The sequence below is a fragment of the Alphaproteobacteria bacterium genome (assembly GCA_019695395.1).
GTDB lineage: Bacteria > Pseudomonadota > Alphaproteobacteria > JAEUKQ01 > JAIBAD01 > JAIBAD01.
Map to the genome: position 1 here is coordinate 1 of JAIBAD010000010.1, position 46873 is coordinate 46873.

Below are 46873 nucleotides of genomic sequence, written 5' to 3' on the forward strand. Positions count from 1 at the left end.
CAGCTAATAAAATTGGTTATAGCGGTAATGGAGGTCCTTTTAGTTTAATGCAATTAAAGGTAATCCAAGAGGTGATTACTTTGGTTGTGTTTGTTTTGTTTTCTATGATATTTTTTAAAAGCTCTACATTAAATTGTATATGATGCCATTTTTATACACATTATTATCAATTTTTTAATTCAGAAAATAATGAAATTATTTTTTCTGAAGCTTTATCAATTTCTTCCAATGTTGTAAATTGACCAATACTTAACCTAAAAGATGCACGCGCTAATTGATTGGGGCAACCAATAGCTTTTAACACATGTGAAGGTTCAACATCCGCAGATGCGCAAGCAGATCCTGTTGAAAAAATTAATTCTTTAGATAGCTTTTCAAGAAATAAAGCCCCATTTCTATTTTTAATAGAAAAATTCAGATTTCCAGGAATTCTTTTTTGTAAAGATCCATTTAATTGAATATCAGAAATGTTATCCATTAGTTTTTTTAAAAGACGTTGTGTTAAATTATTAAGATGTAATTTATTAGCCTCTAATTCTGTTTTTGCTAAAAAGCATGCTTTCCCTAATCCTATACAAAGTGATGTTGCTAATGTACCTGAACGCATTCCCCTTTCTTGCCCACCACCATGAAATAATGGTTGAAGACGTATTCTGGGTTTACGCCTAACATACAAAGCACCGATACCTTTAGATGCATATATCTTGTGACCAGAAATACTTAAAAGATCAATATACATATCATTGACATCCATCGTCATTTTCCCCACAGCTTGAACAGCATCTGTATGAAATATAATCCCATGCTTTTGGCATAATTCCCCAATTTCTTTAATTGGTTGTATAGAGCCAATTTCATTATTAGCTGACATTATAGATACTAAACCTGTTTTTTCTGTTATTGAATTTGATAAAAGATTTAAGTCAAGCAACCCATCAGGTAAAACAGGTAAAATCGTTATATCAATTCCCGTACTTTTTAAAAAAGCAAAAGCTTCAAGAACACATTTATGTTCTGTTGCACAGGTAATAATATGGGTTTTATTCTTTCCACTAGATTTTAGAAAATTTACCGCTCCTACAATTGCTAAATTATTCGACTCTGTTGCTCCAGATGTAAAAATAATTTCCTTTGAATCAGCAGCAATTAAATTGGCAACCTGATTTCTTGCTTCTTCTATAGCATCAAAAGCTTTATTTTTAAAAAAATTATAAGACGCATGAGGATTGACATAATTTTCTGTAAACCACGGCAACATAACTTCTAAAACTCTCGGATCTACTGGCGTTGAGGCTTGATAATCAAAATACATAAAATGATCTAAAGACATAATTTACCAGTTTAAATTTATAATAAAAAATTATATTAAAAACGCTTTATAAGATTAGACCAAACAGAAATAAAATATTCAATATCTTTTTCTTGGCTATTCCAGCCCATACTTACCCGAATTGCCGAGTTTGCAAGGTTTTCTGGCACATTCATAGCATTCAATACATGCGATGTTTTTACTTTACCTGAGGAGCAAGCTGACCCGGCACTCACAGCAATACCTGCTAAATCTAAATGAATAATTTGCGTCATGCTTGAAATACCTGGTATTGAAAAACAGGATGTATTGGATAATCTTAAAGCTTGCCTACCATGAATCACAATTTTTGATGATAAATTATCAAGTTTTTTTTCAAATAAATTTCTTAAAATCTGTAGACGATTTTGGTCTTTTAAATTTTCTATCGAATCTAAAAGGGCAGCCTCTAACCCCGCAATAGCAACAAGATTTTCAGTTCCAGCTCGATATCCACTTTCCTGTCCTCCTCCAAGCATTAATGAATTTAAATGGAGATGGGGTGCCATAACCAAAACACCACTACCTTTTGGACCACCTACTTTATGTCCAGAAAAACTTAATAAATCAGCATTTAAATTTGTATAGTTTATATCTAAACGTCCAACAGCCTGGGTTATATCACAATGAACCAAAATACCATAATTATGTGCCAATTTTATAACATCTGGTACGGGTTGGATAACACCTGTTTCATTATTAGCCAACATTACCGAAACTAATGAACCAGCAGGAAGTGTTTTTATCTTCTGTTCAAAGAAATCTAAATCAATTTGACCAAAAATATTAACCGGTATTAAAAGAGCCTGCGGTACCGCCATACGCACAGAATCGTGTTCAATTGCTGAGATGAAATATCCTGAATATTTTTTTCCTAATAAAGCTAAATTATTTGCCTCTGTACCACTTGACGTGAAAATAATTTTACAAGCTTCTGCTCGTAAAATTTTTTTTATTGTGTCTCTTGATTTTTCAATTACTTTTCTAGCTTGACGACCTGGAGCATGGATTGAAGAAGGATTTCCAATTATATCCATAGCTTCACGCATAGCTTCAATTACCCTTGGTCGTAAAGGCGCCGTGGCATTATAATCAAAATATACATTTTCCATGGATTTATAATACATAAATTACTAATCTATAAAATTTAACATAAATATTAAACTTTAAATAGAATTATAAATTATTTCGCCCTATCTTTTTATTTGGTTTAATTGCTCTTTTAATAAAGCAATTTCTTCTGATAAATTTTCGATTAATTTAAGAGTAGGGTCTTGAATTTCATCTGAACAAATCCCATAAGCCATAAAATTATTTTTGGTATCCCCAACCTCAATATTTTTTGCGGGTATACCTGTAACAGTAACTTTTTCAGGAACATCATGCAATACGACAGCGTTTGCTCCTATTCTTGCATGCATACCCACATAAACGGGGCCTAAAATTTGTGCCCCAGCACCAATAATGACACCATCAGCAATAGTAGGATGTCGTTTTTGCTGGATTTGGGATTTGCTATTAATTGCTGGAGCAATACCGCCTAAAGTTACACCGTGATAAAGGGTAACATCATCCCCTATTTGTGTTGTCTCACCAATCACTACACCCATACCATGATCAATAAATAATCTACGACCAATATAAGCAGCTGGGTGAATTTCTATGCCGGTAAACCAACGACCTAAATAAGAAATATAGCGGCCTAGTAAATGGAATTTTTTTAACCATAAAAAATGTGCCAAACGATAAAAAAGTATAACATGAAAGCCTGGGTATGTTAAAAAAACTTCCAAACGTGACCTTGCTGCAGGATCTCGACTAATCATAGCATCAATGTCTTCAATAAGAGATTTGAAAAATTCCATGAAATTTATATATGATTGGATATGACAATAAGATACTTTTACAAAAATTTATCCCAAATAACAAACTTTTTCTTTATTAAATTAAAAAATCATCATAAAAATAGTAGCTATCCATAGTTGTTTATGTTTATTATATCAAAATTCATTATCTCAATTTCTCTATCTTAATAGGGATAGTTTTTTGAAAAAAGAGGTCACTATAAAAAATGCCTGATGTTATTTTAACAGGCCCAGAAGGTCGTCTTGAAGGTCGTTACCACCCTAGCAAAGATTCTAATGCCCGCGTTGCTTTAATGTTGCATCCTCACCCACTTTATGGGGGTACTATGAATAATAAAATTGTCTACAGCCTTTATAAATCATTTGCTAAACAAGGTTTTAATGTATTGCGTTTTAATTTTCGTGGTGTTGGAAAATCTCAAGGTCGCTTTGATCGTGGTGAAGGTGAATTAAGCGATGCAGCTTCTGCTTTAGATTGGTTACAAACTACTCATCCTAATGCTTCTGGATTTTGGGTAGCTGGTTTTTCTTTTGGTGCGTGGATTGCTATGCAATTGATGATGCGAAGACCAGAAGTCAATGGATTTATTGCTGTTGCTCCACCTGCTAATATGTATGATTTCTCTTTTTTGGCTCCTTGTCCTGCATCTGGAATGATTATTCAAGGAGATGCAGATAAAGTTGTTCCTATCGAATATGTTAATAAATTAATAAAAAAATTATCTCAACAAAAAGGAATTACTATTGATTATAAAACTATTCCTGGTGCAGATCATTTTTTCAAAGATCACTTAAATGATTTAGGCGTTTTATTCGATAATTATTTAGCATCAGTTGAGCATACCAGACAAATACAGCAACCCAAAAAAAGACGTATGGTTGCAAAGTAATTTAGCTGTTTTTTTATAATGATTATCATAACTTTGAATTCATTCTATAGCCAAAATTAACAAGACTGATCCATTTTTCATAATTAAACTGTTGATCATTTTTATTAATAGAAATATAAGTTATTTAAGTTTATTCATAATTACAATTTATTAGAGCCTTAATTTTATGACTCTTTCTTCATCCGCTACATCACAAGAAAATTTTGACAGCATAATTCCAGCATCAAATTATGAATTAGCGAATGCTATCAGGATACTTGCAGCTGATGCTGTTGAAAAAGCACAAAGCGGTCATCCAGGTATGCCAATGGGTATAGCCGATGTTGCTACCGTGCTTTTTAGCAAATTTATAAAATTTTATCCATCAGATCCTTTATGGCCTAATCGTGATCGTTTTATTTTATCTGCAGGTCATGGTTCAATGCTTTTATATTCCCTTCTGTTCTTAACAGGTTATAAAGATATGACCTTAGAAGAGCTTAAAAAATTTAGACAATTGGGAAGCTTAACCCCAGGTCATCCTGAATATGGACATACCCCCGGGATAGAGACAACTACAGGACCTTTAGGGCAAGGTCTTGGTAATGCAGTAGGTATGGCAATTGCGGAACAATCTTTTGCAGCACAATTTGGTAATGATTTAGTAAATCATTTTACTTATGTTATTGTCGGCGATGGATGTTTAATGGAAGGTATAAGTCAAGAAGTTATATCTTTAGCAGGCCATTTAAAACTTAACAAATTGATTGTTTTATTTGATGATAATCATATTTCAATTGATGGACCAACCTCTCTTGCAACTTCTGAAAATCATATAAAAAGATTTGAAGCATGTGGTTGGGATACATGGCAAATTGACGGACATAACCATAATGCTATTGCTTCTGCTTTAGAACAAGCACAAAAAAGTCACAAACCATCCTTTATTGCATGTCGTACAATAATTGGGTATGGCGCACCTAATAAAGCAGGTACATCTGCAACCCATGGGGCACCCTTGGGTAAAGATGAAGTTGCAGGTGTACGTACATCTCTTCAATGGTCGCATGAACCTTTTATCATACCAGATCATATCTTAAAATCTTGGCGCAATATTGGAAATAAAAATAAAGCTGATTACGATATATGGCAAAAAACTTTTGACCAACATCCACAGAAGCAAGAATTTAAACGACGTTTATCTGGGCAATTGCCTCTTAAACTTAATACGACATTTGAAGAATTAAAAAAATACCATAGTGAAAACCCAAAAGCTATTGCGACCAGAGTATCGTCACAAAAGGTTTTAGAAACTATCCAACCTGTGATACCAGAACTTTTTGGTGGATCGGCTGATTTGACTGGGTCAAATAATACAAAAATAGATGCTATGTCTGTATTTTCTTCTACAAATTCTTCTGGTTCTTATATTTATTATGGGGTTAGAGAACATGGCATGGCTGCCATTATGAATGGGCTTGCCTTACATAAAAGTCATATCCCTTATGGGGGTAGTTTTCTTGTCTTTACAGATTATTGTCGTCCTTCTATTCGTCTAGCTGCTCTTATGCACTTGCGCGTTATTTATGTAATGACCCATGATTCAATTGGGCTTGGCGAAGATGGCCCCACCCACCAACCGATAGAGCATCTTGCCAGTTTACGTGCTATACCTAATTTGCTTGTTTTACGGCCTGCAGATACTGTTGAAACTATTGAATGTTGGGATATAGCTTTGCACAGTTATAATCAACCTTCTATTTTAGTTCTTTCACGACAATCTTTACCTTCATTACGACAAAAATATACAGATAAAAATTTATCGTCTCAAGGTGGATATATTATATCTGAGGCTATTGGTCCAAGAAAAACAAGTATTATTGCAACTGGATCAGAATTACATATTGCACTCGAAGCACAAAAAAAACTTCATGATCAAAATATTGGGACAGCTGTTATTTCACTACCTTGCTGGGAATTATTTAGTCAACAAGCTTTAGAATATCAGAAACATGTTTTAGGTCAGGATCAAAAAAATCATATTTGTATCGCTATTGAAGCTGCATCATCTTTTGGTTGGGAAAAATTTGTAAAAAACCATGACTATATTATTAGCATCGATAGATTTGGAGCGTCAGGACCAGCACCAGATTTATACCAATATTTTAATATTACGTCAGAAAAAATTGTAAACAAAATTACCAGTTTAATAAGCTAAACTAATATTTAAATGATTTCTTGAGGAGAGTAAAATGGCAGTTCGCGTGGCAATTAATGGATTTGGTCGAATTGGACGTTTAATTTTAAGATCTATTATAGAAAACAAACGTAAAGATATTGAAGTTATTGCCATTAACAATCTGGCTCCTGTTGAAACAAATGCCCATCTTTTTAAATATGACTCTGTTCATGGTACTTTTACAGGTAATGTTAAAACAAAAAGTAATGCCATAAATGTTGGCCATAATTGGATCACCGTAACAAGTGAGAAGGATCCTGAAAAATTACCTTGGGGTAAATTGGGAATCGATGTTGTTCTTGAATGTACAGGAATTTTTACAAATAGGGATAAAGCAAAAGTACATATTAAATCTGGTGCCAAAAAAGTTTTAATATCTGCACCGTCATCTGATGCTGATATTACTGTTGTTTATGGAATAAATCACCAAAAATTGAAAAAAAATCATGTTATAGTTTCTAATGCTTCTTGTACAACCAATTGTCTTGTTCCTGTTGCTTATGTACTTCATAAAAATTTTGGAATAAAGCATGGTTATATGACAACAATCCATAGTTATACGGGAGACCAACCCGTTTTAGATACCATGCATCGTGATCTTTATCGGGCACGTGCTGCTGCACTTTCGTCTATCCCTACCACTACAGGAGCTGCCAAGGCAGTTGGACTTGTTTTACCAGAACTGGCCGGAAAATTAGATGGTGCATCTATTCGTGTACCAACACCTAATGTTTCTTTAATTGATTTTAAATTTTCGTCTATGAAGAAAACATCAATTGACGCAATTAATAATTCTATTATTAAAGCTTCAAAAGACCAACTTAAAGGAATATTAGCTTTGAATGATTTACCTTTAGTATCAAGCGATTTTAATCACAATCCTGCAAGTTCTATATTTGATTTATCTCAAACCCAAGTTATAGATGGTTCTTTCGTCAGAATTTTATCATGGTATGACAATGAATGGGGATTTTCTAATAGAATGTGTGACACAGCAGTTGCTATGAACAAAGTAGGATAAATTGATCTCTGATTACCCAGCAATTATTATTCATAGTTTAAAAGATGCACAAAATGCTTTATCCATTGCACATGATTTAAAAATTAAAGTCAATATCTGGAGCGAAAAAGGAGCTGCAATTTATACAGGTGTAGGTTGGTTTTATGAAATTATTTCTTTATGTCAGCAACAATTTGCATCCACTTTAAATAAAGCTGTCCTAGATTGTGATGATAGGCAAGATATAGTTCAAATGGCTTTTCATTATGGTATCAATGATGCTTATTTTCATGGTAATGATATTATAATTAGAAAACTACAAAGCATTTGTTCATATTATAAAGCTACACTTCACCTAACCCGCCCTGACCATATTTTCAATATGCATCATCTTGATGAACCGGAAGAAAAATGTAAAATATGGTTATCTACTTATTCAATATACAATTCTAATTACAGTTATTCCTAATGAATAGAAAGAAAAATTATGCATATCACCCCTAAAGTTAGTAAAATTCTTTCCTGGTATGATAGTGACAATCCTGGCACTAAAACTAATCTTGCTAGAATATTAATGGAAGGTAAATTAGGTGGTAGTGGTCGATTAGTTATCTTGCCTGTTGACCAAGGGTTTGAACATGGACCTGCTCGTAGTTTTGCAATGAATCCTGATGCTTATGATCCTTGTTATCATTTTAATCTTGCCATTGAAGCTGGATTATCTGCATTTGCAGCACCTTTGGGTATGCTTGAAATGGGCTCTTCACGATATGCAGGGGCTATTCCTACTATTTTAAAATTAAATAGTTCAAATAGTTTATCTTCTGTCAAGGATCAAGCTATCACCTCTTCTATCCAAGATGCTTTAAGATTAGGTTGTGCAGCTGTTGGTTTCACCATATATCCTGGTTCAGAATATGCATTTGAAATGATGGAAGAAATTAGTGAACTCGCAGCTGAAGCTAAAAGTGTAGGTTTGGCAGTAGTTATCTGGTCTTATCCTAGGGGATCTGATCTATCAAAACCAGGAGAAACAGCTCTTGATGTATGTGCTTATGCTGCACATATGGCTGCCTTGTTAGGAGCACATATTATTAAAGTTAAATTACCTACAGATCATTTAGAACAAGTTGAAGCAAAGAAAATTTACGAACAGGAAAAAATTACAAGACAATCTTTAAGTGCAAGGGTAACCCATATCGTTCAGGCATGTTTTGCTGGTCAAAGGTTAGTGGTCTTTTCTGGTGGCGCTTCCAAAGATACGGATAGTTTATTAGAAGAAGCCAAAGCCATACATCAAGGAGGGGGGAATGGCTCTATTATAGGACGTAATAGTTTTCAGCGTAATAAAAAAGATGCTCTTCAATTATTAGATTCGATAATAAAAATATATCTTGGGTAATTACATTTTTTTACTTTATAACTTATAAAAATAATGTATTAGCTATTTAAATAGGAAATAAAATGAAAATTAACGGCAATTCTATTAGACCAGGCAATATTATTGAACATGAAGGTAAATTATGGCGTGCCATGCGTATTCAACATACACAACCAGGTAAAGGTGGTGCTTATCTTCAAGTTGAATTAAAAGATCTCCGTGATGGAACAAAACTAAATGAACGTTTTCGTTCTAGTGAAAGTGTTGAACGTGTACATTTAGATGAAAAACAATATCAATATCTTTTTTCAGAAGGAAATTTATATACTTTCATGGATGTTGAAACCTTTGAACAAATTTCTTTAGATGAAGATCTAATTGGGGAACCTTCCGTTTTTTTACAAGATGGAATGATTGTTTCCGTTATGAGTTATGAAGGAAGTCCCGTTAGTGTTTCATTGCCAGATACCGTAATTATGGAAATTGTCGAAGCAGATCCCGTCATAAAAGGTCAAACCGCCTCTTCATCTTATAAACCTGCAAAATTGGAAAATGGTGTACGTGTTATGGTTCCACCTCACGTTGGGAGTGGAATGAAAATTGTTATTAACACGGCTGATTCTAGCTATGTTGAACGTGCAAAGGAATAATAATCTTATATGTCTTTTGTAAACAGTTCTTTTTCAAAACAACCTTTGACCGTTTACTCTCCAATCATAAATGTTATTGTTAAAGCGGTCATGAAAGCATCCAAAGGATTAAAAAGAGATTTTGGTGAAATTGAAAAATTACAAGTTTCAAAGAAAGGATTAGCTGATTTTGTTTCTGTTGCAGATTTAAGAGCCGATAAAGTTTTGCGCGAGGAATTGAAAAAAATGCGTCCTACCTTTGGTTTTTTAACTGAAGAATTAGGAGAGGAAAAAGGTCAAGATCCTAATGCAAGATGGATTATTGATCCTTTAGACGGCACAACAAATTTTTTACATGGCCTTCCTCATTTTGCAATATCTGTTGCTCTTGAGCAAAATAAAGAAATTGTTGCCGCTGTAATATATGACCCCATAAAGGATGAACTATTTAGGGCTGAAAAAGGACAAGGTGCTTTTTTAAATGATAAACGATTACGTGTTTCATCACGTCGTAATCTTGATGAGTCTCTTTTTGCAACAGGCATTCCGTTTAAAGGACGCAATAATAATATAGACATTTTTCTTCAAGAAATTAAAAATATTATAGATGTTAGTGCAGGTATTAGAAGATTTGGTGCAGCCTCTCTGGATTTAGCTTATGTTGCAGCAGGAAAATTCGAAGGTTTTTGGGAGTCTAATTTATCAAGTTGGGATATGGCTGCTGGTATTTTAATGGTTAAAGAAGCAGGCGGACAGGTCAGCGATTTTGATGGAACTTCTCTTATGTTAGAAACAGGTAATATTATTGCGGCTAACCGCGAAATTTTTAGTCAAATGTTAAAATTAATTAATAAATCCAAAGTATCTTGATTTTTTTTTTAAAAAACCTATCTTAAATTAAGCTTATAATAAAGAATCACTTTATAATAGTAATATATCTTTGCATCTATTTATAGATTATAACGCTTTTAATAAATTAAATTTTAAACCAATAGTATTTAAGCTTACAAGGTTAATAATTGTATGAAAAACATAAAAAACATGCATAAAGATCCATTTTGCTTATGTTTTAGTTTTATTATTACATGTTTGCTATTCTCTTCCTCTCTTTTAGCACAACAATATGGTTATGCTGGATCACGAGTAAGTGTTGATTATGGCGTTTTGGATTCTTTGGGAACACAGCCAACTGTACCAAATGTTTTACATCAAGATTTAATTAGAACTCCTTATACATCTGCATACCGTAATTATAATTATAACACTGTTGCAATGGCTGCATCGAACCCTACATTAGCTTATAACGCAGCACCAATTAATACACCTATATCTGCTATTAATGGACAACGTTATATTCTTGTCCCAGTTGCACCGGATGGAAGTTTAATGCTTAATAATACAATTTCATCGCCTCCACCACCACAATATAGCTATGTTGCACCTCAAAATAACTATGCATCGCCACCTATTATATTAAAAAGACCACAAACTTCTAATTATTCAGCTCCCAAGAAAGTAACAAGACCTGCGATTGTTAGTGTACCACAAACAGCATCTAAACAAGAAATTCCAAATAAAATAGCGCGTGTTCCTGTTAATACCACAAAAATAGAAACACCTAGTACTACTATTACAAAAACAGAGCCAAGTAAACAAAATGCGGCTATTTCAACAACTTCAACAGTTGCAGCGCCATCCCAAATTCCTATTCAAACACCTATTACTAATTCTACCACTGTTGTGCCACCTATTGAAACTACATCAGCAAGTCAACCCCAATCTAATTCATTAGCAAAAGAACAATTAGCTTCTACCATACAGTATCCTTCAACCAATCAATCTTCTACAATTAGAGCAACGACATCAAAAAATGCAGATTATCAAACAACTAATTTAGATCTTGAACAGCCTAAAGAACCAGAAGCTATTTCTCCAACTAATCCAACTTCTCTCCAATCTGTTGCAAATATTACACGTCCTAAAACAGATGCACAACAACCTGCTGCAACAGAAGCCCCAGCTGAAGAAGTAAAAGTCATTTCTTCTTTAACAACAACTAAATCTGTTGAAGGACAATATAGCATCCCCTTTACAGAAGGAAGCAGCCAATTATCTGGAAATGGACCAATTGATCTTGATAAAACTATTGAAGAAATGAATAATAATCCTGAAATGCGTGTTCAACTTTTATCTTTTGCAAGTAGTAAGGGTGAAGATAATAATTCTAGCAAAGCTCGACGTCTTGCTTTACAAAGAGCTTTAGAAACAAGAAAATATATGAGCGAAAAAGGAATTATAGCATCACGTATTGAAGTTAGATCTTTGGGTGCAGCAGATGGGGATAAAACCGTTGATAAAGTTGAAGTCATTCCTTTAAAATCATAAAATCTTATTATTTATAAGGATTTTTAAAAAAGTGTCTTACCCAACACGTTATTTGATATGGATGATTTTATGCGTACTGTGTGGTATTTTGCTTTGTATAATTCTTTCTTCTCAACTTCAGCATATTTTCAAATATAACCCAGTATTAAATGGGTTTATCATAACTGTTTTTATTGCAGGTGTTTTTTATATATTTTACCAAGTAATTTCTTTAAAAAGAGACATTGCATGGGTTCTTGCATTTAAACGCGGCGACCATAATCTTTCTACTAGGTTGTCACCAAGTCTTTTGGCACCTTTAGCTGCAATGATTGGTGAAAAAAAAGGTCGCCTACAATTAACACCTATTGGATTAAGATCTCTTCTAGATGGAATTGCAAGCCGCCTTGAAGAATCTCATGATATTGGCCGATATTTAATATCTCTTATGGTTTTTTTAGGATTACTTGGAACATTTTGGGGGTTGCTTTCCACTATTGGCGCAGTTAGTGAAACTATAAATAATTTACAAATTGATGGCGATGATACTGCTACTATTTTTGCTCAGTTAAAAAATGGATTAGCAGCACCTTTGGGGGGGATGGGTACAGCTTTTAGTTCTTCTATGTTAGGCCTATCGGGTTCTCTTATATTAGGTTTTTTAGAATTGCAATCAAACCAAGCTCATAACCGTTTTATGCATGAGTTAGAAGAATGGTTTGCTAGCCAAACAGAATTACTGACAGTTGGACCAAAATTTCATATCCATGATCCCTCAACAATACCGGATGCATTTCCTTCAAATATTCCACAATTTACAGAAAATTACCTTCATACGATTCATAATCTGAAAGCACATGAAGATTTATTAACAAAATTATCTGAAGAGCAAATTATAATAAAAGAATCTTTGCAAAAATTACTTAATGAAACCCAAAAATCTTCTAAAGAAGCTAATTAAAATATTATAAATATCTATTTGTAATAAAATCATGGCCTTTAATCAACGAACAAAAAAGAAATCTTATTATGATCCTTGGCCTGGTTTCGTAGATGTACTTAGTACATTATTAATGGTTGTAATTTTTGTTCTTATGGTATTTGCTGTTGCCCAATTCACCCTTAATCAGCTTTTAAACGATAAAGATAAGACCATAAATACTCTCGGTAAAAAGCTTAGTGAATTAGAAAAAATTTTATCTATAGAACAAAAAACAAGTACAGATCTAAAAAAACAAATTCAAAATTTAACTTTACAACTTGATGATATAACCTCTAATAGAAACTTCTTAAACCAACAGTTAACAGAACTAAAGAACGAAAAAGAAAATTTATCATCCAAATTAATTTTAAGTAATAAAAATTTAGATGATTATCAAAATCAATTAAAATCTATTAATAAAGAATTTATTGATACCTTTAAAATTATTGATGTTAATCAATCCAAAATTGAAATGCTTGTTGGTGATATTGTTACCTTAAAATCTATGCGCGATGAATTAGCCAAAAATGTTTTGAATAATGAAAATAATTTGAACAATGATTCTTCATTACCTAATGAAGCAAGTATCCAATTTGCTATTCTTAACCAACAAATATTACTTCTTAGAAAACAATTGCAATTTATACAATCTGTTCTTGATACAACGGAACAAAAATTAAAAGACAAAGATCTAAAAATCGAAGATTTAGGTACCAAACTTAATATAGCCCTAGCAAATAAAATCAATGAATTAGCTCGCTATCGTTCTGATTTTTTTGGTAAATTACGCGATGTAATTGGAGAACGCATGGATATACATATTGTTGGTGACCGTTTTGTTTTTCAATCTGAAGTCTTATTCGAAAGTGGATCGGCTGATTTACAATCTGGTGGTCAAGAGCAACTTCAAAAATTAGCTAAAACTTTATTAAATATATCTCAATCTATACCTTCCGATATTGATTGGATATTAAGAGTAGACGGCCATACTGATAAAAGGCCTATTGAAACTGCTCAATTTCATTCAAATTGGGAATTATCTACAGCACGCGCTATTTCTGTTGTTCAATATCTTATCACCCAAGGTATTCCTGAAAATCGCTTGGCCGCCGCTGGGTTTGCAGAGTTTAGACCCTTGGAAAAAGGTGATGACGAAATTTCACTACAGCATAACAGACGCATCGAATTAAAATTAGATCAACGATAAGTTTATATATTTTTATAATTTTGATCAAATTGCAATGTTGCTAAACGATTATATAAAGAATTATTATCTAATAGATAATTATGTGTCCCTATCCCAACAATTTTTCCTTTATCCATAACAACAATACGATCTGCTTTCATAACGGTTGAAAGCCTATGGGCAATAATTAATGTGGTACGTCCAATCATCAATCTTTCTAAGGCCTGCTGAATTAAACTTTCATTTTCGGAATCAAGCGCACTTGTTGCTTCATCTAAAAGTAGAAGATTTGGCTGACGTAGCATAGCACGCGCAATAGCCAATCTTTGACGCTGTCCTCCTGAAAGTCTTATACCTCTTTCTCCCAAAGGTGTTAAAAATCTCTGGGGTAATTTTTCTATAAACTCTGTTACACAAGCTGCATCTGCTGCCTTTTTTATATCTTGTTCAGTAGCATTGGGGCACCCATAACGTATATTGTCTAAAGCACTAGAGGAGAAAATAACTGGATCTTGGGATACTAATCCTATTTGTGCTCTAAGATCAGAAAAAGTGAGATGACGTAAATCTATTCCATTAAAGGTAATTTCCCCTTGTTGAGGATCATAAAAACGCAGAGCAAGTTGAAATATTGTTGTTTTTCCTGCACCTGACGGCCCAACCAAAGCTATTTTTTCACCAGATTTTATGGAAAGATTATAATCTTTAATTACAAAATGGTTTAAATTACTTTGATAGGCAAACGATACATTATTAAATGCAAGTGATGCCTCTATTGGTTTTTGGATCATTAAAGGTGTATTTGATATAGGTAATTCTATCTTTAGATTAAGTAAATCTAAAATTCTTTCCATTGCACCCGCTGCTCTTTGCAAATCACCAAATACTTCACTTAATGCGCCTAATGCCCCTGCAACAATAACTGCATAAAAAACAAAAGCTGATAATTGACCAGCTGTAATTTTACCTGATATGACATCATGCCCACCTATCCAAAGAATAATACATATAGAAGAAAATGTTAAAATAATAACCATCGCTGTAAGCAAAGCTCGGTTATGAATTTTAATCTTTGCTGTCTCAAAAGTTTTTTTAAGAATATTTGAATAATTTTGTTGTTCAAATTTTTCATAAACAAATGCTTGAACAACCCGTATGGATGAAATTGTCTCATTCACAAAACCACTCATCTCTGCAAGGCAATCTTGATTTGCCTTAGAAAATTTTCTGACACGACGACCAAAAATTACAATAGGCACAATAACTAAAGGTACAATTAATAAAACTAAACTTGTTAATTTAAAACTTGTAAAGGCTAACATTGTTACCCCACCTATGAATAACAATACATTTCTTAATGCAATAGATATCGATGAACCAACTACAGTTTGCAATAAACTTGTATCTGTAACAATCGTCGATAAAATTTCTCCTGTCTTGTTTTTATCAAAAAAACTAATATCTAAATTTATGACATGGTTAAAAACTGATTGTCGAATATCACTGACTATTTTTTCGCCAATCCACGATACAAGATAAAAACGCGCAAAAGTCGTTATACCTAATAAAATAGAAATAAAAAGAAAAACCCAAACCGCTTGATTTAAAAAATCCTTATTTCCTGTTACAAATCCATGATCAATTAAAGTCTTAAGACCTTGACCAAAAGCAAGTACCGTTATAGCCGCAAGAATTAAAGCAATGTTTGCAGCAATAACTTGTTTCCAATAAGGTTTAAGAAAATGCCCTAAATAGCTTAATTGGGTAATTTTAAATGATTTTCTATTGTTTTCTCGAATATTCATAATGACTAGAAAGTTACATTTTTTATTAGCTTTATATAAGACAAAAAATCATTACGAATCAACAATGCTTTAATACTTGTCATAAAAAGAATTATTAGCTATAAAAGCTTGTATAGTATTGGAGTTATAAAAATGAAAAAAGATATTCACCCAGATTATCATGAAATCAATGTTTTGCTAACAGATGGAAGCAGCTTTAAAACACGTTCCACTTGGGGTAAAGCTGGTGATTCTTTAAGATTAGATGTAGACCCTAAATCCCACCCTGCTTGGACAGGCGTTCATAGACTTATTGATAGTGGTGGACAATTAGCAAAATTCAATAAAAGATTTCAAGGTTTAAATTCTAAAAAGAAATAAATTTTTCTTTTTAATACATAATATAAACGCTCATTGCCTCTTTTTTGCTTGATGGATTATTAGTGTTGAATAAAGCAGAACACTTGGCACAAGCGCAATTAGATGTTTATAATAATCGTAATCTTAAAGCATTTAACTTAACGTATTGTTTGTGGAAATTATGCCATTGATGAAGAAAAAGTTTCTAGGGTTGTTGATGGTGAAATTATTCATGCTGTAGCTATTTATGAAGTACAGCAGGGGGCTTATACAAAAAGTTTGGTTTTATCAAATCAAATTCAAAAATCTAAAAACATTATAAATTAATGGATCAAAAATATAAATTACGCCAAGGCATATTTTCTGATTTTAATCAACTTTATCTAATCTATATGGATAAAGCTATTAATCGTTTTTTAAATTTTGAAATTTTAGATAAAGAAAAATTCCAACCTATATTTTTAGAATTAATGGCAAGTGGCCAGTTATATGTTTATGAATATGAACAGCAAATTATTGCAACTTGTATTGTAATAAGACAACCAAGACGTGCTCACCATGTTGCTTCCTTAAGTACCTTAGCAACCCACCCTAATTTCCAAGGAAAAGGAATTGGTACACAATTTTTGCAAGAACTAATTAACACTCTTAAAAATGATGGCATTAAAAGAATTGATTTATGTGCCGAAGCAGATAATTCAATCGCCCTTAGTTTTTATAAAAAAATAGGTTTTAAACTAGAAGGTGTTTTAAAAAAATATTTTATAAGAGAAAATGAATCTCAATATATTGATGAACACATAATGGCATTAATTTTAGATTGATATATTCAGATTTATATAGATGAAATCATTTACAAAGAATTATATGGACGTTATAGAAATCAGCAAACCAGGGGAAGCTGAAAATTTAAAAATATCTCAACGTCCAATCCCCCTACCCGGGGAAGATGAAATACTTATTAAAGTAGAAGCTGCAGGTGTTAACCGACCCGATATTCTACAACGTAAAGGATTATATCCACCACCACCAAATGCATCAAATATACTTGGACTTGAGGTTTCAGGTGTTATCATAGACATCGGAAAAAAAGTAGAGCATTTTAAAATTAATGACCGTGTTCTCTCTTTAACAAATGGCGGAGGCTATGCAACTTATTGTGTTGTCCCTGCCCTTCAATGTTTACCAATACCTATAGGCGTATCTATGATAGAAGCAGCAGGTATACCAGAAACTTTTTTTACAGTATGGTATAATCTTTTTGAATTGGGTAACATTTCTTCCCATCACAAAATCTTAATCCATGGTGGTAGTAGTGGAATTGGTACCACAGCCATTCAATTTGCCAAGCATTTTGCAGATAAAATTTTTACAACTGTTGGCAATGAAGAAAAACGTCAAGCTTGTCTGTCGCTAGGTGCAAATTATGCCATTAATTATAATGAACAAGATTTTAGCGACATTATTCTTCAAAATACTAATCAATATGGTGTTGATATTATTCTAGATATGGTTGGTGGAAATTATTTACAAAAAAACCTTAATATCTTAGCCTACCAAGGAAAACTCATACAAATTGCGTTTCTTAAAGGTTCAAAAACAGAAATTGATTTAAAACCAATTATGACTAAAGAATTGATTATTACAGGTTCTACTTTACGTCCACAATCAAATGAGCAAAAAGGGTTTATCGCAAAATCTTTGTATAAAAAAATATGGCCTTTAATTAATGAGAATAAAATAAAGCCTATCATTTTTAAGACTTTTCCTTTTAGAAATGTTGTTGATGCTCATAAATTAATGGAATCAAATCAACATATAGGAAAAATAATTTTAACAATGACTTGAAAATATTTGTTAAATTATCTTTATGAATAAAGATATCTTAAATATATGTTTTATAATTTAATAAAATATGGTTGTATAAAAAATAAAATTCAGAAATGAGGTTAAGATTATGGCTAACAAACAAAAAATAAAAATGAACCAGGTATTAATGCCAAAAGCAACAGCTGTATGGCTAATACAGAATACTGCGTTAACCTTTGAACAAATAGCTGAATTTTGTAAAATGCATGTTTTAGAAGTGCAAGGTATTGCCGATGGTGAAGTTGCTGTTGGAATTGTTGGATTTGACCCTATACTTAATGGTCAACTTACCCAAGAAGAAATTGATAGATGTGTTCAAGATTCAAAAGCCCATCTTAGACTTGCTAGAACCGACAACCCCTTACCTGTTTTAAGGACAGGTGGCCCACGCTATACACCTATTGCAAAACGTCAAGATAAACCAGATGCTATTGCATGGCTCCTACGACATCATCCTGAATTAACTGCAGCGCAAATTATTAAACTAATTGGAACAACAAAAACAACGATTGCTTCTATACGTGATAGAAGTCATTGGAATTTTACTAATCTTCGGCCGCGCGATCCTGTTTTACTTGGATTATGTAGTCAGATTGATCTTAATGAAGCCATAGAAAAAGCGGGACATAATAATGTAGAGGAGATAAATATACAAAGTAATGAAGATTTTTTAGATAGTCCAACAGAACAAAATTTAGATAAATAAAAGATACTAATTTTTTATAAAGTTTTTTTTATGAATATAGCAAAAATTCTTAAATCATTAGACATTAATCCTTCATCTCTTAATAAAGGGCATTGGATACTTAAATCACCTATTGATGGTCAAAGCTTAGGTAAAGTTTCATTTGATTCAGTTTCTAAGATACATACAAAAATTACATCATCCGTAAAAGCTTTTGGTATATGGAAAAATATACCCGCACCACGGCGGGGTGAATTAATTAGGCTATTAGGTGAAGAGCTTCGTTTAGTAAAAAATGATTTAGGGTATTTAATCTCGGTTGAATCAGGAAAAATTCTTGAAGAAGGTAAAGGCGAAGTTCAAGAAATGATTGATATATGTGATTTTGCCCAAGGTATTTCAAGACAACTTTATGGTCTTACAATTAGTTCAGAAAGACCAGGACACCGTATGATGGAAACATGGCATCCACTTGGTGTTATTGGTGTTATTAGTGCTTTTAATTTCCCTGCTGCCGTATGGAGTTGGAATTTTGCTCTTGCTATAGTCTGTGGTAATAGTATTATTTGGAAACCTTCTGAAAAAACACTTTTAACGGCCTTAGCTTGTCAAAATATTTTTTACCGAGCTCTAAAAAAATTTGGCGATGCACCTAAAGATTTATCACAAATTATCATTGGAGATAGTACATCTGGTTCTATTTTAGTGAATGATTCACGTGTGGCTTTAATAAGCGCCACAGGTAGCACAAATATGGGACGTGCAGTAGCACCCAAAGTTGCAGAAAGATTTGGACGTTCTTTATTAGAATTAGGTGGTAATAACGCTATGATTGTAACACCTGCAGCTGATTTAAATATGGCCCTTAGGGCTATCACATTTAGTGCGGTTGGAACCGCTGGACAACGTTGCACCAGTTTACGGAGATTAATTGTTCATCACGCAATAGCACCTAAACTAATTGCGCAATTAAAAAAGATATATTCTAGTTTAAAAATTGGTAACCCTTTAGAGAATACAACTCATGTAGGGCCTTTAATCGATGCAGCATCTTTTACCAATATGCAAAATGCTTTGATACAGGCAAAAAAAGATGGGGGTAAAATTACAGGTGGCCAACAAATAAAAGTAAAAAATTTTAATGGATTTTATGTACGTCCTGCTTTAGTTGAAATGCCCAAACAAACTGATATTGTGCGTCACGAAACATTTTCACCTATTTTATATTGTATGACTTATAAAACTTTAGATGAAGCGATTGCATTACAAAATGATGTGCCCCAAGGATTGTCATCTTGTATTTTTACCAACGATATAAAAGAAGCTGAATATTTTCTATCTGCTCAGGGAAGTGATTGTGGTATAGCCAATGTCAATATTGGCCCGAGTGGTGCAGAAATTGGTGGGGCATTTGGTGGTGAAAAAGAAACAGGGGGTGGCCGGGAATCCGGTTCCGATTGTTGGAAAAATTATATGCGACGTGCAACCAATACCATCAATTATTCACATCAATTACCTTTAGCACAAGGTATAAAATTTAATATTTAAGAAACCTGTTTAATTACCTCAGCAATATCATTAACTGCTTGGGACACTTTATATGGATCTTCTCCTTCAACCATAATCCGTATAACTGGTTCTGTGCCTGATGGCCTTATAACAATACGGCTATTTTTACCCAAAGATGCTTCGGCTGACTCAATAGCTTTTTTAACTTGTTGATGTTGTAATGGCAACTGCCCTTTATAATTAATGCTCCGCAATTCTTGGGGTAAAGGTTCAAATTTTTTTCCAGCCATACTTGCAGGCTTATCTGATTGTTTCAAAATAGATAAAATTTGAAGTGCTGCAACTAAACCATCCCCTGTTGATGCATAATCGAGAAAAATAATATGACCTGATTGTTCTCCACCTATATTAAAGCCATTTTTACGCATATAATCGGTAACATAACGATCCCCAACTGCTGTTCGATAGGTTTTTAAATTAATATTTTTTAAAAATAATTCTAACCCAATATTTGACATGACTGTTACAACAATACCTTGCCCAATTAATCTGTTCGTATTTTTCCAAGATTCGGCAACCATCGCTAATAATTGATCTCCATCCAAAATACGACCTTTTTCGTCACATAATATTAATCTATCTGCATCACCATCAAGTGCAATACCTAAATCAGCGCCAGATTCTATTACTTTTTCTTGCAGTAATTTTGGATGTAAAACACCACAATTTTTATTTATATTCAACCCATCTGGTGATACAGATAAAGGTATAACTTCTGCGCCCAATTCCCATAAAACCATCGGGGCTACCTTATAGGCAGCACCATGGGCACAATCAACAACAATTTTTAAACCATCTAACCTCATTCCTTTAGGAAAACTGGATTTGACAAATTCAATATATCTACCACGTGCATCATCTAGGCGCTTTGCACGTCCAAGACTTGTAGGTGCTGCTAAATGATTTAATAGTTGAGGTTCATCAAAAAAATGATGTTCAATTGAAAGTTCCATTTCATCAGATAATTTAAAACCATCTGGGCCAAAAAGTTTAATACCATTATCTTCAAAAGCATTATGAGATGCCGAAATCATTACACCCAAATCAGCCCTTAATGATCTTGTAAGCATAGAAATTGCTGGGGTTGGCAGTGGTCCTAATAATATCACATCCATACCCATAGAAATAAACCCAGCAGTTAATGCTGGTTCTAACATATACCCAGAAAGTCTTGTGTCTTTTCCTATAATAACTAAATGACGATGATCGCCACGAATAAATTTTATTGCTGCCGCTTGAGCAAGACGTAACGCAATATCCGCTGTGATAGGTTGTGTGTTTGCTTTCCCTCGAATACCATCTGTACCAAATAATTTTCTAGCCATAATAATATCCTAAAAATAATTAAATCTTAATAAATCATAACGCATTTGATAAAGAATTCCATAACGAAAAAGCTTGGATTGTTTCCTGGACATCATGGACACGAAATATATGAGCACCCCTAATCCAAGCCTTTAAATTTGCAATCAAAGAGCCAGCCAATCTTTGATCAGGTGGCACATTATTTGATAAAAAACCAATAAATTTTTTTCTTGAAACACCTATAACTATGGGAACCTTTAATTTGGTAAATATATCTAAATGTGCGATTAAAGATAAATCATGATTTGTTGTTTTACCAAATCCTATTCCGGGATCAATTGCAATTTTTTCTAATTCGATATTATGTTCCCGACAAAAATTTATCCTTTCTTCTAAATAAAAAAAAACATCATTGCAAACATTTTCATAAAAAGGATTCTGCTGCATGGTAAGAGGATTACCTCGCATGTGCATTAAAATGACAGATGCTTGATATTTTTGTATAATTAAAAAACTTTTTGGATCAAATGATAATGCGCTTATATCATTAATTATTTGTGCACCACATTCAAGTGCAACTTCCATCACCTGACTATGTGTTGTATCGACAGATATTCTTATACCACAATTAGCTAATTCTTTGACAACAGGAATAATACGCCTTATTTGTTCTTCCGGTGGTACAGATAAAGATCCTGGTCTGGTTGATTCACCCCCAATATCAATTATTCTTGCCCCTGCATGCCATAATTTTTGTCCATGCTCTACAGCTTTTTTATGATCAAAATAAATTCCCCCATCAGAAAAACTATCAGGTGTTACATTAACAATCCCCATAATAATAGGTTTTTCTAGAGATACTCCTGCAAAACTACTGATTGCCATAAGCGAATGTTATCATTAATTTAAAATAAAGGATCTGTTTTTGAAAACTTGAATCCTTAATCTTCACCTATCCACCAGGTTGAGGTTCCGGGGATGGATTAGATTTAGACCCCTTGTTATAAGGAACTGCCCCGCTATCAGGAATTGAACGACGTGGCTTTTCGGTTGCTGTAGATAACGGATCATACTTTCTTATAGTCTCACCTCGAATTAAAGACATACATTCATCAGCAGATAAAGTTTCATATTCAAGCAATGCTTTAGCTATTAAATGAAGTTCTTTAGTATGTTCAGATAAAATTTTCCGAGCTTGCTGCTCACCTTCCTCAATAATCCTACGGACTTCTTCATCAATAAGATGCGCTGTTACATCAGAAACATTTTTACGTTGTGTTACTGAATGGCCTAAAAAAACCTCTTCTTGGTTATCACTATAACGAAGTGGACCTAATTTTTCGCTCATCCCCCATTCGGTTACCATACTACGTGCTAAATCTGTTGCTACTTTTATATCGTTTGATGCACCACTATTAAGATGATCTTTACCATAAATGATTTGCTCCGCAACACGCCCACCAAAAGCCATAGCAATTTTTGCTTTTAACCATTCCAAGGAATAATTAAGGCGGTCCCTTTCAGGAAGTGACATTGTAACCCCCAAAGCGCGGCCACGAGGAATAATTGTAACTTTATGCAGTGGATCGCCTTTAGGCATATAAATATTAACGATAGCATGTCCAGCTTCATGATAGGCTGTCAATTCTTTTTCCTCTTCACTCATAGCCATAGAACGGCGTTCAGCACCCATCATGACCTTATCTTTGGCCATTTCAAATTCTTGCATCGTTACAACACGTCGTCCAATTCTAGCTGCAAGCAATGCAGCTTCATTAACCAAATTAGCTAAATCTGCACCAGAAAATCCAGGGGTTCCACGTGCAATAGTCCGTACATCCACATCAGGTGCCACAGGTACTTTTCGGATATGTACCTTTAAAATTTGTTCACGTCCTGTAATATCTGGATTAGGTACAACAACTTGTCTATCAAAACGACCGGGTCTTAATAAAGCAGGATCTAAAACATCTGGTCTGTTCGTTGCTGCTATAAGAATAACACCTTCATTAGCTTCAAAACCATCCATTTCAACTAAAAGCTGATTTAGAGTTTGTTCACGTTCATCATTACCTCCACCAAGACCTGCACCACGGTGTCTACCAACAGCGTCAATTTCGTCAATAAATATAATACAAGGTGCATTTTTTTTACCTTGTTCAAACATATCGCGTACCCTACTTGCTCCTACCCCAACAAACATTTCAACAAAATCAGATCCAGAAATTGTAAAAAATGGTACATTTGCCTCCCCTGCTATAGCCCGTGCTAAAAGCGTTTTCCCTGTTCCTGGAGGACCAACCAACAAACAACCTTTAGGTATTTTACCACCTAATCTTTGAAATTTTTGGGGGTCCTTTAAATACTCGACTATTTCTTGAAGCTCTATTTTAGCCTCTTCAATTCCAGCAACATCTTCAAAAGTAATTCGTCCAGATTTTTCAGTTAACAATCTAGCTTTAGAGCGGCCAAAACCCATTGCTTTACCACCACCTGATTGCATTTGCCTAAATATAAAAATGCTCAGAACAAACAATAAAATTCCTGGTAACCAAGCAAGCAGCATATTAACTAATGGGTTACCACTATCCTCCGGTTCAGCATTAACACTAATACCTGCTTGAGCTAATCTTTGGGCTAATGTTGGATCTTGTTGGGGAATATAAGTAGAAAAGAATTTACCATCAGAAAATCGTCCCTCTAGTTGCTGACCGCGAATAGTAACTTCCGTAATCGTACCTTGTTGTAATTGATTTAAAAGTTCAGAATAAGTAACTTTAGCGTAATGCGTATGCAAAGAACTACTATCAAATAAATTAAAAAGCAGCACCAATAATAAAATAACAAAAACCCAAATTGCTACATTTCTACCAAGATTCACCTTTATTCTCCAAATTATAAAGTACCGATGATAATTTCTTATATATTAAATAGTATTTCTATCAAAAGAAACAACCGCAAAATGTGATTTTGTTAACGAATGTAGGGGTGAAAAAGAAAAAAAAACTCTTTCTTGCCATTTTTCTGATAGAACATAACCTAAATGTGGAATAGATATAATGTTATTTTGAGAATCACAAATAACAGGTAAAGTCCAAAAAACTGGTTTAGGTATAGGTAAATAGGATACTTTTTCTTTAATTTTATCCCATAATTTTAAATTTAAAGATTTTATATAATATTTTTCTTTTTCATATTCTATATTTTTGATCTCAATCAAAAATCTTTTATCCCATAAATTTTTTCCAGGTTTAAGCAAAATATCATCATTAATTAATCCTTTTTCACGACAGATAAGTATTTTACCTTTCCACGGCATAATAATACATCCTGCTAAAGTTCTTTTTTTATTTAGTCCTTTTTTTATTTCACAGGCAAGATTCATGATTGATCTTAATCGAGGTGTATAATCATTATTACCTACAGTTAAAAGACAATAAGAAAGACATCTTAAAAAAAAATCAAAAGGTAAAGTTTCAAAAAAATTATAACAAAAAACAATATATCCTTCAGGATAAAATGCCACACTCTTTGCTAAAACTTGCGTTAATATTTGATCTATAGCTGATCTTGTATAACCTAAATTAGAAATCGTTTTTTGTACATAATTAAAAGGTAAAATAGACTTAAGAGTAGGTAACAATTTTCTAATTTGAATTCTTTTATAATTCTCATTTGTATTGCTTGGATCTTCAATCCAAGTTTGACATCCAAAATTTTTAAGAGTTGCTAATATTATCGATTTATTAATTGTAAGAAGTGGCCGTAAAATCCTTACACTATTTATACAATGGACCGCACTCATACCTGATAATCCATATACGCCACTTCCACGTCCTAAATTAAGCAAGGAGCTTTCAATTTGATCTTCTGCATTATGGGCAATTAAAAGATGTAATATATTATTTTGTTTGCAATAATCTGTTAAAAGTTTATAGCGAATATTTCTTGCATAATTTTGTTGGTTTCCTTTTATAAAAGGAATAGGTGGTATTAAAATTTTATGTGAAATTTTTAACTTTTCTAGCCACATACCTACATTTTCAGCTTCAGCCAATGATTGAGAGCGTAATTGATGATCCACCGTAAGAGCAAATAATCTACCTTTATAAAATTTTATCCATTCATAAGCTAGTAAAGTTAAACAAAGACTATCAGCCCCGCCAGATACACCAATAGCTATATCAACCTCTTTCTCATAAGGTCCTAATGATCGCATTAGATCATCAAAACCATCAAAAGTTAAAAGAGAAAATTTATCTTGTTTCAAAAATAATCAATTTTATAAAGGACAAGAAATGCGTTTGCGTTCATTATCAGCCCGAGTTAACAAAGTTTTAGACGCATTAGGGTAACGGCGTGGTAACTCAGATAAAGTTTTACAAGCATCTTCAGAAGCACCAAGCTCTGATAAAGACATACCTAATTTTAACAAACTATCTGGTGCTTTTGTACTATTAGGATATTTTTGATAATTCTCTGCAAAAATCTGAGCCGCACTTTCAAAATCACTACGCACATAATATGTTTCACCTAACCAATATTGAGCATTAGCTGTATATTCATTATCAGGATATTGAGAAATAAAAGATTTTAATGCTATTTCTGCTTCTGTAAATTTACTTTGGCGCATCAAAGAAAATGCATAATCATATTGTTCTTTAGGAGTTTTGCCCGGAATTTTAACATCTTGTCCAGCCATAGCAGCTGCCTGTGCTGCATCTGCTTTAGGTGCAGTAGCTAAAACATTATTTAATTTTTTTTGGGGTATTGTACCCAAAATACCTTTAGATCCAGCATTATTAGTTGTATTTAAAGGTGAAGTCACTTTAGATGAAGACCCATTTACATCTGCAGGTTGAATACTATTAATATCTGTACCATCATCAACATCAGTAGAAATATTATCTTGCACTTTTGGGGCTATATTTTGTCCATTAACAATTTGGGATGATGGCGATGTAATATCTGAGCTTTTTTTCCCTTCTAATTCTTTAAACCGAAAATCAACATCAGCAACAAATTTATCCATTTTATCTTTAAGTTGTTTTACAGAAAAATTAATTTCTTCAACTTGGCCATTTAATTGATTAATTTGCCGACCAAGTTCTTGAATTTTAACTTCCTGACTAGCTGCAACAGATCCAGTTACACCTGAATTTGATAACGTTGTAGAATTAGTGGGTAATTTTTTACCTGTATATAATTGACTTTGAAGATCAGACACTTCTCTTTGAAGTCGGTCAATTTTGCTAATCAAAGATTCAATATCTTGGTCTTGTGCCCAAGCATTTGAAGCAAGTAAAAAAACAAAAGAACCTATAAAATATTTTTTTATTTTTGAAAAAACCATTTGTGTCATCTATATCAACAAAATATCTATAAAATTAAATTTATCTAATTACCATATAATAATCTAATAAAATAGTTAAGTCTAAAAACATTTCATATCATAATACGCAAAACATAAAAAAAGCCTATACTCGACGTATAGGCTTTTTTTGAAAAATAATACCTTACTGGTTATTTAAAACCATTACACTTCTACGGTTTTGGCTCCAAGCACTTTCATCAGAACCAGTAGCTTCTGGACGCTCTTTACCATAACTAACTGTTTGAAGACGAGCATCACTGATACCTAAAGCGACTAAATAATTCTTTACTGCAGTTGCACGACGTTCACCTAAAGCAAGGTTATATTCACGCGTACCACGTTCGTCACAATGACCTTCAATAATAACTTTATTAGCAGGATATTGCTGTAACCAAGCTGCTTGACGTTGTAATTGAGCTTGCGCTTCTGATGTTAAATCATAACGGTCAACTTCAAAAAATACCCGATCACCAATTTGTACCAATTCTTCTTGTGACCCTGGTGTTACAGGTTGACTTGTTACATCAGTTGTTGTTGGCGTTGCACTAGCTGTTGTCATGCCCCTGCCAGCAGAATTCCCAGCATCTTCAGAATCAGAAGAACAAGCAGCCAGAAATACTATAGCTGCACAAATAGATAAAAAACGAAACATAATTTTTGTTCGCATAACAAAAGCCTTTCAAAACTTTAAATAATAATTTTCCCACTTTTTGATTTATAAAATCACTAGAATTATAACCATTTTTTTGATTGTTGACAAGATCAACCATCCGTTTTGTGATTACAATCTTAGACACTGTCATATACTATATCGTTTAAGGAATCAAGGGTGACCATGCAGGATCAGACGCATCCAATGGGGTTAAAACCTCTCTTTCATTTCTACCTGTTAAATCAATAGTATAAATTTTAACTTTGCCATTTTGATTTTGTTTGAAAAATGACAGAACACGGCCATTTGGTGACCAGGTTGGGCCTTCAACTAGATAGCCTTGGGTTAATAAACGCTCTCCACTCCCATCTGGGCGCATAACACCTATGTAAAAACTACCTTCATAAATTCTAGTAAAAGCAATTAAATCACCTCTTGGCGACCATACTGGTGTTCCATAACGTCCTTTCCCATAACTGATTCGTTGAACGTTACCCCCATCTGCGGTCATTGTATAAAGTTGTTGGGATCCACCCCGATCTGAATTAAATACAATATTTGACCCATCAGGCGAAAAAGATGGTGACGTATCAATTGACGGATTGTTAGTCAGGCGTGTTTGATTCCTTGTTCTTAAATCCATTACATAAATTTCTGTATTGCCATCTTGGGCTAAGCTCATAACAACCCGATTACCATCAGGCGAAAACCGTGGAGCAAATGTCATACCAGGAAAATCACCTAAAAGCTCTTGTTGACGCGTTTCAATATTAAAAAGATAAACCCGAGGTTTCTTGCCCGAAAATGACATATAGGTAATATCACGAGAAGATGGTGAAAATCTTGGTGTTAAAACCATAGAACGTCCATCTGTTAAAAATTGATGGTTTTCACCATCTTGATCCATAATAGCCAATTGTTTCTTTCGATTATTCTGTGGCCCAGATTCTGCTATATAAACGATTTGTGAATCAAAGTAACCATTTTCACCTGTTAATCTTGCATAAATTGCATCAGCAATTTTATGCGCAATTCGGCGCCAATTTGAAAGTTGAGTTGAATAAGCAAAAGCGGTCATTTGTTGTTCTGCTGCAACATCAAATAAATAAAACTCTACTCTGACACGACCATCAGGCAATTGCGAAGTAGTCCCCGTCACCAAAGCTTGCGCATTAATAACACGCCAATCTCCAAATCTTGGCCCCTGACGCAATGATTCTGCTGTTTGAATAAAAGCTCTTTTATCTATTGGACTAAATAACCCAGATCTTTCTAAATCAGCTGAAATAACTTTGGCTAAATCAACACCAACTTGACTATCAACCTGCCCATCGGATGAAAAATCTGTAATGGCAATAGGCAAAGGAGCCACATTAGGTTGACGTATATCAATCCTTACACCTTCTTGTGCATAGATTTGATCATTGAATAAAAAAACAAAACTAATAATTCCTATAATCCAGAATAAATTAATAGATAATCGTCCTGTACTATGTTTTTTTACCATGGTTTTCTTTTATCCTTTTCAAACATTTAATCCATTACTTGCATAAAACAATTTACTTAAAAAAACATTTTCTGACCAGATCTATGATTTTTAATTAAAACATATCTTGTGGTGTAAAATGTAACTCCAAAGCTTTCATATCATTATAGCGTCCAGGTGGAAGTTTCAAAGGGCTACTTTTCAAGACAGCACGCCTGGCTCCCTCAACAAAAGATTTATAAGCTGGATAAGATTCGAATCTTGCATCAGATTCAACCTTTACTTCAGATACTGTACCATCTGGTTGTAACCATACAAGCACAATGACCTCAAAAGTTTCAATATCTTTTGCACCAGCATCAATAAACCAATTTGCCCTAATTTGCTGCATAATGGCATCTTTTTCACCTTGAGTAACTGGATTGCCAGAGTTTTGAGCCTCACTTTTTTCGGAAGCATCTGTAGGAGGTTGAGGGGTTGGTTGTGATTTACTATCTTTGTTTTTATCTTGACTTTGCTCACGCTTTCTTTTTTCTAAATTTTTCAAAACCGAACTTAATTGATCAGGAACAGGTTTATCTGTTTTCTTTTGATCCTTTTTAGGCTCTATCTTTTTAACCTCTTCCTTTGGTTTTATATCCGGTTTTTTCTGAGGAACTGGAACAGGCTTAATATCTTCTTTTGGTGTTGGTTCTGGCAAACTCTCTTCTGGTTTAGCAGGTGTTGGTTCAGGCGCATTCGTCGGTGTTGTTTCCGCTGAAGGTGGAGGCGTTGTTACAGGTGAAGGTGCAGGTTTTTCAGGTTCTTCAACCGGTTTAACCACAGGTTTTTCTGGTTCAGGTGCAGAAGGTTTTTCTTCATTTTTTTTGGTTTGTGCACCTGGTTTATTAGCTTGTGTTGTAACTTTATCAATGGAATCAGTTACAACTTGAACAACCATCACTGGTTCAAGTTCCGGCAACGTATACATTGTAGGCAGACCAAAAATTAATAAAATCAGGATCACCACATGCATGATACCTGAAAAAATTAAACTTCTTGTCATTATTTGGGTCTCAACTCAACTATATTTAATTTTTAGGTTTAGAAGGTTGTGCCGGTGCTGATTTACTTTCTAAAGCCGGTTTATTTTTTTGTGGAGACGCTTGTTCAGGCAATTGTGAAATTAACGCTACATGCGTAAAACCAGCTAAAGTCACAGCACCCATAACCTCTACAATACGTCCATAAGCAATATCTTTATCGCCACGCACATATATTTTACTCTCTTTATTATTATTCGTTATAGCCTGTAATCTTGCAACCAATCCTTCTAAATTAGTTTCTGTTTCTTGAAGATAAACAACCCCATCTTTATTGATACTAATCACAAGTGGTTCATCTGCCTGACTAATGACTTGCGCTTTACTTTGGGGCAAATCAACAGGGACACCAACCGTCAATAAAGGGGCAGTCACCATAAAAATAATTAATAAAACCAACATAACATCAACTAAGGGTGTGACGTTAATATCGCTTATAGGACCACTCCCCCTTGATTTTCCTCTTTTTTTAATCAACATACCTGCCATATTAATGTTTTTCCTCTAATTGGCGTGATAAAATAGCCCCAAATTCACTTGAAAAAGTCTCAAGGCGATGCGCATAACGATTAATATCACTTGATAATTTATTATAAGCCAACACAGCAGGAATAGCGGCAACCAAACCAAAGGCAGTTGCAAATAAAGCTTCAGCAATACCAGGTGCAACCACAGCTAATGTTGTATTTTTGGTCATAGCAATAGATGAAAAACTATTCATAATACCCCAAACTGTACCAAAAAGCCCAATAAAGGGGGCAGCCGATCCAACTGAGGCTAAAAATATCATTTGTCTTTCTAAATATTCTAATTCACGGCTAATAGTAATATTCATGACCCTTTCAATACGTTCTTGCAAATTAGCGCGCAATTGATCCGTCCCTAACAACCCTTTCGCCGCAGATCTGCGCCATTCTCTCATGGCTCCAACAAAAATTGATGACATTGGATCAGAAGGTCTTGCTCCAATACGATCAAAAAGCTCTTCTAATGATCCACCCGACCAAAAACTTTCTTCAAATTTATTTGCTGAAGCTTTAAGCTTGCGCAATTTTGTACTTTTATCAAAAATAATTGCCCAACTCCAAATTGAAGCCATAGCCAAAAGAATAATAACTGATTTAACAATAAAATCTGCCTGTAAAAAAAGACCTAACATTGTAATTTCTGCTGGCATAGAACCAGCCAAAGCGGCAGAATCAACAGCTGTTGTGACTGTACTTGTATCCATTTTAAACTTATGACCTTCCTTTATTATAAAAAATTATGATCAGTTATACCCATTAAAATTGTCTTTTTTAAGACTGTTTTTAAAGCCATCATAAAGAAATTTAGGTAAACGCGACACTTGCCCTTGTAAATTAACACAAGCTAATTTGACTTCAAGTGACGCCAAAACACTTTTATCACGTAAAATTTTTTGCTGCAAATCCAATGACGCAGCATGACATCCTAGGACCATTGTTTGAACCATTAATAAATCATCAAATTTAGCTGGTTTGATATAATCAATTGTACATTTTTTAACAACAAACATAATTTGATACGTATCTGCAATTTCTTTGGGGCTTAAAAAAGCAGATCTTAACATTTCACTACGTGCTCGTTCAGCAAATTTAAAATAATTTGCATGATAAACAATACCACCTGCATCACTATCTTCATAATAAACTCTAATTTTTAATTGATGCAAGACGCTATTCATGAATCACTATTATTTTCGAATGAAAGATTTTTTTGATCATCAAAAAGATTAGTTTCTATATTTTTACTAGGTTTTGGTACACCTAAATAATTATAACCTGATAAAGTTAACATGCGCCCTCTTGGGGTACGTTGTAAAAAACCTTGTTGAATAAGATAGGGTTCAATAACTTCTTCAAGGGTATCTTTTTGTTCAGAAAGAGCTGCTGCCAAAGTATCAATACCAACAGGCCCACCTTCATAATTAAAGGCAATACATTGCAAATATCGCCTATCCATTAAATCAAATCCAAAAATATCAATATCTAAACTAGTTAATGCCTGATCTGCTAAAATTTTATCTATATGACCAGTTTTTGCAACTTCAGCAAAATCTCTTATACGTCGCAATAATCGTCCTGCAATACGCGCTGTTCCACGCGATCGTTTGGCAATTTCACTTGCACCTTCTTGAGTAATGTTAATTTTTAATATTTTTGCTGCTCTTTGAATAATTTTTTCTAGATCATTATCTGTATAAAATTCTAACCTTAAGGGGATACCAAAACGCTCTCTTAAAGGGGTAGAAATAAGACCAGATCTTGTTGTCGCACCCACAAGCGTAAAGGGTGGCAAATCAATTCGAACTGATCTAGCGGCAGGCCCTTCACCAATAATAAGATCTAAATGAAAATCTTCCATAGCAGGATAAAGAATTTCCTCAACAGCAGGATTAAGTCTGTGTATTTCATCAATGAATAAAACATCGCGTGGTTGTAAATTTGTTAATAACGCAGCTAAATCCCCCGCCTTGGTAATAATTGGCCCTGATGTTGCTCGAAACCCTACCCCCAATTCATGGGCAACTATTTGTGATAAAGTTGTTTTACCTAAACCCGGTGGACCGAAAAAAAGCAAATGATCTAAGGCATCTTTTCTAACACGTGCAGCTTCAATAAAAACAGAAAGATTTTCTTTTAATTTTTTTTGCCCAACAAAATCATTCAAATATTGGGGACGAAGTGATTTTTCAAAAAAATCTTCTGGTTGTTGATGAGGTACTGTTAAACGAGCATCATTCACTTTGACAATTCCTGCAAGCCAATTCGGATTAAATTATCGAGACTAACCGACGATCCCAGGATCCGCGCAGCTTCATTAACAGCTATCGATGCTTCTTGTTTTTTATATCCCAAATTTATCAAAGCTGATATTGCGTCTTGCTGGATGAGTGGTGATTGGTCCGCCAATAAAATAATTGGATTGTCTTTAATTTGAATATTCATTTTAGCATAATGCGATGCTTTATCTTTTAACTCTGTTAAAATACGTAAAGCTAATTTAGGTCCAATGCCACTAATTTGTGTTAAAGCATTTTTATCCTGACTTGTTATAGCTAGAATAAGTTGTGGTACAGGTAAAATACCTTGAATAGCTAAAGCTACTTTGGCACCTACCCCCTGTACAGTCATTAATATACGAAACCATTCTTGTTCTAGCATATCAATAAACCCATAAAGATGGATATGATCTTCACGAATATGTGTTTCAATCCATAAACTAACAACACTACCTTTATTTGGTAATTGCATAAGAGTTTGGCGTGAACAAAATACTTGATATCCGACCCCTGTTACATCAAGAACAATACCTTCTTCTGTAATAAAATCAATTTGTCCTGTTAATTTAGAAATCATAATTTACCTTTAATCAAGATACTTTCCATAATCTGGTTGTAGATAAATGGTGGGCATGACATATAGCAATTGCCAACGCATCTGCACTATCTGAATTTTTAATTGTACAGCCTGGTAATAATCTACGTACCATCATCTGAACTTGATCTTTGCTTGCATGTCCAGTGCCAACAACAGATTTTTTAACAAGATTAGCAGAATATTCAGCAACTTTTAAACCAGCTAATGCTGGTGATAAAAGCACAACACCTCTAGCCAAACCTAATTTCAACGTAGAGCTTGGATTTTTATTAACAAATGTTTCTTCAACAGCTGCGCTATCTGGATTATATTGTTCAATCACAGATGATAATCCTTTGTAAAGTTGTACCAATCTTTCAGATGAACTGTCTTCGGCATCAGACACAACAATACCATCTGCAATATAGCGAAGCGATGATCCTTGCGAATATACAATTCCCCATCCCGTGCAACGTAACCCTGGATCAAGACCTAAAAGCTTCATAGCTTTAAATACTGTAATTGGAATATAGACATAATTAAACTGTTAGTTTATTCAATATATCATCTTCTATATCGAAATTTGCCGTTATATTTTGGACATCATCATTATCTTCTAAAGTTTCAATTAACTTCAATAATTGTGCAGCGTTATCTTCATTCACCTTGATAAGATTATGGGGAATCCAAACTAATTTAGCCTGACGTGGAGTTCCAAATTTTTTTTCTAATATCTCTCTTATTTTAGATATATCTTCCTGGGTACATGTAATTCGATATTCTTCTTCATCATCTTCAACATTTTCTGCACCCGCTTCTAAAGAAGCATCAAAAATCGTTTCTAAGTCAACATTAGTTTTTGGAAAAGTAAGCAATCCTTTTTTTTGGAAAAGAAAACTTACACTATTTGTTTCACCTAAATTACCCCCATGTTTGGTAAAGGCGGTTCTAACCTCTGACGCTGTACGATTACGGTTATCGGTTAAAGCCTCAACAATTACAGCAACCCCTCCCGGACCATAACCTTCATAACGTATTTCTTCATAGTTAACATCATCACTATTTCCTGAGCCACGTTTAATTGCCCTTTCTATTGTGTCTCTAGGCATATTTGCTGTGCGTGCATCTTGGATAGCTGAACGTAATCTTGGATTTAAATTGGGATCAGCCAAACCTTGCCTGGCAGCTGTTGTCAATTCTCGGATGATCTTCGTAAAAAGTTTTGAGCGTTTTGCATCCTGTGCCCCTTTACGATACATAATATTTTTAAACTGCGAATGACCAGCCATTTTACCAACCTTTTTCATTAAAAATAAAATGAAAACTATTCATTTTTATTTAACATTCAAAAATGTAACAAAATATCTATTTTTATAAAGTTTCGTTCTAAAACCGAAAATATTATGTTAATTTGCCAGTTTTTTTATCATTTGACAATAAAGAGTTATAGTAAATTAAGGAATAGAATTAGGTTTTATCTAAATCAGGACAAATTTGATCCAAAATTCCATTTAAACGGACAGGTTTTATAGAAAGAGCAAGACCTGTTTTATCATCAATATCTACACAAACGCCACATAATGTTGCAGGACCTTCAGCTGGTGCCATACGCTCTGTGGGTAATTTACGTACAAAACGATCAATTGGAATAGTTTTTTCCATACCAATAACAGAATTATAATCGCCACACATACCAACATCTGTTTGATAAGCAGTTCTTTTGGGTAAGATTTGATAATCCGCAGTTGGTACATGGGTATGCGTACCCACAACAAGAGAAACACGTCCATCTAGAAAATGTCCCATAGCCATCTTCTCACTTGTTGCTTCTGCATGAAAATCTACGATAATAGCCTGGACAGTTGTACCTAAAATATGTCCTTGAATGGCTTGTTCTATAGCAGCGAAAGGATCATCCAATGACTCCATAAAAAGTCGCCCCATAACATTGATAATTAATATTTTACCTCCTTTGGATGTCTGAAAAATATTAAAACCACGTCCCGGTGTTTTTGATGGAAAATTTAAAGGTCTTAATAATCGTGGATCTCTTTCAATAAATTTTATTGTTTCTTTTTGATCCCATATATGATTACCAGTTGTAATAGCCTGAACACCAGACCTATAAAATTCTTGGCATATTTTTTCTGTTATGCCAAACCCACTTGCAGCATTTTCACCATTTACAATAACAAAATCTAAATACAATTTTTCAGATAAAATTGGGATGTAATGTGTAATAACCTCACGGCCAGAACGGCCCACAACATCACCACAAAATAATATACGCATTATATATCCTATTTAATTTTATTAATTTTTTCATCTGTAATAATCCAGTTTAAAGGTTCATCATGTCCTTGATGTGGAATAATTTCACTATATTGGCAAGAGAAAGCCAAACCCACAGTTTGAATATTTTTAATATGCTTTAATGACGCTAAAGTCCGATCATAAAACCCTTTACCATACCCAAGCCTATACCCATTTTTATCAAAAGCTAGCATGGGTACAATAAGAAAATCAGGATCATAAAATGACGACATATGCACAGGTACATTAATGCCAAACTTTCCTTTATCCATGACCATATCTGGTTCCCATAAACAAAAGCGTAAAGATTGATTATGTTCTTCGACAATAGGTATAACTATTTTACATTTTTCTTTATATAACTGTTGAAGTAATGGAATACAATCGACCTCACCCAAAATTGGCATATAACCCGCAATAATTAAATGGGTACCGAGATTAAAAATAGAAAAAAAATTTTCTTTTATTTTATCATTTTTTTCTTGGCGCACTTCATCATTCAAAGATTGGCGTTTCTTTAAAAAATCTTGGCGCATTTTATTCTTTAATTCATCAATATTTTGATAAGAAGATGAACAGGGCATTTTTAATAAAAATAATAAAGGGTGAAGCCATATAGCCGATGATGTGATTTCCTCTGTGGCCTGTTAAAACAGGTGGGCACCATATATCAAGGCCACGACCCTGACAGAGACAGTTCCCGAGAAGAAAAAGTATGGCCCCAGGGATAATAAATCTGTCGCACTACACAGCCTCTGCCCTTTATTTAATTTTACAAGGCTTCAAGACGAAGTGCAAGCTTTTCTAGATGATGGGTTAAATGATCAATAATTTGTACAAGATGATCTAGGGCTATTTCCTGCTGTTGGGGCTTTTTATTTAATTTTGACTGTACTTCATGTAAATCATCGGCCAAAAGTAAGCTTGCCATTAATAAAAGTTTTTCATCTTCTACTTTGTTAATATCTTGCCCTAAACTTGTAATTTTTGCTTGAACATTTTCTGCTAACGCCAAAAGATGTTTTTCTTGTCCGGCTTCACATGCGACTTGATAATGTTTCTTATTAATTGTTAAATTCACACTAGCCATTCGAATCCTCAATCACTTGTTTAAGTCGATTAATAGTTGCTTCAAGACGTGGTAATATTTTTACAACTTCAGATTGAAGAGATGTATATTTGCGCATACTTTCTTCATAATCTATTTGCCAATCATTACCAGAACTTTGCTGTTTTTGTTCACAAGATTGAACCGCATTATCCAAACGTTTAACAACCAATTCTAATCGATCTAATGATTTATTTATATCTGTCATTTTTGTCCAATTAATATTTAATTTAATACTATTATATAAATAAGTTGCATTAAGAACAACTATTTCTAGTATATTTCATTTTCCTTATCGATTAAAGCTTTTGCGTGTTTTTTATCTTCATTGTATAGTTATGCAAATTTCTTCTTATAAGGTTTTAATCTTTGATTTATCCTTCTTTTAGTATTGTTGCAGCACCCACCCAAAAAGCAGAATTGGCTTTCAATCTTTTGCAAAAACGTTACAAAACTGTACCCTTAGATCAAGCAGAATTGATTGTTGCTTTAGGTGGGGATGGATTTATGCTAGAAACGCTTCATCGTTATTTTGCTCAAAAATTACCAATCTATGGAATGAATTGTGGTACTTTAGGCTTTCTGATGAATGACTTTAATGAAATAGATCTTATCGAAAGAATTACTAAAGCTGAAACTGTTGAACTGCATCCTCTTTTAATGACCGCAATTGATCATAATGGTCGATCAACCCACGCGTCAGCAATTAATGAGGTTTCTTTTTTAAGACAAACACGACAGGCTGCAAAATTAAAAATAACAATCGACAATATTGTAAGATTAGAAGAACTTGTTTGTGATGGTATATTATTATCAACACCCGCAGGAAGTACCGCATATAATCTTTCTGCACACGGGCCAATTTTACCTTTAGGTTCTGGCGTCCTTGCCCTGACACCGATTAGTGCTTTCCGCCCACGAAGATGGCGTGGTGCCCTTGTCCCTCATCAAGCACAAGTAAAAATTGAAATGCTCGAATCTCAAAAAAGACCTGTAAGTGCCGTTGCTGATTTTACCGAAGTCCGGCATGTTGTTGAGGTTCATATCCAAGAAGATAGAAATACAAAATTAAGTTTATTATTTGATCCAGAAAGAAATTTACAAGAACGCTTATTAAGTGAGCAGTTTATGTATTAATGTTTTAATAAAAAATGTTTCTTTTTAGGTCTCAAAACATAAAATCTTATTTATTTGCTTTTTTTATTGGAATTGCCAGTGCTTTAATTGCTTTTATCATAAAAATGCCCTTGCCTTGGATTATTGGGCCTATGGTTGGGTGTGCTTTATTAAATTCACTAGGCATAGCTAGGTTACAGTGTTCCTTTAAACTTAAAAAAATAACAACTCTTGTATTAGGCGTTCTTTTAGGTAGCCGTTTTACATCGGATTTTTTTCATTTAAATATAGATTGGTTCCTAAGCTCTTGTGCCGTATTAATTTATGTTGTGCTCACAACAAGTATAATCCAATTTCTCTATAGACGCATAGGAAAATATGACCAAGCTACAGCTTATTTTGCCGCTGCACCTGGTGGGTTAAGTGAAATGGTTTTAGCGGGATCCTATGCTGGAGCTGATGAAAGAATTATTGCTTTTAATCATGCATTAAGAATATTTATTATTGTGCTTATCTTATCATTTGGGTTTAGGATTTTTGGTGGGTATCACCCTCCTGTTGGGATTACAATTTTTAATACAATCGATTTATCAATTAAGGATTGGTTCATACTCATAAGTTGTGGATTCATTGGTTGGTTTATTGCATGGAAATTTAATATACCTTCAGGTAATTTAATTTGTCCTTTATTATGTAGTGCTTTTGTACATATTATAGGGTTAACCCAATCTTACCCGCCAACTATTTTAATAATTTTTGCCCAAATAATTGTTGGGATAAGTATTGGATGCCGTTTTCATAAGGAAGAAAAAATTAATTTATACCATCATTTTGTTTTAGCTTTAATAGCGATAGGTATTTTATTATTTTTTAGTTTAACTTTTGCTTATATTTTATCTGTTTTAAACGTACAAAAATTTTCAACAGCCTTTTTAGCATTTAGTCCAGCTGGCTTAACCGAAATGAGTTTAATTGCTCTAACCTTAGGCATGGATAGTACTTTTATAGTATTTTTTCATCTTATAAGAATTTTTTGTGTTGTTATAGGTGTTCCTTTATTTTTTCAAAAATATCTTCATAAAAAAAATTAAAAATCTATATATCATTCCTCTTTAATCTCACCTCCTAGTGAAATTATATATTCTTGAATTTCTTCTCGTGCTTTTTTTAATTCTGATAAATTTGTGCTTCTTAATACCAAACTTGTCCCAAAAAAACCTCGTTTAAAAAACGGGTAACTTCCAATTTCGACTACCGGATATTGTTTTTGAATTGACGTAAGACGGTCTGCAAAACTTGTTTCCCCTAAATTTGCAACCAATGTAATAGAAAAAATTTTATCCCCGGATACAAGATGATGTTTAATATTCTCAAACATAGCTTGCATAATAATTGGTACACCAGCCAGCACATATACATTATCTATTTTAAAACCCGGCGCTGCACTTACAGGATTATCAATTAATTCTGCCCCTTCCGGTATTTTAGCCATACGTAATCGGGATTCATTTAAATCTTGGGAATTATAATGTTTTTGTAATTTTAAAACAGCTTTATCATTCAAAAGCAAAGATACGTTAAAAAGTTTTGCTATGGATAAAGATGTTATATCATCATGTGTGGGACCAATTCCTCCTGTTGTAAACACATAAGTATAAGTTGCCTTATAAATTTTAACTGTTTGAATTATTATGTTTTCTTGATCTGGAATAAAACAAGCTTGTTCCAATCGAATAGATAGCGCAGAAAGTGCTTTAGCAAGATATGCTAAATTAGCATCTTGGGTACGACCGGAAAGTATTTCATTACCAATTACAACAACCCCTGCTGTAATTATACGATCAGAACACATGGGTATTTGTTATTAATAAAAAATTCTTTAACGTGCTGAATTATTATACCCACGACCATCCATACATTCGTCAACCAAACGCTGATAGCGATTTTTTTCATCATATTCATTCAACCCTTTGGCCAAACGTGTATCTTCAATTCCTCCTGAATCAGAATCTTGGCCACGACTAATATCTTGATCTATTGTGCTATCACGTTTTAATACAGCTGCAGCTTGTTGCTTACAACCTTCTAAATCTTCTGTTGCTTGTTCAGCACCTACATTATTTCGCTGATATGTTTTTTTCTGTTTTTTAGGGGCAAATAAACTACAACCACCTATTATTGATAATAATATAACTGCTAAAAAGATGATTTTAATTATTTTCATTGTTGATGCCCTTATTTTAATGAAGATCTATCTTTGCACAATTAACATAAAGATTCTAGAATAATATTATTTAATGATATATATATAAAGTTAAATAGTACACTTAAATTAAGAAAAATTATGATATACCCAGATTTTGATGCCCAAGCTATATGGGACTATGATCAATCAAGGATTAAAATTCACCAAAATGCTGATTTTCATTCTATGCGTAAGGCTGGAAAATTAGCGGCAGAATGTTTAGATTTTATCACCCCTAAAGTAGAACCGGGCATCACCACAGAACAATTAAATAATTGGTGTCATCAATTTATCATTGACCATCATGCAATTCCCGCACCCCTAAATTATAAAGGATTTCCAAAATCAATTTGTACGTCAATCAACCATGTTGTGTGCCATGGTATACCTGGTGAACGTATCCTAGAAGAAGGTGATATCATTAATATTGATATCACGGTAATTGTTGATGGATGGCACGGGGATACAAGCCGCATGTTTCCCGTTGGCAAAATTGGAATTAAAGCGCAACGTCTTATTGATATTACTTTTGACTCTATGATGCATGGTATTGACCAAGTTAAACCAGGCAATACTGTGGGCGATATAGGACATGCCATTCAAACCTATGCAGAAAAAAATCGCTTTTCTGTTGTTCAAGATTTTTGTGGACATGGTATTGGACGAATTTTTCATGACTCACCCTCTATCCTTCATTATGGAAAACCAGCAACTGGGCCTATTTTAAAACCAGGTATGTTTTTTACCATTGAGCCTATGCTTAATGCAGGACGGCCAGAAGTAAAAATTCTAAATGATGGTTGGACGGCTGTAACCAAAGATAAATCCTTATCAGCACAATTTGAACATACGATTGGTGTCACAGAAACTGGATATGAAATTTTTACCCTTTCTCCCCAAGGATTTACCAAACCACCTTATTCTTAATCATTTATATGCTCGATTCTCGTGATCTAAATTCTGTTCAAGGACATCGCCAAAGATTAAAACAACGATTTTTATCAGGTGGGTTAAAAGCCGTCGCAGATTATGAGTTACTTGAATTATTACTATTTTATGCAAACCCCCGTAAAGATATGAAACCTTTAGCTAAAAAGCTCATTAACCATTTTGGCAATTTTTCTAAGATATTTTCAGCATCAATTGATGATTTAAAAAAAATTGATGGGATTGGTGAACACACTTTAATTCTTTTAAAAGCAATTCAAGCCACAGCTTTATTAGCTACAAAACAAGAAATAATCAAAAAACCTGTTTTTCAATCATTACCCCAATTACTTGATTATTGTCATTTAGCCATGGCCCATGAAAATAAAGAACAATTGCGTTTATTTTTTCTTAATAATGTTAATGAATTAATTAGTGAAGAAGTACAACAAACTGGTACAGTTGATCATACAGCTGTCTATCCACGAGAAATTGCTAAACGTGCTCTTGAATTAAATGCTACTGGATTAATTATGGTTCATAATCATCCCTCTGGTCTTTTAAAACCATCCAAAGACGATATTAATATTACAAAAGAAGTAAAATTTATTTTAGAAAAATTAAATATTATTCTTCATGATCATCTTATTATTACGAATAAGGGACATGTAAGTTTTGCTCAACTTGAATTATTAAATTAATTCATTCTGTAACTTTCTTTTTTCTATAATTAGAAATATTGAAATATTATTATTTCTATAATATGACTTAAACAATCTTAAATTAAAAAATCCATATAAGGAAAATTGTTATGATTCCACGTTATAGTCGTCCACAAATGGTTGCTATTTGGGAACCAGAAAATCGCTATAATTTGTGGCTGGATATAGAAGCACATGCATGCGATGCACAAGCTAAATATGGATACATTCCCAAAGAAGCAGCAGAAGCTTTCCGTCAAAAAGCAAAATTTGATGTTAAGAGAATTGATGAAATCGAACAACAAACAAAACATGATGTTATTGCTTTTTTAACCAACGTTGCCGAATATGTTGGCGAACCATCACGGTATGTCCATCAAGGAATGACATCTTCAGATGTTCTTGATACGTGTTTAGCTCTTCAGCTTGTTCAAGCGTGTGATATACTCCTTAATGATTTAGATATTCTTCTTGACGCTTTAAAACGCCGTGCTTTTGAACATCAATACACTTTATGTATAGGACGAAGCCATGGTATTCATGCTGAACCGGTTAGCTTTGGATTAAAACTTGCATCCCACTGGGCTATTTTTTATCGTAATAAAAAACGTCTTTTCCAAGCACGTCAAGAAATTGGTACTTGCGCTATATCTGGTGCTGTTGGTACATTTGCCCATATAGATCCCAGAATTGAAACATATGTCGCAGAAAAATTAAACCTTATGGTTGAACCAATTTCAACCCAAATTATTCCACGTGACAGACATGCTATGTTTTTTTCAGTTTTAGGCGTAATTGCAAGTTCGATTGAAAATCTAGCCACCGAAATAAGGCACCTACAACGTAGCGAGGTCGGTGAAGTTGAAGAATATTTTTCAATAGGTCAAAAAGGATCATCGGCTATGCCCCACAAACGCAACCCAGTCCTTTGCGAAAATGTCACCGGATTGGCACGAACGGTTCGTGCTGCTGTTATTCCTTTTTTAGAAAATATTACTTTATGGCACGAACGTGACATTTCCCATAGCTCTGTTGAAAGAATTTTGGCACCAGATACCACAGTTACCTTAGATTTTACCCTTGCAAGATTGGCCAATATTATTGATAAACTTATTGTTTATCCTGATAAAATGCGTGCTAACCTTGATAAACAAAAAGGATTAATTTATTCCCAAAGAGTTTTACTTGCTTTGACTCAAAAAGGAATGAGCCGAGAAGAATCATATGCTTTAGTCCAAAAATACGCAATGCAAAGTTGGCATACAGAAAACAATTTTTTACAAATTTTAAAAGAAGATACCCAAATTAAAAAATTTCTACAATTTGATGAGCTAGCCGAACTTTTTGACCCGATATATCATCTAAAACATGTAGATTTAATTTTCAATCGTGTCTTCAATACCTAAAAACTAATTGATTTCTTTCAAAAACTGTTCTTTCGCAAGAATAAAAAATTCTTCCATTTTATGTTTTATACTATGGGCACTTAAAGAAATATTTTTTTCCTTACAATCTTTAAGAATTTTTTCGATGACATCGTCATCTCCAGGTTTATCAAAATCAGCCATGACCACTGTTTTTGCATATTCTTCTGCTTCTGCCGAATTTAATCCAAATTCAGTTGCCACCCATAAACCTAATAATTTATTACGACGCATATTAATTTTGAATCTTAATTCTTGATCATGCTTATATTTTTGTTCGAAATTTTTTTCGCGATCTTGAAAATTTGTCATTTTACTTAAACACCTTTGTAATAATGTAACCTGGCTAAATCATAATATGAATCATAAAAAGAACAAGGCAGGAAATCTTGAACTATATTTTCTTTATTAACTTGATAATTTAAGTAAGTAAAGATTGTATTCTTACGCATCCCCTGCTATAGAAGATATTCTGAAAAGAGACAGTAGATCTTAATATTAACTTATTATTAAATTGTGATGCCACAAGAAAGAGGAAGAATGTCTCGACGCCGCCGAATTTATGAAGGCAAAGCAAAAGTTTTGTTCGAAGGACCAGAACCAGGTACCTTAGTGCAATATTTTAAAGATGATGCAACCGCTTTTAATAATCAAAAAAAAGGGGTTATAACAGGCAAAGGTGTTCTGAATAATAGAATTTCAGAATATTTGATGACTAAATTAAATGAAACTGGAATTCCAACCCATTTTGTCAGACGTCTTAATATGCGTGAACAACTTGTTCGGGAAGTAGAAATTATACCCCTTGAAATTGTTATTCGAAATGTGGCAGCAGGCTCTCTTGCTAAACGTTTTGGCATTACAGAAGGAACAGCCCTTCCTCGTTCCATTGTTGAATTTTATTATAAATCCGATGAACTTGGTGATCCCATGGTCAATGAAGAGCATATTATTGCCTTTTCATGGGCTACAGCCCAAGAGTTAGAAGACATTATGGCCTTAAGTCTTCGGGTTAATGATTTCTTATCGGGATTATTTCTTGGTGTGGGATTAAAACTTGTCGATTTTAAATTGGAATTTGGACGTCTTTATGAAGGTGAAGAAATGCGGATTGTGCTTGCCGATGAAATTAGCCCTGATTCTTGTCGATTGTGGGATATTAAAACCAATGAGAAGCTTGATAAAGATCGTTTCCGTAGAGATCTAGGTGGCGTTGAAGAAGCTTATCAAGAAGTTGCCAGAAGACTTGGTATTTTACCCGAAGGTGGACCTCGTGACCTTAAGGGTCCAGATACCATGCAATAAAGCTTATAATAAAATATGAAAGCAATTGTTGAAATCACCTTAAAAAAATCTGTTCTTGATCCCCAAGGTCAAGCTATTGCCCATGCCTTACATTCGCTGAATTTTCAAAACGTCGAAACTATACGTCAAGGTAAATTGATAGAAATTGATTTAAAAGAAACAGATAAAATTAAAGCAAAAAAAAGTGTTGAAGATATGTGTAAAAAATTACTCGTTAATGAAATTATTGAAATTTACGAGATAAAATTTGTAGGTGAATAATGCGGATTGGCATCATTGTTTTTCCAGGTTCTAATCGTGAAAATGATGTCTATAAACCTTTTGATATTCTTTGCGACATCAAACCTTTATTCCTTTGGCACCAAGATACAAATATCCCTCCTGTTGATCTGATCGTCGTACCAGGTGGATTTTCTTATGGCGATTATTTAAGAGCAGGTGCAATTGCTGCACGTTCCCCCATTATGAAAGAGGTTATTCGATTAGCAAATAAAGGCACGCCTGTCCTTGGTATATGTAATGGATTTCAAATTCTTATAGAAAGTGGTTTGTTGCCGGGTATCTTATTGCGTAATACCCATTTAAAATTTATTTGTAAAATTGTTAAAATTAAGGTTGTTAATAATACATCAATATTTACGCATCTGTATCAAAAAGATCAAATTGTTCATTTTCCTGTTGCCCATCATGATGGAAATTATTATGCCGATCATGCATTACTTAATGACCTTGAACAAAATGATCAAATTGCATTTCAATATATCGATAATCCTAATGGTTCGATTCGTGATATTGCAGGTATTTATAACAAACAAAAAAACGTTTTGGGTTTAATGCCCCATCCTGAAAATGTTGCGTATCAAGGATTTAACAATATTGAAGATGGACGAGCTTTATTTCAAGGGTTAATTCATTAAATGCCACAAATTAATAATGCCGTTTTAATCAATGACGATATTGCTCAAGAACATGGGTTAACAATTGATGAATATAATTTACTCAAACAACTTTTAAAACGCACACCCAACCTTACCGAGCTTGGTATTGTATCTGTGATGTGGAGCGAACATTGTTCTTATAAATCATCCCGAAAATGGTTAAAAACCCTTCCTACCACAGCCCCCCATGTTATCCAAGGACCAGGTGAAAATGCTGGTGTTATCGATATTGGGGATAATCAGGCGCTCGTTTTTAAAATGGAAAGCCATAATCACCCTTCATATATTGAACCCTATCAAGGCGCAGCCACCGGTGTTGGCGGAATTATGCGAGATATTTTTACCATGGGCGCCAGACCCATTGCCAATCTTAATGCTTTACGCTTTGGCGATCCTACGCACGAGAAGACACGCCATCTTTTAAGTGGTGTGGTTGCAGGAATTGCAGGCTATGGAAATTGTATGGGTGTCCCAACTGTGGGTGGTGAAATTAATTTTCATGCGTCATATAATGACAATATTCTTGTTAATGCCATGACTGTTGGTTTAGCTGATAAAGATAAAATTTTTTATTCAAAGGCAGCCGGTGTTGGCAATCCTGTTATCTATGTAGGGGCAAAAACAGGACGTGATGGTATCCATGGGGCAACCATGGCATCAGCAGAATTTGATCATACAAGTAGTGAAGATAGACCAACCGTCCAAATTGGCGATCCTTTCACCGAAAAATTATTGCTTGAAGCTTGTCTTGAACTTATGCAAGAAGAAGCAATTATTGCCATTCAAGATATGGGGGCTGCCGGTCTTACCTCTTCTTCTGTGGAAATGTGTTCCAAGGGTAATCTTGGCATGGAAATCACCTTAGATCATGTTCCTGTACGTGAAACAGAAATGACTGCTTATGAAATGATGCTGTCTGAAAGCCAAGAACGTATGCTTATGATCTTAAAACCCGACTCTATGGAAAAAGCCAAATCCATATTTAATAAATGGGGTTTAGATTTTGCAACAATTGGTTTTTTAACTGAACGACCTTTTTTAACCCTTAGTCATCATCAAAAAATTTGTGCAGATTTACCTATATCTATTTTGGTTGATGCAGCACCTGCCTATCAACGTCCATATATCAATCCAGCGAAACCTCAAGACATACAATTTCCTGCAAATTTTGACCTAGATTTAATCGATTGTTTAAAAAAACTTGTGTCAAGTCCCGATCTTTGTTCAAGACGATGGGTTTGGCAACAATATGATTATATTGTTCGCGGTCAAACCCATGAGGGTCCAGGTGGGGATGCGGCCCTTATTAGAATTGATCCTTATAAAAAAGCTGTTGCTATCACAACGGATTGTACACCTCGGTATTGCCAAGCCGATCCTTATAGGG

Annotated in this window: 51 protein-coding genes and 1 other RNA gene; 25 read left to right on the forward strand and 27 right to left on the reverse strand. The window is 33.8% G+C overall.

The features are described from left to right. Nucleotides 1-143: DMT family protein (locus tag K1X44_02760; GenBank protein MBX7146212.1), on the forward strand; the 143-nt coding region annotated here is incomplete at its 5' end. Between the two features lie 23 nt (nt 144-166). On the opposite strand, the gene K1X44_02765 is transcribed toward K1X44_02760, so the two are convergent. From K1X44_02765 to cysE, 3 genes are all read right to left on the reverse strand, one after another. Next, complete coding sequence (locus K1X44_02765) at nt 167-1330, reverse strand: aminotransferase class V-fold PLP-dependent enzyme (GenBank protein MBX7146213.1); 1164 nt, start codon at nt 1328-1330, stop codon at nt 167-169. A gap of 35 nt (nt 1331-1365) precedes the next feature. Continuing rightward, entirely contained in the window at nt 1366-2460 is a 1095-nt protein-coding gene (locus K1X44_02770; GenBank protein ID MBX7146214.1) for a cysteine desulfurase, read from the reverse strand. An 81-nt stretch (nt 2461-2541) separates the two neighbouring features. Beyond that, a complete protein-coding gene (gene cysE, locus K1X44_02775; protein ID MBX7146215.1) occupies nt 2542-3213 on the reverse strand; it encodes a serine O-acetyltransferase in 672 nt (223 codons plus the stop codon). Nucleotides 3214-3419: 206 nt separating this feature from the next. On the opposite strand from cysE, the gene K1X44_02780 reads away from it, so the two are divergent. The 10 genes from K1X44_02780 to K1X44_02825 all read left to right on the forward strand — a co-directional run bounded on the left by K1X44_02780 (nt 3420) and on the right by K1X44_02825 (nt 13884). Continuing rightward, a complete protein-coding gene (locus K1X44_02780) occupies nt 3420-4103 on the forward strand; it encodes an alpha/beta hydrolase (GenBank protein ID MBX7146216.1) in 684 nt (227 codons plus the stop codon). Between the two features lie 166 nt (nt 4104-4269). Further along, on the forward strand, nt 4270-6300 hold the full coding sequence (gene tkt, locus K1X44_02785) for a transketolase (GenBank protein MBX7146217.1): 2031 nt from the start codon (nt 4270-4272) through the stop codon (nt 6298-6300). Nucleotides 6301-6334: 34 nt separating this feature from the next. Next, on the forward strand, nt 6335-7342 hold the full coding sequence (gene gap / locus K1X44_02790) for a type I glyceraldehyde-3-phosphate dehydrogenase (GenBank protein ID MBX7146218.1): 1008 nt from the start codon (nt 6335-6337) through the stop codon (nt 7340-7342). A 1-nt stretch (nt 7343) separates the two neighbouring features. Then, the gene (locus tag K1X44_02795) at nt 7344-7790 is read left to right on the forward strand and encodes a hypothetical protein (protein MBX7146219.1); all 447 of its coding nucleotides are present in this window, start codon (nt 7344-7346) and stop codon (nt 7788-7790) included. 18 nt (nt 7791-7808) lie between these two features. Then, the gene (locus K1X44_02800) at nt 7809-8723 is read left to right on the forward strand and encodes a class I fructose-bisphosphate aldolase (protein MBX7146220.1); all 915 of its coding nucleotides are present in this window, start codon (nt 7809-7811) and stop codon (nt 8721-8723) included. A 62-nt stretch (nt 8724-8785) separates the two neighbouring features. After that, nucleotides 8786-9352 (forward strand): elongation factor P, encoded by a 567-nt coding sequence (gene efp, locus K1X44_02805; GenBank protein ID MBX7146221.1) that lies wholly within the window; start codon nt 8786-8788, stop codon nt 9350-9352. A gap of 45 nt (nt 9353-9397) precedes the next feature. Next, the gene (locus K1X44_02810; protein ID MBX7146222.1) at nt 9398-10201 is read left to right on the forward strand and encodes an inositol monophosphatase; all 804 of its coding nucleotides are present in this window, start codon (nt 9398-9400) and stop codon (nt 10199-10201) included. 153 nt (nt 10202-10354) lie between these two features. Beyond that, nucleotides 10355-11716, forward strand: a complete 1362-nt coding sequence (locus K1X44_02815) for an OmpA family protein (GenBank protein ID MBX7146223.1) — start codon at nt 10355-10357, stop codon at nt 11714-11716. Between the two features lie 31 nt (nt 11717-11747). Beyond that, complete coding sequence (locus K1X44_02820) at nt 11748-12656, forward strand: flagellar motor protein MotA (protein ID MBX7146224.1); 909 nt, start codon at nt 11748-11750, stop codon at nt 12654-12656. A gap of 31 nt (nt 12657-12687) precedes the next feature. Then, entirely contained in the window at nt 12688-13884 is a 1197-nt protein-coding gene (locus tag K1X44_02825) for a peptidoglycan -binding protein (GenBank protein ID MBX7146225.1), read from the forward strand. 2 nt (nt 13885-13886) lie between these two features. Here the strand turns inward: K1X44_02825 and K1X44_02830 are convergent, their stop codons facing one another. Continuing rightward, nucleotides 13887-15668, reverse strand: coding sequence for an ATP-binding cassette domain-containing protein (locus tag K1X44_02830; GenBank protein ID MBX7146226.1), 1782 nt, complete (start codon nt 15666-15668; stop codon nt 13887-13889). A gap of 132 nt (nt 15669-15800) precedes the next feature. Here K1X44_02830 and rpmE point away from each other — a divergent pair, with 132 nt between their 5' ends. The 5 genes from rpmE to K1X44_02855 all read left to right on the forward strand — a co-directional run bounded on the left by rpmE (nt 15801) and on the right by K1X44_02855 (nt 20109). Then, nucleotides 15801-16028 carry a 50S ribosomal protein L31 gene (rpmE, locus tag K1X44_02835; protein MBX7146227.1) on the forward strand — a complete coding sequence of 76 codons (228 nt, stop codon included), beginning with the start codon at nt 15801-15803 and terminating at the stop codon, nt 16026-16028. Between the two features lie 305 nt (nt 16029-16333). Continuing rightward, on the forward strand, nt 16334-16831 hold the full coding sequence (locus K1X44_02840; GenBank protein ID MBX7146228.1) for a GNAT family N-acetyltransferase: 498 nt from the start codon (nt 16334-16336) through the stop codon (nt 16829-16831). Between the two features lie 43 nt (nt 16832-16874). Beyond that, entirely contained in the window at nt 16875-17855 is a 981-nt protein-coding gene (locus tag K1X44_02845; GenBank protein ID MBX7146229.1) for an NAD(P)H-quinone oxidoreductase, read from the forward strand. A gap of 133 nt (nt 17856-17988) precedes the next feature. Beyond that, entirely contained in the window at nt 17989-18582 is a 594-nt protein-coding gene (locus K1X44_02850; protein ID MBX7146230.1) for a DUF1013 domain-containing protein, read from the forward strand. Between the two features lie 30 nt (nt 18583-18612). Continuing rightward, entirely contained in the window at nt 18613-20109 is a 1497-nt protein-coding gene (locus K1X44_02855; protein MBX7146231.1) for an aldehyde dehydrogenase family protein, read from the forward strand. On the opposite strand, the gene glmM is transcribed toward K1X44_02855, so the two are convergent. The 20 genes from glmM to K1X44_02955 form a co-directional block, all read right to left on the reverse strand. Continuing rightward, nucleotides 20106-21458: a phosphoglucosamine mutase gene (glmM, locus tag K1X44_02860; protein ID MBX7146232.1), complete on the reverse strand. Its 1353-nt coding sequence runs from the start codon at nt 21456-21458 to the stop codon at nt 20106-20108. The two genes, K1X44_02855 and glmM, sit on opposite strands and share 4 nt — an antisense overlap. A gap of 31 nt (nt 21459-21489) precedes the next feature. Continuing rightward, nucleotides 21490-22320 (reverse strand): dihydropteroate synthase, encoded by an 831-nt coding sequence (gene folP / locus K1X44_02865; GenBank protein MBX7146233.1) that lies wholly within the window; start codon nt 22318-22320, stop codon nt 21490-21492. A gap of 67 nt (nt 22321-22387) precedes the next feature. Beyond that, nucleotides 22388-24316, reverse strand: a complete 1929-nt coding sequence (ftsH, locus tag K1X44_02870; protein MBX7146234.1) for an ATP-dependent zinc metalloprotease FtsH — start codon at nt 24314-24316, stop codon at nt 22388-22390. Nucleotides 24317-24361: 45 nt separating this feature from the next. After that, on the reverse strand, nt 24362-25705 hold the full coding sequence (gene tilS, locus K1X44_02875; protein MBX7146235.1) for a tRNA lysidine(34) synthetase TilS: 1344 nt from the start codon (nt 25703-25705) through the stop codon (nt 24362-24364). 12 nt (nt 25706-25717) lie between these two features. Further along, the gene (gene ybgF / locus K1X44_02880) at nt 25718-26797 is read right to left on the reverse strand and encodes a tol-pal system protein YbgF (GenBank protein ID MBX7146236.1); all 1080 of its coding nucleotides are present in this window, start codon (nt 26795-26797) and stop codon (nt 25718-25720) included. 154 nt (nt 26798-26951) lie between these two features. Further along, nucleotides 26952-27464: a peptidoglycan-associated lipoprotein Pal gene (gene pal / locus K1X44_02885; protein MBX7146237.1), complete on the reverse strand. Its 513-nt coding sequence runs from the start codon at nt 27462-27464 to the stop codon at nt 26952-26954. A 160-nt stretch (nt 27465-27624) separates the two neighbouring features. Further along, the gene (tolB, locus tag K1X44_02890) at nt 27625-28968 is read right to left on the reverse strand and encodes a Tol-Pal system beta propeller repeat protein TolB (protein MBX7146238.1); all 1344 of its coding nucleotides are present in this window, start codon (nt 28966-28968) and stop codon (nt 27625-27627) included. Nucleotides 28969-29062: 94 nt separating this feature from the next. Continuing rightward, the gene (locus K1X44_02895; protein ID MBX7146239.1) at nt 29063-29992 is read right to left on the reverse strand and encodes a hypothetical protein; all 930 of its coding nucleotides are present in this window, start codon (nt 29990-29992) and stop codon (nt 29063-29065) included. A gap of 25 nt (nt 29993-30017) precedes the next feature. Further along, nucleotides 30018-30518, reverse strand: a complete 501-nt coding sequence (tolR, locus tag K1X44_02900) for a protein TolR (protein ID MBX7146240.1) — start codon at nt 30516-30518, stop codon at nt 30018-30020. Between the two features lies 1 nt (nt 30519). Further along, nucleotides 30520-31188, reverse strand: coding sequence for a protein TolQ (gene tolQ / locus K1X44_02905; GenBank protein ID MBX7146241.1), 669 nt, complete (start codon nt 31186-31188; stop codon nt 30520-30522). 111 nt (nt 31189-31299) lie between these two features. Then, nucleotides 31300-31734, reverse strand: a complete 435-nt coding sequence (ybgC, locus tag K1X44_02910; GenBank protein MBX7146242.1) for a tol-pal system-associated acyl-CoA thioesterase — start codon at nt 31732-31734, stop codon at nt 31300-31302. Further along, a complete protein-coding gene (gene ruvB, locus K1X44_02915) occupies nt 31731-32795 on the reverse strand; it encodes a Holliday junction branch migration DNA helicase RuvB (protein ID MBX7146243.1) in 1065 nt (354 codons plus the stop codon). The genes ybgC and ruvB overlap by 4 nt, the downstream gene beginning before the upstream one ends. Beyond that, complete coding sequence (gene ruvA, locus K1X44_02920) at nt 32792-33409, reverse strand: Holliday junction branch migration protein RuvA (protein ID MBX7146244.1); 618 nt, start codon at nt 33407-33409, stop codon at nt 32792-32794. The genes ruvB and ruvA overlap by 4 nt, the downstream gene beginning before the upstream one ends. A 13-nt stretch (nt 33410-33422) precedes the next feature. Next, on the reverse strand, nt 33423-33914 hold the full coding sequence (gene ruvC / locus K1X44_02925) for a crossover junction endodeoxyribonuclease RuvC (protein MBX7146245.1): 492 nt from the start codon (nt 33912-33914) through the stop codon (nt 33423-33425). 34 nt (nt 33915-33948) lie between these two features. Further along, nucleotides 33949-34698 carry a YebC/PmpR family DNA-binding transcriptional regulator gene (locus tag K1X44_02930; protein ID MBX7146246.1) on the reverse strand — a complete coding sequence of 250 codons (750 nt, stop codon included), beginning with the start codon at nt 34696-34698 and terminating at the stop codon, nt 33949-33951. 178 nt (nt 34699-34876) lie between these two features. After that, nucleotides 34877-35701: a TIGR00282 family metallophosphoesterase gene (locus K1X44_02935; GenBank protein ID MBX7146247.1), complete on the reverse strand. Its 825-nt coding sequence runs from the start codon at nt 35699-35701 to the stop codon at nt 34877-34879. Between the two features lie 8 nt (nt 35702-35709). Continuing rightward, the gene (locus K1X44_02940) at nt 35710-36306 is read right to left on the reverse strand and encodes a 5-formyltetrahydrofolate cyclo-ligase (protein ID MBX7146248.1); all 597 of its coding nucleotides are present in this window, start codon (nt 36304-36306) and stop codon (nt 35710-35712) included. Between the two features lie 20 nt (nt 36307-36326). Next, a non-coding RNA gene (gene ssrS, locus K1X44_02945) (6S RNA) lies at nt 36327-36480 on the reverse strand. Between the two features lie 14 nt (nt 36481-36494). Further along, nucleotides 36495-36812 carry a cell division protein ZapA gene (gene zapA / locus K1X44_02950; protein MBX7146249.1) on the reverse strand — a complete coding sequence of 106 codons (318 nt, stop codon included), beginning with the start codon at nt 36810-36812 and terminating at the stop codon, nt 36495-36497. Next, nucleotides 36805-37038, reverse strand: a complete 234-nt coding sequence (locus tag K1X44_02955) for a hypothetical protein (GenBank protein ID MBX7146250.1) — start codon at nt 37036-37038, stop codon at nt 36805-36807. Before K1X44_02955 ends, zapA begins: the two co-directional genes overlap by 8 nt. 161 nt (nt 37039-37199) lie before the next feature. On the opposite strand from K1X44_02955, the gene K1X44_02960 reads away from it, so the two are divergent. Both K1X44_02960 and K1X44_02965 read left to right on the forward strand, forming a co-directional pair. After that, entirely contained in the window at nt 37200-37967 is a 768-nt protein-coding gene (locus K1X44_02960) for an NAD kinase (protein MBX7146251.1), read from the forward strand. A gap of 14 nt (nt 37968-37981) precedes the next feature. Beyond that, the gene (locus tag K1X44_02965; GenBank protein ID MBX7146252.1) at nt 37982-39037 is read left to right on the forward strand and encodes an AbrB family transcriptional regulator; all 1056 of its coding nucleotides are present in this window, start codon (nt 37982-37984) and stop codon (nt 39035-39037) included. Nucleotides 39038-39048: 11 nt separating this feature from the next. Here K1X44_02965 and K1X44_02970 read toward each other — a convergent pair whose 3' ends face one another. Together K1X44_02970 and K1X44_02975 are read right to left on the reverse strand one after the other, a co-directional pair. Further along, nucleotides 39049-39798 (reverse strand): competence/damage-inducible protein A, encoded by a 750-nt coding sequence (locus K1X44_02970; protein ID MBX7146253.1) that lies wholly within the window; start codon nt 39796-39798, stop codon nt 39049-39051. Between the two features lie 27 nt (nt 39799-39825). Further along, a complete protein-coding gene (locus K1X44_02975; protein ID MBX7146254.1) occupies nt 39826-40170 on the reverse strand; it encodes a hypothetical protein in 345 nt (114 codons plus the stop codon). A 120-nt stretch (nt 40171-40290) separates the two neighbouring features. Between K1X44_02975 and map the strand changes: the two genes are divergently transcribed. From map to purB, 3 genes are all read left to right on the forward strand, one after another. Continuing rightward, nucleotides 40291-41118, forward strand: coding sequence for a type I methionyl aminopeptidase (gene map / locus K1X44_02980; GenBank protein MBX7146255.1), 828 nt, complete (start codon nt 40291-40293; stop codon nt 41116-41118). An 8-nt stretch (nt 41119-41126) separates the two neighbouring features. Further along, nucleotides 41127-41819: a DNA repair protein RadC gene (gene radC, locus K1X44_02985; GenBank protein MBX7146256.1), complete on the forward strand. Its 693-nt coding sequence runs from the start codon at nt 41127-41129 to the stop codon at nt 41817-41819. 110 nt (nt 41820-41929) lie between these two features. Beyond that, nucleotides 41930-43225, forward strand: coding sequence for an adenylosuccinate lyase (purB, locus tag K1X44_02990; protein ID MBX7146257.1), 1296 nt, complete (start codon nt 41930-41932; stop codon nt 43223-43225). A gap of 3 nt (nt 43226-43228) precedes the next feature. On the opposite strand, the gene K1X44_02995 is transcribed toward purB, so the two are convergent. Continuing rightward, nucleotides 43229-43555 carry a DUF1476 domain-containing protein gene (locus K1X44_02995; GenBank protein MBX7146258.1) on the reverse strand — a complete coding sequence of 109 codons (327 nt, stop codon included), beginning with the start codon at nt 43553-43555 and terminating at the stop codon, nt 43229-43231. A gap of 228 nt (nt 43556-43783) precedes the next feature. Here K1X44_02995 and K1X44_03000 point away from each other — a divergent pair, with 228 nt between their 5' ends. From K1X44_03000 to purL, 4 genes are all read left to right on the forward strand, one after another. Further along, nucleotides 43784-44548, forward strand: a complete 765-nt coding sequence (locus K1X44_03000) for a phosphoribosylaminoimidazolesuccinocarboxamide synthase (protein ID MBX7146259.1) — start codon at nt 43784-43786, stop codon at nt 44546-44548. A gap of 15 nt (nt 44549-44563) precedes the next feature. Then, nucleotides 44564-44809: a phosphoribosylformylglycinamidine synthase subunit PurS gene (gene purS, locus K1X44_03005; protein ID MBX7146260.1), complete on the forward strand. Its 246-nt coding sequence runs from the start codon at nt 44564-44566 to the stop codon at nt 44807-44809. Further along, nucleotides 44809-45465, forward strand: a complete 657-nt coding sequence (gene purQ, locus K1X44_03010; GenBank protein MBX7146261.1) for a phosphoribosylformylglycinamidine synthase subunit PurQ — start codon at nt 44809-44811, stop codon at nt 45463-45465. The genes purS and purQ overlap by 1 nt, the downstream gene beginning before the upstream one ends. Continuing rightward, the coding region (gene purL / locus K1X44_03015) for a phosphoribosylformylglycinamidine synthase subunit PurL (GenBank protein ID MBX7146262.1) at nt 45466-46873 on the forward strand (1408 nt) is incomplete at its 3' end.

Coding starts and splice junctions, on each gene's coding strand:
- folP (MBX7146233.1), bottom strand. CDS start 22,320: ATGGCAATCAGTAGTTTTGCAGGAGTATCTCTAGAAAAACCTATTATT.
- K1X44_02940 (MBX7146248.1), bottom strand. CDS start 36,306: ATGCCCTGTTCATCTTCTTATCAAAATATTGATGAATTAAAGAATAAA.
- purB (MBX7146257.1), top strand. CDS start 41,930: ATGATTCCACGTTATAGTCGTCCACAAATGGTTGCTATTTGGGAACCA.
- K1X44_02780 (MBX7146216.1), top strand. CDS start 3,420: ATGCCTGATGTTATTTTAACAGGCCCAGAAGGTCGTCTTGAAGGTCGT.
- rpmE (MBX7146227.1), top strand. CDS start 15,801: ATGAAAAAAGATATTCACCCAGATTATCATGAAATCAATGTTTTGCTA.
- K1X44_02935 (MBX7146247.1), bottom strand. CDS start 35,701: ATGCGTATATTATTTTGTGGTGATGTTGTGGGCCGTTCTGGCCGTGAG.
- tolB (MBX7146238.1), bottom strand. CDS start 28,968: ATGGTAAAAAAACATAGTACAGGACGATTATCTATTAATTTATTCTGG.
- K1X44_02850 (MBX7146230.1), top strand. CDS start 17,989: ATGAACCAGGTATTAATGCCAAAAGCAACAGCTGTATGGCTAATACAG.
- efp (MBX7146221.1), top strand. CDS start 8,786: ATGAAAATTAACGGCAATTCTATTAGACCAGGCAATATTATTGAACAT.
- K1X44_02970 (MBX7146253.1), bottom strand. CDS start 39,798: ATGTGTTCTGATCGTATAATTACAGCAGGGGTTGTTGTAATTGGTAAT.
- K1X44_03000 (MBX7146259.1), top strand. CDS start 43,784: ATGTCTCGACGCCGCCGAATTTATGAAGGCAAAGCAAAAGTTTTGTTC.
- K1X44_02815 (MBX7146223.1), top strand. CDS start 10,355: ATGAAAAACATAAAAAACATGCATAAAGATCCATTTTGCTTATGTTTT.
- ruvA (MBX7146244.1), bottom strand. CDS start 33,409: ATGATTTCTAAATTAACAGGACAAATTGATTTTATTACAGAAGAAGGT.
- K1X44_02995 (MBX7146258.1), bottom strand. CDS start 43,555: ATGACAAATTTTCAAGATCGCGAAAAAAATTTCGAACAAAAATATAAG.
- K1X44_02840 (MBX7146228.1), top strand. CDS start 16,334: ATGGATCAAAAATATAAATTACGCCAAGGCATATTTTCTGATTTTAAT.
- purQ (MBX7146261.1), top strand. CDS start 44,809: ATGCGGATTGGCATCATTGTTTTTCCAGGTTCTAATCGTGAAAATGAT.
- gap (MBX7146218.1), top strand. CDS start 6,335: ATGGCAGTTCGCGTGGCAATTAATGGATTTGGTCGAATTGGACGTTTA.
- tkt (MBX7146217.1), top strand. CDS start 4,270: ATGACTCTTTCTTCATCCGCTACATCACAAGAAAATTTTGACAGCATA.
- tolQ (MBX7146241.1), bottom strand. CDS start 31,188: ATGTTAGGTCTTTTTTTACAGGCAGATTTTATTGTTAAATCAGTTATT.
- ybgF (MBX7146236.1), bottom strand. CDS start 26,797: ATGACACAAATGGTTTTTTCAAAAATAAAAAAATATTTTATAGGTTCT.
- tolR (MBX7146240.1), bottom strand. CDS start 30,518: ATGGCAGGTATGTTGATTAAAAAAAGAGGAAAATCAAGGGGGAGTGGT.
- K1X44_02800 (MBX7146220.1), top strand. CDS start 7,809: ATGCATATCACCCCTAAAGTTAGTAAAATTCTTTCCTGGTATGATAGT.
- K1X44_02955 (MBX7146250.1), bottom strand. CDS start 37,038: ATGACAGATATAAATAAATCATTAGATCGATTAGAATTGGTTGTTAAA.
- ruvC (MBX7146245.1), bottom strand. CDS start 33,914: ATGAAGCTTTTAGGTCTTGATCCAGGGTTACGTTGCACGGGATGGGGA.
- K1X44_02825 (MBX7146225.1), top strand. CDS start 12,688: ATGGCCTTTAATCAACGAACAAAAAAGAAATCTTATTATGATCCTTGG.
- K1X44_02895 (MBX7146239.1), bottom strand. CDS start 29,992: ATGACAAGAAGTTTAATTTTTTCAGGTATCATGCATGTGGTGATCCTG.
- K1X44_02830 (MBX7146226.1), bottom strand. CDS start 15,668: ATGAATATTCGAGAAAACAATAGAAAATCATTTAAAATTACCCAATTA.
- K1X44_02930 (MBX7146246.1), bottom strand. CDS start 34,698: ATGGCTGGTCATTCGCAGTTTAAAAATATTATGTATCGTAAAGGGGCA.
- radC (MBX7146256.1), top strand. CDS start 41,127: ATGCTCGATTCTCGTGATCTAAATTCTGTTCAAGGACATCGCCAAAGA.
- K1X44_02965 (MBX7146252.1), top strand. CDS start 37,982: ATGTTTCTTTTTAGGTCTCAAAACATAAAATCTTATTTATTTGCTTTT.
- ybgC (MBX7146242.1), bottom strand. CDS start 31,734: ATGAATAGCGTCTTGCATCAATTAAAAATTAGAGTTTATTATGAAGAT.
- purS (MBX7146260.1), top strand. CDS start 44,564: ATGAAAGCAATTGTTGAAATCACCTTAAAAAAATCTGTTCTTGATCCC.
- map (MBX7146255.1), top strand. CDS start 40,291: ATGATATACCCAGATTTTGATGCCCAAGCTATATGGGACTATGATCAA.
- K1X44_02855 (MBX7146231.1), top strand. CDS start 18,613: ATGAATATAGCAAAAATTCTTAAATCATTAGACATTAATCCTTCATCT.
- cysE (MBX7146215.1), bottom strand. CDS start 3,213: ATGGAATTTTTCAAATCTCTTATTGAAGACATTGATGCTATGATTAGT.
- K1X44_02765 (MBX7146213.1), bottom strand. CDS start 1,330: ATGTCTTTAGATCATTTTATGTATTTTGATTATCAAGCCTCAACGCCA.
- K1X44_02845 (MBX7146229.1), top strand. CDS start 16,875: ATGGACGTTATAGAAATCAGCAAACCAGGGGAAGCTGAAAATTTAAAA.
- zapA (MBX7146249.1), bottom strand. CDS start 36,812: ATGGCTAGTGTGAATTTAACAATTAATAAGAAACATTATCAAGTCGCA.
- K1X44_02770 (MBX7146214.1), bottom strand. CDS start 2,460: ATGGAAAATGTATATTTTGATTATAATGCCACGGCGCCTTTACGACCA.
- K1X44_02975 (MBX7146254.1), bottom strand. CDS start 40,170: ATGAAAATAATTAAAATCATCTTTTTAGCAGTTATATTATTATCAATA.